Raw genomic sequence first — 57115 nt, 5'->3', positions numbered from 1 at the left:
GGTGTGCGAAGACGAACGATCACGTGGTGGCCGCAGGCCACAGCGTAGACGCAGCCCACTGGCGGGACGTGTTCGAGGGCCCGATGGACCGCATCGCAGGCAGGTTCGCCCGGGTCGACCCCGTCGCCGGATACGGCACCTGGTGCCGGGGCCGGTCGCGGACCTGCCGCGGAAGAACTGCCGGATTCCCCGCCCGAGAGGCCGGGCAGCGGTCCGTCGGCGGCACCCCCGGCGACCCTCACCTTGATCGCTTCCTCGGTCCGGAGGAGCGGCCCCGGACCCCGGCGTCAGTAGGACAGGTCCAGGGTGCCCGCCCGGCGGGCGGGCACCGCGACCAGCCAGCGGAACGTGACGACAGCGGCGGCCAGCCACAGGCCGGCGGTCAGCAACGCGGGAACGACCGGGCCGAACACCTCGGCCGCCGGGCGATTGTCGGCGACGGCCCTGAGCGCCCGCAGCGTGTGGGTCAGCGGCACGGCCTGGACCACCGTCCGGGCTCCCCGCGGCCAGAAGTCCACCGGCACCTGGACACCGCAGAACGCCATCATCGCCAGGTAGGCGCAGTTGGAGACCACGTTGCGCAGCCGCGGGACGTTGACCACCACCACGGCCAGGAACAGCCCGACACAGTAGGTGCCCACCGCGGTGAGCACGGTCAGCAGCACGACCGGCACGACCTGCGCCGCACTCCAGGAGATCCCGAAGAACGGCCCGAGACCGAACAGGGCCACCAGCGCGGTGGCCACACCGCTCATCGGCCAGTGCAGACTGCGCCCGACGAACACCCACACCGGATCGGCGGGGCTGGACACCAGCAGCGAGAGCGTCCCGGCCCGGCGCTCTCCGCTCGTCGTCGCCACCACGGCCATGGTGTCGACGACACAGGTCATCAGCGCGTTGCCGAGCGCCAGATACCGGACCGCGCCGGGCTGGTCCAGCATCCGGCCGAGCCCGGTGAAGAAGAGCACCTGGGCGAGCATCCTGCCCAGCCAGCCGAACAGCCAGCTCCGCCAGGTGTAGGTGGCCTTGAAGTCGGCCACGGCGTTGAGGAAGCCGTAGCGCACGAGGTGAAGCGCGGATGGGTACACGTCTGCTCTCAGGTGTGCGTAAGGGTGCCGAGCCGGCGGACCCGGCGCAGGACACGGGCCAGCAGGAGGGCCCCGACGGCGTAACCGGACAACCCGAGCAGGGCGACGACGGCGATCCGCGCGGCCGGCTCGGAGACGGCCCCGCCGGCCAGCGCGTCCCGGAACAGGTCGGCGCTCCAGCTCAGGAACACCAGACGACCGAAGGGCCTGAGCCAGGCCGGCAGCGTCGACAGGGGCACGAGGACTCCGCTGAGCAGGTACAGCGGATAGTTGAGGGTGTTCTGCACGACGCGCGCGGACGGCATCAGCACGAACAGCGACGACAGGATGCTCGCGGTCCCGGCCATGGCCGCCGCGTTGGCCAGCAGCGCGGCACCCAGTACGCAGGGGTGCGGCACGGCGATCCACCGGCCGAAGCCGAGCCCCGCGACCAGCCACGCCTCCGCCATGGCGGTCACGCCGAGCAGACTGACCGCGCAGATCCGGCCCACGACGACCACCGACAGCCGGCACGGTGTCGCGATCATCGCCTCCAGGGTGCCCTGGCTGCGCTCCTCCGTGATGAGTTCGCCCGCGATGCCCAGGGCCAGCGCCCACTGCCCCATGAGCGTCGGCGCGACGACTGCGTAGGAGGTGAGACCGGTCCGCCCCGCGTGCTCGGCGACGGACAGGAAGACGGCGGTGAACAGTGGCGCGGTGGCCCACACCTGCAAGGTGCCGGGGGAGCGCGGAGCGAGGCGCAGCTGGAAGCGCAGGGATGCCAGGAAGAGGGACATCAGGTCACCGCCATGCCCCGCCGGCCCACCAGATGCAGGTACACCTCTCCGAGGTCCGGTCGGGCGGTGCTCACCCGGTGGACCCCGGCCCCGGCCAGCACGGCGAGGACCGCCGACGTGGTGGCGGGCCGCTCCGTCTCGACCTCGGCCCGGCCCGCCTCGTGCCGCACGGCGACCACGCCGTCGAGCGCCTCGATGCTCGGCACCAGGTCGACGGGCACGTCGTGGGCGACGACCCGCTCGTAGCCCGACAGCAGCCGGCCGACGGTGTCCGTGCTCTCCGTCATGATCAGCCGGCCCCGGTCGATCAACGACACCCGGTCGCAGACCGCCTCGGCCTCCGCCATGTCGTGCGTGGTCAGCAGCACGGTCCGGCCCTCGCGCCGCAGCTCCCCGATGAGCGCGCGGAAGTCCAGCGCCGCCACCGGGTCCATGCCCACCGTGGGCTCGTCGAGGATCAGCACCCGCGGATCCCCGACCAGCCCGCGTGCCAGGTGCAGCCGCTGCTTCATGCCGCGCGAGAACGTGTCGACCCGGGCGTCGGCACGATCGGCCAGGCCTACCCGTTCCAGCAACACCTCGGCCCGGGAACGCAGTCGGGAGCGCCGCAGTCCGTACATCGCGCCCCAGAACCACAGGTTCTCCCGGGCGCTGAGGCGGCCGTACAGTCCGCGGTCACCGCCGAAGACCAGGCCGATGGACCTCCGTACGGCCCGTGACTGCCGTACGACGTCCAGACCCAGCACCCGTGCCGAACCCGTGCTGGGCTCCAGGGTCGTCGTCAGGATCTTGCACAGCGTCGTCTTGCCCGCGCCGTTGGGACCCAGCAGGCCGTGCACCTCACCGGGCGCCACCCGCAGACCGACACCGCTCAGCGCGGTCACCTCACGGGTGGAACGGCCGCGCCGGTCGGCGTAGACGCGCCCGACGTCCTCGACGACGATGGCGTCCGTCGTCGCGTCCTTGTCCGGGACGGAGCCCGGTGTTCCCCGGCGCGCCGGGTCGTGCTTCTCGTTGCTCACCACGGGCTCTCCCAGAAGCAGTGGTCGACCGACCAGTCACCGGCCACGAGGGCGCGCAGCACGCTGTCCGCGGAGCGCGCCGCCCCGGGTTCGTACGGATGGACGACATGGCCGCACAAGGGACGTCCCTCGGTGGCCTCCACGGCGGCCGCCACCAGCGCGGCGATGGCGGCGCGCCGGTGGCGCGCGTCGTCCACGAGCGTGTCCACCAGTTCGGTGAACTCCTCGCCGGTCACGCTGTCCTGCTCGGCGGTCAGCACGGTGCCGTGTCCTATGGGTTCACCGTGGAGTTCGGCGATGAAGGACAGCCGGTCCGCAGCGGCCATGATGTCCGCGACACCCGGATGCGCGGAGGTGACCTCCTGGCCGGGATAGGTGGTGCGGAACGCCTGGACCAGCCAGTCGCTCACGCGCGCGTCGTCGGCGCGGGTGGCCGGCCGTACGGTGAGGCCCGCGGGGCAGGGAGCGGCCCCGGCCGCGGGGCCCCGGTCGTGCCGTACGTAGGTCAGCCGGGGCCGCCACGGCGCGGGCAGCCGGAGATCACCGCCGACCCGCAGCAGCACGGCGTCGGCCTCGAGACCCCGGGCGCGCAGCGCGCCGCGCAGGGCGTCCAGCGCGGCGGGGGAGGCGGGCAGCCCCGGGTCGCAGTACTCGACCAGTATCTGCCGGCGCCCGGTGAACGGGTCGTCGCAGCGGTCGGCGACGAAGCCGAACCCGGCCGCCTCGCCGGCCAGTCCGGCCGACGCCGCCCGGCGGAGGTATTCCCGCGTGGCCGTCACCGTGCCACCGGCCGGACCACGGCCCGCCAGCCGGCCAGCACCTGAGCCGCCGCCTCGCGGAGATCGGCGGCGCTCACCGCGGCGATGTTGGCCACCTCCACGGCGGGCGTCCAGTCGGCCGGGCCGCCGCTGCGCAGGGCGAGGAAACGCGCGCATTCCAGAGGGGCGTCGACGGAGGTGAAGATCCGCATCTGTGCCTGGCGCCGGGCGGACTCCAGATCGTCCGGCTTGGGGCCGTCGGTGGCGATCTCCTCGAGCGCTCCCCGGATCACGGCGAGTGCGGCGTCGCCGTTGCCCGCGTCCACACCGGCCAGCACCCGCCAGGCGCCCGTCTCCCCGTAGCCGCGGTTCCACGACTGGAACGCGTAGGCGAGACCGGCCTCGCCGCGCAGCCGCCGGTACAGCACCGACGACGGGCTCGAACCGAGCAACTGGGCAAGGACGTTGAAGTGGGGGCGGCGCGGATCGTGGTTGCCGACCGAACGCGCTCCCGCGCACACCCAGGCGAACTCGTCCGGCCAGCGCACCGGTTGGTCCGGGCCGGGAGCGGGCAGGGAGGTCAGGTCGCGTTCGGCGGTGCCGATCAGCGCCAGGGCGTCGTCCGGGACACCGGCGACGCGCGGGTCCGCACTCGCGGGGACGGCCGGGCCGACCACGATCAGCGACAACGGGGCGGTCAGCAGCCGCTCCTGGTGCCCCGCGGCCAACGCCGCGACATCGAACCGCTCGACGCTCTCCCTCGTTCCGCCCACCGGTCGGCCCAGCGGATGGCCGGGAAAGAGGTGATCGAGGAAGGCGTCCTGCACCACGTCACTCGGATCGGCGGCGGCCGTCGCGAGCTCCTGGACGACCGCCCGCTTCTCCTGGGGCAGCGTCCGCTCGTTCCATCGGGGCCGCAGCACCGCGTGCTGCAGCAGACCGGTGATCTCCTCCGCGTCGTCGGCGTGCACCTGCGCGTAGAACAGCATGCGGTCCAGGCCGGTCTCCGCGTTGGCGTGCCCGCCCAGCCGCTCGACGTACTCGCTGAACGACGGCACCGAGCCCACGGGCGCGGACATCAGCACATGTTCGAGGACATGAGCGAGACCGCACTCCTGCGACGGATCGTCCCGCGAACCGTACTTCGAGGTCAGACAGACCGTGGTCGTACTCAGTCGCTCGTCGACGACCGCCACGACCGGAAGCGGCCCGTCGATGGTCCGGAATTCGTACAAGGAAAGCACTCTCCCTCAGTGATCCGTACAAGCGAATGCCGCCACACGCAAGGTGGCGGCATTCCACTTCACTTACCGGTTCAGCGGCTGTTCGGCTTCACCTTGTCGAGACGCGGACGCAGGATGGCGGCGTGGTTCAGCATGTGAATCTCCTTCGTTGAGAACTGATCGAACGAAAGGGACTGTAGGCGGGGCTCATTGCACCGGCAACAGCCGCTTCCGTAATCCGCACGTCACGGCTTCCGTTCTCCTCGAGAGCCCCTTTCCATGCCCGGAGCCGCAGGTTTTCCGGAATGCGCATCCCATGGCTCCCGCGCCGGCCGGCGAAGCTACGATGCTCGAAATTCCGCCGCGCTCAGGGTGCGCCGGCAGGCGTACGACGGCATTCCGTCCCGCTGCCGCACCGGCCGGCCCTTTTCATCGGAGGTGCGCCATGGACCTGTCGCTGCGGACCGTGCGGGAGGTCATGGGCGTGGCCCCGGACATCCGGCTGGGGCTGGTCCTGGAGCGGGCCGCCCGGCGCGACCAGCGGCTGACCGGAGCCGTGTGCTCGCTCGCCGCCGCCGAGGGCCACCGGCTCGGACGGCTCGGCGAGGCACTGCTCGACGTGGAGCGGGCGCGACGCGAGGAGCACGACCGGATCATCGCGCTCGTGCGCGGGGCGGGCCGCGCGGAGGTCCTCAAGGGAGCGGCCCTCCAGCGCTATTATCCGCCGGGCGTGCTGCGCACCAGCAGGGACGTGGATCTGCTGATGCCCGACGAGGCCGAACTGTGGGCGGCCGTGGCGGCCCTCGCGCGGGTCCGGCCGGTGGACGAGGCGCGCGTGAGCATGATCGTGAGCGGCGGCCGGCGCCACTGGGCGGTGGCCCTGAACTGGCCCTCCCCGGAGTCGGACCTGGACCACGTGTACGCGGCCGAGTTCCTCACCGCGCCCTTCTACGGAAACTCCACGACCGTGCCGCTGCGCACGGAGCTGCCCGCCGACCGGACGGTCGCCCACCTGCTGCTCATCGCGGAGGAACTGTTCCAGCAGCCCCTGCGCGGGCGGGACGTGGTCGACGTCGCGGTCCTGGTCGACGCGCTCTCGGAGCAGGACCTGACGGACCTGCGCCAGGCGGCCGGACGATGGCTGCTGGCACCCGAGGTGCACGAGGCGGTGGAGCGGGTGAACGCCGTGCCCGGCCTGGCCGGCGATGCCTCACGCCGACTGGCCGAGGAGCTCGCCCACGCCGCGGAGCGGGAACGCGCACGGCGGACGACGGCCGGCCTCGCCGCCGACACGCCCGTCACGTACTACGGTCTGCCCCTCGGCCCGGCACTGAGCGCTCCCGGCGTCGTCGTCGAGCAGGACGCCGAGATGACGGTCGTACGATGCCCGGTCGGCGGCTTTCTGATGGTCGACACGCTCTCCGTTCCGGCCGAGCTCGCCGAGGCCGCGCTGGAACGGTATCCCGAGGCCGTCCTGCCCGTATGACACCCCGAAATCCCGGTGACTCACGGAGACGGGAACACTCCGCATCCCGGGACGGGAACACTCCGCGCCGCACGGGAAAACCGTGACCGGGCGCAGTTCGGAAGAACCGAGCGCAGATCCGAAGAAAGGACGGCCATGCACGCGCCGACACTCGCCCAATGGGTGGGAAACCCCGAGCATTTCCTCGACTCCTACTGGAACGACCGCCCCGGTGTCTTCCGCCCGGCCGGCGGCGGTTACAGCTCCTTCACCCTGGCCGACCTCGACGCCGCCCTGTCCACAGGATTCTTCCGGGAGCCCTATGTGGAGATGTGGGACGGCGACAAACTGCCGGCCAGGAAATTCACCACCGCCCGGACCGTCGCCCGCGACACACCGGGCGGATTCGCCGATGCCCGCAAGATCCGGGATCTGCTCGACAAGGGGGCCACGCTGCTCCTGCGCTGCATCGACCAGTGGCACGCCCCCACGCGCACCCTGCTCGCCTCCCTGGCCACCGAACTCGGGCGGCACATCGAGGCGTTCTTCTTCGTCACACCCGCGGGACGCCAGGGACTCCCGCTGCACCGCGACGACGCCGACGTCCTGGTCGTCCAGGTGGCAGGCAGCAAGACCTGGCACATCCACGAGGGCCCCGCGGACGAGAACTGGCACGCGGGCCGGGTGACCGAACAGGACGGGCCCCGCCCGGACGAGATCCTGCGCACGACGCTGCACGCCGGAGACGTCCTGTACGTGCCCCGGGGCTTCGCCCACTGGGCCTGCGGGGACGAAGGGCTCTCCGCCCACCTGTCCCTGACCGTCCGCGAGGTCGGTGCCCGGGATCTCGCCGACGCTCTGCGGGCCCTGCTGGCGGACGAACTGCGCCTGCCGGACAGGCCGTTGGGCCAGGACGCCCTCACCTCCACGGCGGCCCGGCTCCTCGCGCACACCGCCGAACGCCTCGCCGGACTGACCCCGCAGGAGCTGGTCGGCGAGGCGAGGCGCCGCGGTCTGGCCGGCATGCCCGCCGACCCCGACACCGTCTCCTTCGCGGAACTCGCGGCCCGTTGGAAGACGCCGGCGGCGACGGTGGCACTCAGCTGACGGTGAGGTGCTGCGCCACCGTGTCCCCGGCGAAGCCGTTCACACCGAACAGGCCGCTCGCGTAGGTGTCGTCGGTGGCGTCGACCACCGGATCCGCGCCACCGGCGAACCACACCCTGATGCGGTCGCCGTCGGTGCGCACCTTGAGGTGATAGGTGCGGCCCTCGACGACGGGAGTCCTGAACACCGCGATGTCGCGCCCCGGCCGCCACAGCTTCACCACGCCGCTGGTGTCGATGTTCGCCGTGTAGCCCGCGCCGTCGGCCCCGGAGCGGAAGGTGAGGCCGGTGGCGGTGCCGTTGGTGACGGACAGGTCGCCCTCGTAGGTGAAGTCGGTGCCGGTCCGGTCGCTGAGGTAGAAGCCGTCCTGCGCGGTGCGGCCGTGCAGTCCGTCGGGCTCGACGGTCCAGGTGCCGCCGCGCGCGGTCCAGCTCCCCGCGGGGAACGCGTCGAGACCGCCGGAACCGGTGTCGAGGTTCTGCACCGTGGCCGTGCCGTCGTAGACGTTCACGCCGAACGTTCCGCTCGCGTAGGTGTCGTCGGTCGCGTCGATCACCGGATCGCCGCCGTTGTCGAGCCAGACCTGGATGCGGTGGCCGGTCGTCCGCACCTTCAGATGATGGGTTCTGCCCGCGGCGATGGGGGTGGCGTACGTGGCGATGTCCTTGCCGGGCCGCCACAGCTTGACGACGCCGCCGGTGTCGATGTTCGCGGTGTACCCGGCGCCGGAGGCGTCCGCGCGGAAGGTGAGACCGCCCGCCCGCGCGGAGTCCAGGCTGATGTCGCCCTGGTAGGTCGCGTCCCCGCCGGTCGAGGCGCTCAGGTAGAAGGCGTCTCCGGGGGCGGAGGCGCGCTTGCCCCCGGAGACGTCGCTCCAGCTTCCGCCCGCGGCGTGCCAGGGACCCTTCAGATTGCTGCGCAGCGTCGACTGGCCGGTTCCCCAACTGGTGTTCAGGCGCGTGAACGTCGCGCTGTCCAGGGTCACCCGCCCGTCCAGGGCGAAGAGTCCGATGCCCTGGCTGTCGGCGCTCGAGTCGAAGTCGGCGTTGTCGGACAGCGAGTACAGTCCGCCGTCGGCGAAGATCTCCAACTGGCCCCGGTCCACCAGTAGACGCATCGTGACCTTGCCGTTTCTCGGCTTGAGCGGCTTGCCCTGGAGTGTCTGGGCCTTGGTGTCGTAGACGACCCGGCGGTCGGCGGTGCCGTCCGGGCGCAGGTGCAGGTCGAAGCCGAACCGGGACGCGGTGGCGCCCGTGACGTCGAACTGCGCGGTCAGTTCGTAGACGTCGGCCCGGACGCCGTCCAGGAGGTTGCCCTTCCGCGCGGTGTCGATCGTCCGGTTCTTCCACGTCCGGCTGTCCGAGGCGAGCGACGCCAGTTCGGCGACCGGCGTGCGGGTGATCCGCGGGCCGTCGGGAGTGGTCACCAGGGCCAGCGAGGCGGGGAAGGTCGCGTCGCCCGTCCAGGTGCTGCCGTGGTTGCCACCTTGCCAGGCCATCTGCACGGTGCGTCCGTCGGGCATGTTCGTGAAGGTCTCGGCGGCGTAGAAGCCGCCGCCGGCGTAGGTGGTGCCGAGGTCCGTCTGCTGCGGCTGTGTCCAGTCGGTGCTGAACGTCGTGCCGTCGAAGGAGCCGACGGCGTACTGGCCGGAGGCGGACGTGAGGATCCACTTCCGCTGACCGGCCTTGCCGTCCAGGTCGAGCGGGTACAGGTCGGGGCACTCGAAGAGCCACGGCGCCGCGAAGCGGCTGGCGAACGTCCAGTTCAGGAGGTCCGGCGAGGTGTAGATGTTCACCCCGTTGCCGTCGTGGGAGGACCACACCACCATCGCCCAGCGGTGCCGGGCCGCGTCCCAGAACACCTTCGGATCGCGGCTCTCGTCCGGGATGTCGATGACCTTGCGTCCCTTGTCGTACGCCTGGAAGGTCCGCCCGTCGTCATTGCTGTAGAAGACGCTCACGCCGTTCGTGTTGGAGAACACCACGATCGGGTCCAGGGAACCGGTCCTGAGACCGGACGTGTTGCCCGTGTCCACGACACCGCCGCCGGAGAAGAGGGTGCCGGGATGGACCCCGGGCTCCAGCGCGACCGGCTTCTGTGTCCAGTGGACCAGGTCGGGGCTGGTGGCGTGACCCCAGTGCATGGTGTCCCAGGCCAGGCCGTGCGGGTTGTGCTGGTAGAAGAAGTGGTAGAGCCCGTTCGCGTACACCAGACCGTTGGGGTCGTTCATCCAGCCGGACCGGGAACTGAAGTGGAACTGCCCCCGGTACGGCTCGCTGTAGGTGGTGGGCGGGTAGGGGAACTCCGGGTAGTCCGGTGCCGTCCCGGCGGCGGCCGGCACGCCCGGCAGGACGGCGGCGGCCAGGGCCACGGCCAGACAGACGAGCAGTGCTTTGACTCTTCGACGCATGTGATCTCACCCCTGCGCTTCGGCAGCGAACATGTCATCGTTGTCACTGTCATCGCTGACATCCGATCGGTGTCCGATGATGGGGCCGACCCATGAGTGCGTCAACTGCCCTGACAATATTGATGTGTTGGGCTGACAGAGGCCGAGCACCCCGACCTGCGGCATGAGGTGCACACCTCTCCCGTGACCCGGCCAAATTCACGGCCCCGGCCGCACCGTGTTGCCAACTCGCCTTCTGTACAAGGCATTGACGCCCCCCGAACAAGGCGTCCATCATCCTCGGCAAGCCGATGTCATCGTTGACATGTGCCGGCGACGACCCTTCTGGCGGAGTCCCCTTGCGAGCCGCGCGGATCACCCACCATCGCTGTGTGTAGGAGTCATCCATGTCTCTCAGAGTGCGACCGTTACTCGCTGTCGGCATCACGTGCCTCACCCTGTCCGCAGGGGCCTGCGGGTCGGGTTCCGGGGGCGGCTCCTCGTCCGGCGAGATCAAGGTCGGCCTGATCACCAAGACGGACACCAATCCGTACTTCGTGAAGATGCGTGAGGGCGCCACACGGGCGGCGAAGGCCGCGAACGTCGAACTGTCCACGGCGGCAGGCAAGTTCGACGGAGACAACGCGGGCCAGGTCACCGCTCTGGAGAACATGGTCGCCGCAGGCGTCAAAGGCGTGCTGATCACCCCGAACGACTCGAAGGCCATCGTCCCGGCGATCGCCAAGGCACGGGCCAAGGGCGTGCTCGTCATCGCACTCGACACCCCGCCCGAGCCGCGGAGCGCCACCGACGCCCTCTTCGCCACGGACAACGTGAAGGCCGGCGAACTGATCGGCGCCTATGCCAAGGCGGCCATGAAAGGCAGGAAGGCCAGGATCGCCACGCTCGACCTCGCCCCGGGCATCTCGGTCGGCGTACAACGGCACGACGGCTTCGCGAAGGGCTTCGGCATCGGTGCGGCCGATCCGTCCATCGTCTGCTCCAAGGACACCGGCGGCGACCAGGCCAAGGGGCAGACCGCCATGGAGAACTGCCTGCAGAAGGCACCGGACATCAACCTCGTCTACGCCATCAACGAACCGGCGGCGCTCGGCGCGTACACCGCGCTGAAGGCCAAGGGGCGCGAGAAGGACGTCATGATCGTCGCGATCGACGGCGGCTGCACGGGAGTCCAGGCAGTCAAGGACGGCAGGATAGCGGCCACTTCGCAGCAGTACCCCCTGAAGATGGCCTCCGACGGCGTCAAGGCGGTCGCCGCATTCGCCAAGGGCGGCAGGAAGCCCTCCGGCTACACCGACACCGGTGTCCAGCTCGTCACCGACAAACCCGAGACCGGCATCGAGGCCGAGGACACCGGCTTCGGACTGCGCAACTGCTGGGGCTGATCCACGATGACCGCCTCCGCCCCTCTCAGCGCCGGCGCCAAGAACGGCTTCGCCCCGCGCCGACTGCTCACGACGCCGGCCGCCGGACCCTTCGTCGCCCTCGTCCTCGCGTCCGCCTTCTTCTCGGCCGGCACCGACCAGTTCCTCTCCGGCGGCAACTTCTCGCTGATCCTCCAGCAGGTGATGGTCGTCGGCACGCTCGCGATCGGGCAGACGCTGATCATCCTCACCGCCGGGATCGACCTGTCCTGCGGCGCAGTGATGGCATTCGGCAGCATCCTGATGGCCAGACTGGCCGTGCACGAGGGCCTGCCGCCGCTCGTCGCCGTGCTCGCCGGGCTGCTCACCTGCGGCGCGTTCGGCCTGGTCAACGGTCTGCTGATACGGATCGTCCCGCTGCCGCCGTTCATCGTGACCCTCGGCATGCTCAACGTGGCCTTCGCCCTCACCCACGTGTACTCCCAGGAGCAGACGGTGACCGGACTGCCGGGGCCGCTCACCGCCCTCGGCCGCACCTTCCCCGTCGGCCGGACCGACGTCACCTACGGCTCGCTCGTCACCGTGGCCCTCTTCCTCGGCTTCGCCTACGCACTCGGCAGCACGTCCTGGGGCCGCCATGTGTACGCCCTCGGCAACGGCTCCGAGAGCGCCCGGCTCAGCGGTATCCGCGTCAACCGGCTGACGGTGAGCGTCTACGTCGTCGCCGGACTCGTCTACGGTGTCGCGGCCCTGCTGCTGGTGTCGCGCACCGGGGTGGGTGACCCGCAGGCCGGCCAGACCGACAACCTCGACAGCATCACCGCCGTCGTCCTCGGCGGGACCAGCCTGTTCGGCGGACGCGGCACGGTACTGGGCACCTTCGTCGGCGTACTCATCGTCGGCGTCTTCCGCAACGGGCTCCAGCTCATGGGGGTTTCGTCCGTGTACCAGACCCTCGTCACCGGCGTCCTGGTGATCCTGGCCGTGACCGTCGACCAACTCTCGCGGAAGGGAACACGATGACCGGCACCGACGTTCCCGGGGGCCGGCCGACCACCCCCACCGGCCCCGTCACCTCCGCCGGAGAGGACCAGAACCCCGCCGGAGAGGACCAGGCATCCGCCGGAGAGAGCCAGGACCCCGGCGGACAGCACCCGGCCCCCGACGGACAGAGTCCGTCGCCCGACGGGCGGACCGGACAGGCGAGTTCATCGACGACCGGGCCGCAGCCCGTGCTCAGCGCACGCGGACTCGCCAAGCGCTACGGTCATGTCACCGCCATCGACGGCGCCGACTTCGACCTGATGCCCGGTGAGGTGCTGGCCGTCATCGGCGACAACGGCGCCGGCAAGACCAGTCTGATCAAGGCCCTCACCGGGGCCCTCGTCCCCGACGCCGGTGAGATCCGGCTGAACGGCGAGCCGATCCGCTTCGCCGGTCCCCAGGACGCGAGGGCCCGCGGTATCGAGACGGTGTACCAGGACCTGGCCCTCGCCCCCTCCATGGACATCGCGTCGAACATGTTCCTCGGCCGTGAGGTCCGCCGCGGGGGAGTCCTCGGATCGGTCTTCCGGCTGCTCGACAGGAAGGTGATGCGCGAGCGGGCGGCCGCGTACATGGCCTCGCTGAAGGTCGACATCGGTTCGCTCACGCAGCCGGTGGAGACCCTGTCCGGCGGGCAGCGCCAGGCCGTCGCGGTCGCCCGCGCGGCCGCCTGGGCGCGCAGCGTCGTCGTGATGGACGAACCGACCGCGGCGCTCGGCGTCAAGGAGTCCGGCCAGGTGCTCGACCTGATCCGCCGGATCCGCGACAACGGGGTGCCGGTCATCCTCATCAGCCACAACATGCCGCACGTGTTCGAGATCGCGGACCGTGTCCACGTCCACCGGCTCGGCCGCCGGGAGGCGGTGATCAGGCCGTCGGACCACAGCATGGCGGAAGTGGTGGCCATCATGACCGGGGCCCTGAGGGTGGCCGCCGACGGAGGTACGGTCGTCGCGGACAGGGACGCCGCCTCCGCAGCGGGGGTGCGAGCGGGCTGAACCGAGGACCCGGCGACCCGGGTACCGAAGCTCAGAGAACGGGGAGCCGATGACACCGACCCGCAGACCGACACTCGCCGATGTCGCGCACGAGGTCGGCGTCAGCGCCAAAACGGTCTCCCGGGTGCTGAACGAGGACGGCCCCAGTTCGGCCGAGACACGCAGGCGGGTGCTGGAAGCCGTGGCCAGGCTCGGCTTTCAGCCCAACCTGATGGCCAGGTCCATCCGGACCGGGGGGCCGGACACCACCGTGGGGCTGGTCGTGCCGGACGTGGGCAATCCCTTCTTCGCCTCGGTCGCCGGCGGCATAGAGGACGCCGTTCACGCCCGTGGCCTGACCCTGCTGATGGGCTCGTCCGACGACGACCCCGAACGGGAACAGGCCCTGATCGACACCTTCCTGGCCCGCCGGGTGAGCGTCCTGATGGTCGCCCCCGCGGTGGGGGCCGAGCACTCCCGGCTGCGGGCGCACCGCGCGGCGGGCATGCCCGTCGTCTTCCTCGACCGGCCCGGCGCCGGGATGACGACCGACACCGTGGTCAGCACCAACCGTTCGGGCACCCGTGAGGGCGTCGCCCACCTCATCGCGTACGGCCACCGCCGGATCGGGTTCGTCGGGGACCTGCCGGTCAGGCTGTACACACGACGGGAGCGCCTCGCCGGCTACCGCGAGGCCCTCGCCGCGGCGGGGCTCCGCCACGACCGCGCGCTGATCGCGGGCGCCCACGACTCCGCGAGCGCCGCCGATGCGACCGCACGGCTCCTGGACCAGCCCGACCCGCCGACGGCCCTGCTCTCCGGCAACAACAACATGACACTCGGTGTCCTGACCGAACTCGCCCGCAGCGGCCGTAAGGACGTGGCGGTCGTCGCCTTCGACGACGTCCCGATGGCGTCCATCCTCGAACCCGCCCTCACCGTCGTGGCCCAGAACCCGACGGCTGTCGGCGAGACCGCGGGGGCCATCGCCGTGGAGCGTCTCGCCGGGGACCGCTCGCGGGCGCGCACCGTCTCGGTCGAGACGCGTCTGATCCCGCGCGGCTCCGGCGAACTCGCCCCGACGGCAGGGCAGGTGAACGCCACCGGGTGAAACACCCGTGGGGTGGGAAGGGCCACGCACACCGACAGCGGCTCCCGCGCTCCGCCGCTCTTTCACCGCTGACTACAGACCGCGGACCGCAGGCGGCGGTCCGCGGACCGCGGACCGCGAGCCGGGATCAGGGCTCAACCGCCCTCTCGTCCACGCCGGAACGGTCCGGCTGTGACCTCATCGCGGTCCCACCAGATCCCACTCCCGGTCCCAGGCGTCGATCCGGTGCCGGTCGAGCCGCCGACGGGCGACCGCGCCGCCACCGAACGCCAGACCGGCGAGGGCGGCCGCGGCCGCGGTGCCCAGGGCGCCGGACTCGAACGCCGCCCGCGTGGACGTCGGCGGCGCGGAGGTGAGACGGCCCCGGCCGTCCTGCCAGACCGTCACCGCGGATCCGGCCGTGGTTCCGGGGTTCACCAGGGTCCGTGCGGTACGGGTCGAGCCGTCGGCAGCCGTCCAGCGGACGGTCGTCATCAGGCGGCCGGTGCTTCCACGTGTCGGGGTGGCGGTCAGCGGGACGTCGTGCAGGACCAGGGCGCGGACCGGCTGCCGATCGGCTCGTTGCCGTGCGAACACGTCGTCCGCGGCACGGGCGGTCACCAGTCCGGCGACTGTTCCGCCCACGACGAAGACGATCCAGACGGCCAGGACGACCCAGGCTTCGATGATGTCGTCGCGTCGCCGCAACGGGTTGTCGCGCCAACGCCACAGCCGCTTCTTCGCGTACCCGCCACGGGGCATCGCCGCGCACCTCCTTCATCGTCGTGGTGACACTTCCTACGGTGACAGCCGGGGCCGTGCGGGGGCAGGGGCCGACCAGGCGTGGTGACAGGGCCGCTCGGCGGCCGACTCCGGTTCCGGGCAGGGCCGTTCGGCCCTTGCGACCCCGGAACGGCACCGGCGCCCGGCCCCGGATCCGCCGGGCCGGGCCAGGAGGGGCCGGGTGGCGGGCACTGGAGGCCGGACGGCCCAAGCAGAACCCTGCGTAACGGGACAAGCTGGACTTGGAAGGTCGTCTCGCACCGGACAAGAACCATCTCGTACCTGACGAGGGAAGGGTGAGGGAGATCATGAAGGGCTACGTCTTCCACGGCCCGGACAGTCCTCCTGGCAGGACGTCCCGGACCCGGCGGTCAAGGAACCCACCGACGCCATCGTGCGGGTCGGCGCCGTCACCATCTGCGGCACGGATCTGCACATCCTCAAGGGCGATGTCCCCGAGGTGCGTCCGGGCACGGTGCTCGGCCACGAGGCGGTCGGCGAGATCATGGAGGTCGGCAGCGATGTGCGGACCGTACGTCCGGGCGACCGGGTACTGGTCTCCTGCATCAGCTCCTGCGGGCGCTGCCGCTTCTGCCGCGAGGGCATGTACGGCCAGTGCCGGGGCGGCGGAGGCTGGATCCTCGGTCATCTGATCGACGGCACCCAGGCCGAGTACGTCCGCGTTCCCTACGCCGACCTGTCCGTGCACGCCCTGCCCGGCGCGGTGGAGAGCAGGGACGCCGTGCTGCTGGCGGACATCTTCCCGACCTCCTACGAGGTGGGTGTCCTCAACGGGCACGTACGCCCGGGCGACACGGTCGCCGTCGTCGGAGCCGGGCCCATCGGCCTGGCGGCGATCGCCACGGCGCGGCTGTTCTCGCCGGAGCGCATCGTCGCCGTCGACCGTGCCGCGTCCCGGCTGGAGGCCGCCAAGCGGCTCGGAGCCGACGCCGTGGCCGACGCGGACGAGGACCCGGAACAGCTGATCGCCGACCTCACCGACGGGCTCGGCGCGGACGTGGTCATCGAGGCGGTCGGGGTGCCGGAGAGCTTCGAGCTGTGCACGCGCATGGTGCGGCCCGGCGGGCACGTGGCCAACATCGGCGTCCACGGCAAGCCCGCGACGCTGCACCTGGAAGACCTGTGGATCAAGAACGTGACCATCACCACCGGCCTGGTGGACACCCACTCCACCCCCACCCTGCTCCGCATGGCCGCCGCGGGCCGGCTGCCCACCGCACAGCTGGTCACCCACACCTTCCCGCTGGAGGACATGGAGAAGGCCTACGACGTCTTCTCGCGGGCCGCGGACACCGGCGCGCTCAAGGTGGTGCTCGGCGCGCCCTCGCACGAGGACCTCGCCGTTCCCGCGGCCTGACCGGGGATGCGACGAGAGGACGCGACGGGACGACCCGACGAGCGGACGTGACGGCAGGACCTTCCCGGTACCGGCCCGGTGCCGGCCGAACACCTCGTGGAGCAGGGGCCGTTCGGTCGGCGCCGACGGGACCAACGGCCCCGGGCAGGGAAGTTCGGCCACTGACCACGATCACTTCCGCCGCGAAGAATCGTGGGGACTTCCCCTCGCCGCCTCCGTCGTCCTCGACCGGGCGGAGAACGGGGTCCACACCGTCAAGGCCGTCCTGGCCGCCATCCTGGAGGACCGAGTCATGCGCATCGTCATCGCTCTGGGCGGCAACGCCCTGCTGCACCGCGGCGAACGCCCCGACGCGGCCGTCCAGGTGGCGAACATCGACCGCGTCACCAGTGCGATCGCCGCCCTCGCCCACGAGCACGAGATCGTCGTCACCCACGGCAACGGCCCCCAGATCGGGCTGCTCGCCGTGGAGAGCGCCGCCGATCCGGCCCTGAGCGCCCCCTACCCGCTCGACCTGCTCGGCGCGCAGACCCAGGGCCTGATCGGCTCCCTGCTGGTGCGCAGCCTGCACGACGCCCTGCCCGGTCACCGGACGATCGCGTTGGTCACCCACACCCTCGTCCGGTCCGACGACCCCGCCTTCGAGCACCCCACGAAGTTCGTCGGCCAGGTGTATCCGTACGACATCGCGTCCGCGCTCGCCCGTAGACGCGGCTGGCACATCGCCGCCGACAGCACCGGCTGGCGCCGGGTCGTCCCCTCCCCGGAACCCGAACGGATCCTGGAGACCGACACCGTCCACGAGCTGCTCGGCGGCGGCGCGCTCGTCGTCTGCGCGGGCGGCGGAGGCGTTCCCGTCACGGCCGACCCGGACACCGGTGCCCTCACCGGTGTGGAGGCCGTCGTGGACAAGGACCTCACGGCGGCCCTGCTCGCCGAGCAGCTGAAAGCCGACTTCCTGCTCATCCTCACCGACGTGCCCTGCGTCTACGCCGGCTTCGGCACCCCCGAACAGCGGCCCGTCCTCGGTGCCACCCCCGCCGACCTGCGCCGGGGAGACTTCCCCGCGGGCTCGATGGGTCCCAAGACCGAGGCGGCGGCCCGGTTCGTCGAACGCACCGGGGGACTGGCCGCGATCGGCGCCCTGGACGCGGCGTACGAGATCGTCCACGGCACGTCGGGCACGCTCGTCCGCCCCGACCTGCCGGTCCTGTGACGCGAGCCGAAGACGAAGTGAGCCGAAGAGCCCTCAGCTGCCGCGATGTTCGAGCCCGCCCACGGCTCACAACCCCTGCGTCCGCGGTTCGCCGGCCTCCTCCGGCTCGCTGGTGAGCCGTGGTTCGACACCCACGACACCCTCGATGGCGTGCACGAGGCGTACGGCGACCGAGACGAGCGAGGTGTCGCGGACGTGTCCGCGCAGGGTGACGACCCCTTCGTGCACGGTCACGTGGATGGCGTGGCTGAAGCCCGGGAAGAGGTAGGACACCACCGTGCGGCGGACTTCCTCCTCTATCTCGTCGTCGGGCCGCAGGAACACCTTGAGCAGATCGGCGCGGCTGACGATGCCCTGAAGCATGCCGATGCCGTCGACCACGGGCAGTCGTTTGACGTGCCGGACGGCCATGATCCGGGCCGCCTGCGCGAGCGTGGCGTCCGCGTGGACCGTGACCGCCGGGGTGCTCATGAGTTCCGCCGCCCTGGTCGCACCGGCCTTGGCGGCGTCGGCCAGGCGCTCGCGCTGCCGGGAGAGGCCCGGCTCTTCGTCGCGGAACTCCTCCTTGGGCAGCAGATCGGCCTCGGAGACGACGCCGATGACGCGCCCCTCGCCCTCCAGTACGGGCATGGCGCTGACCTTCCACTGCTCCAGGGTCCGCACGATCTCCTTGAACGGGGCGTCCTGCCCCACGGCCACGACCGTCCGGGTCATCACATCGCTCACGATGTGCGGAGTGCCGGTCATCTCCCAACACCTCGATTCGTCTTCGTCCTGACCGGCCGACGCCGGCCCGACGGAGGTACGCGGTTCTGGTGACGGCCCGGACGTGTCGTCCGGAGCGTCGTGCGGCTCGGCGGAGACATCGGCCACCGCGTCCACGCCCGGTCCCAGGTGCCCTCCATCTCCACTGTCCGCCGGGCATACGGAAGCCACATGGGCCGGACGGTCCCTTCCCCGCGCCGGGAGGCCCTTCAGAGGAACCTGAGAGATTCCTGTGCCAAGGTGGCGCGCCTGATCAACACGGTGAGTACCCACCCTTCTCAAGGAGTTGCCGATGAGCCTGGTCAACGGCCTGCCCGCGCACGTACTGCTGGTGCATTTCGTGGTCGTCCTCGTTCCCCTGACCGCGCTCGCTCTCGTGGTCTGTGCGATATGGCCCAAGGCGGCCCAGCGCCTGGGCGTCGTGCTGCCGGTGCTCGCCCTGGTCACGCTCGTGAGCGTGCCGCTCACCACGAACGCGGGCGAATGGCTGGAGGGACGCGTCGCCGACAACGCGCTGGTGCGCCGTCACGCCGAGCTCGGGGACGGCCTCCTTCCCTGGGCCGGGGGCCTGTTCGTCCTGGCGTTCGCCGTCTGGTGGGCGGTCGGCCGCACCTCGGCGTCCGGGGCCTCGGACAGCGCGCGCCGACCCGGCACGCTCGTGCGGGTCGCGGCCACGGTGCTGTCGCTCGTGGTGGCCGCGGGAGCCGTCGTGGACGTGTACCGCATCGGCGACTCGGGGGCGAAGGCGGCGTGGCACGACGGCTATTCCAAGACCGCCTCGCGCGGTGGCGACGGGGGCTGACCACCGGCCGAACCGCGGGCGGCCCGTCCCGGTGGCGGGAGCGCGCGTGAGGAAGGAGGTGCGTGCTCCATGGTGGACAGGTCATCGGATCCGGGTGGCGGAGCCGACCGTCCCGGCCAACGGCCTGCCTCTCACACGCCGTCCATGTGCAGAGCCAGGCGGGGGCGGGCGGCGACAGCTTGCCGGGCGTGACCGTGCAACCGGTCAGGCGCGGCGCTGTTCTTGAGGATGGGACCCCGTTCACCGAGGTCGATCGGCTCGGGGAGCAGTTCGGCGCCCGGTCCCCGGCCGGTACGGGCGACGCGGTCGACACACAGGGTCGGGTCCGGGGCCATCGCCAGGTCTCCGGGGGCACGGCGGGTGGTACGGGGATCTGTGGCGGCTCGTGGGCTGCGTGCTGGTGACTCCGCGATGCCCCCGGTCGTCCTCCACGACCAGGATCCGTGTTGCCTCACCCGCATCCGTGCCGGTGATTCGAGTGTTCATGCGCGTTACCCGCCTCCCGGACGAAGGGACCGTCCGCGCCGCCCCCCGTGCCGGCCTTCCCCGCTGCCGGGCTTCGGCGGTGTGGGAGTCAGGTCCTGTTCGGTACGACCGCCACCGGGCAGGCGGCGTGGTGCAGCAGGGTGTGGCTCACGCGGCCGAGCCGGAGCCCGAAGCGACCGGACCTGCGACGCGTTCCGAGGACCACGAGGTCGGCGGCGGCCGAGCGGTGGACCAGCACCGTGCGGGCCGCGCCCTCGACCGGCGTCCGGCGCAGCCGTACGTCCGGGTGCGCGTCGGACGCGTCGGCGACGAGGCTCTGGATGAGAGCCGCGGCCTGTTTCTCGTGCTGGTGCTCCGGATCCTCGGCCGGTGCCGTGTCGTCGGCCGCTTCCCGGGCCGGGCATCGCCAGGCCCGGACGACGTCCAGCTCACATCCGCGGGCCTCGGCCTCCCGGAACGCGAATCCGACCGCCTCCCGGCAGGTGTCGGGGTCGCCCGCGCCGAGCAGGATGCGCTCGTGGGATCCGGTCAGAGCGGCCTTGTCGCCCCTGACCACGACGACCGGGCAGTCCGCGCGGGCGGCGACCGCCGGCCCCACGGAACCGAGCAGTGTCCCCTTCAGTTCGCCGCGGCCCCGTGAACCGGTGATGAGGGCGGTGGCGTTCCGGCCTTCGTCCAGGAGCGCGGAGACGGCTTCGGCCGGTACGATCTTCGTCGAGACGCTCAGGTCGGGGTTGTGCCGACGGACCCGTTCCGCCGCCGAGGCGACGACGTGTTCCGCCAGAACCTGCCCGGAGGAACGTTCGCGGCTCAGTGTCGGCAACGCTGCCTCGTACCGTTCCCACAGGGACGCGTGGACCAGCCGCAGGGGAAGCCGGCTGCGCGTGGCCAGGTCCACCGCCCAGTCGATGGCCGACAGACTGCCGTCCGATCCGTCGACGCCCACGACGAGGGGGAGTGTCATCGTCTCCACCGCCTTCTCTTCTCTCGACCGCATGGGCGCGGCAGGGGGTGTCACCTCCACGGTCGTACCTGCCGGGAGGCGATGGCAGGGGCCGTTCAGCCCTCACCCGGGACGTTCGGCCCCGGCGGGGTGGACACGGCAGGGGCACCGTCCGACGTGCGGGTCCTGGTTCCTCGGGACGATGCCGGCGGTTCCTGCAGGATGCTCCAGGCGACCGGGCCGAGCAGGTCGGTGAGACGGCGGAAGACGTCGAGAAGCAGGTCGTCGACCGTCAGCACGCCCGCCACCCGGCCCGCGTCCAGGACCGGGAGCCTGCGGATTCCCGTACGACGGAACGTTCGGTAGGCCACCTGGAGGTCGTCGTCGGCGTCGACCGTGACGGCGGCCGGCGACATGACGGCGTCCACCCGCGTGCCCGGGTCCAGGCCCGCGCCCATGCCGCGTAGGGCGAGATCGCGGTCGGTGACGATGCCGAGCAGCACGCCGTCCTCGACCACGAGAACCGACCCGACGGCGCGTTCGGCCATCTCCCCGGCCACGTCGGCCAGGGAAGCGTCAGGGGCCGCGCACACCGCGGGGGCCGTCATCGCCTCCGAGATCCTCATGACACCGCTCTTTGCCGAGGGGAAGCCATCAGGTCACGTCGGTCACGTCGAGCACGTCGGCCACCGGCCGGCGCGGGCTCGCCTCGCCCTCGGGACCGTAGCCGAGCCGGATCACCATCTGGACGTTCGCCATGGCGGAGAGGGGGTCGCGGACGGCCCAGCGGATGTCGGGCCACTCCAGTGGCTGGGACGTGAGGGACGCGACCAGTCCGTCCGCGGTGGCCTGGAGCAGCACCCGTTCCAGTGCCTGACCGGCGCGCAGCCAGTCCAGAGGCTTGTCACCGGCCGTCCCGAGCAGAGCGATGTGCGGGTTCTTCTCGAAGACCGCCCAGCCACGTCCGGGTACCGGGCGCCCGACGGCGAAGTCGCGGACCGGGACCGACGTACCGTGCTGCCGCGGACCGAACGCCCCGGCGGGGACGCCGTCCGCCGCGCCGGTGACCGGCGACGGCTCCGGATGTGTCCACCGGACCGTCTCCTCGTGCACTCCCGGGTCGAGTGCCTCCGTGTCCTCGGCGTCCCGGACCAGCTCGACGATCGACCGCACATGCCAGGGGTCGGGGAAGAACAGGTCCGCGCCCTCGACGCGGGCCGCCTCGGACAGCCGCTCCTTCGCGGCGGCGGGGATCTCCTCGTCGCGGAAGGGCAGGCGGCTGGAGTGACGACGCCGGATCGAGGGGGCCAGCCGGGCGAGCGAGCTGTCGCGCGGGCCGGTGCGGGTCAGACTCACCTCGGCGAGGAAGGTCGCGGAGGCGGGATCGGGCAGCAGCCGGACGTCCGGCGTCAGTCCGGCCGCGGCGGCGGACACGCGCAGATTGAACAACGCGGCGCCGCAGCCCATGAGCAGGCCGCGGTTCTCCGGATCGGTGTGCGGGAGCGCGCGTTCCGGGTCGGCGTACAGGCGCAGGACGTCCATGCCCCGTAGTCTGCGGAACGCCCAGGGCTGCGCGTTGTGCTGCGAGGGCGCGGCGGTGGCGTCCGCCACGAGCGCGTTGATGGTGTTCGCATCAAGAGGTCCGTCGTTCACGGTGCTTTCCCTTCGTGCGGCTCCTCGGCCCACCCCTCTTCACGGCGGCATCCGGACCCGACAGCGGAGGGTCACGGAGAAGTGCCGCCACCTGTTCCATGGAAGCTCTGCAGGCTCCGGCCGGGCAGGGGCCATTGGTCCTCGACCCGGGCCCGGTCGACCCCGTCCGCGCACCGGCGCCGGTCATGTCCTGCCCCGGCCGGCGTGATTTCCGGCCAGGAGTTCCCTCACGAGCGCCGAGACCTGCTCCACCTCGATGAGGAAGCCGTCATGGCCGTACGGGGATTCGATCAGCCGGAGACGGTCGGCGGCCGGGATGCCTGCCGCCAGTTCCGCCTGCTGGGCCGGTGGGTAGAGGCGGTCGGAGCCGACCCCGGCCACGAGGGTGTCGGCGCTCACCCGGCGCAGGGCGGCGCGCACGCCGCCGCGGCCCCGTCCTATGTCGTGGCTGTTCATCGCCTCGGACAGCACGACGTAGCTGCCCGCGTCGAAACGGCTCACCAACTTGGCGGCGTGATGGCCGAGGTAGGACTCGACCTGGTACCGGCCACCGTTCCAGGGGTCCTCCGTGCCCTGGGGCGCACGCCCGAAGCGCACGTGTAGCTCCGGCTCGCTGCGGTAGGTGACATGGGCGATCCGTCGGGCCAGGCCGAGTCCGGTGCACGGACCGCGGCCGGTGTCGTGGTAGTGGCCCCCGAGCCAGTGCCGGTCGGAGCGGATGGCGCGCAGCTGGATGTCGGCCCAGGCGATCTGCTCGGCGCTCGCCGAGGCGGCCGTGGCGAGCAGCAGGAGCGCGCCGGTCCGCGCCGGATGCGACACGGCCCATTCCAGCGCCCGCATCCCGCCCATCGAGCCGCCGACCACCAGCGCCCAGCGGTCGATGCCGAGTGCGTCGGCCAGACCGGCCTCGGCGGCCACCTGGTCACGCTGTGTGAGGAAGGGGAAATCGCCGCCCCAGCGGCGTCCGTCCGGCCTTCGCGACGACGGTCCTGTACTGCCCTGGCAGCCGCCGAGGACGTTCGGCGCCACGACGAACCAGCGGTCCGGGTCCAGGGCGCGTCCCGGTCCGACGAGTCCGTCCCACCAGCCGGGGGTGGGGTGCCCGTTCCCGGCCGGTCCGGCGACGTGGCTGTCCCCGGTGAGGGCGTGCAGGACGAGGACGGCGTTGGAGGCGTCCGGCGCGAGCCGTCCCCAGGTCTCGAACGCGAGCCGCACACCCGGCAGTTCACCGCCCGCCTCCAGCGACAGCGGCGTCTCGCGGCCGTACCACTGGCGCCGCCCCGGCGGATCCCCCTCCCGCCAGGCACCGGTGGCCGGCGGGAGAGGTTCCTGATGGGGCGTCAATACGGTGTTCAGGACGCGCCCTTGGCCGCGCGGAAGCCTGCCTCCAGGTCCGCCTTGAGGTCGGCGAGGTTCTCGATGCCGACCGACAGACGCACCAGGCCCGCAGAGGTGCCGGTCGCCGCGAGCTGCTCGTCGTCGAGCTGGCTGTGGGTGGTGGACGCGGGGTGGATGATCAGGCTGCGCACGTCGCCGATGTTGGCGAGGTGGCTGAACAGCTCGACCGCGTCCACGAACCGCTTGCCCGCCTCCACCCCGTCCCGCAGCTCGAAGGAGACCACGGCACCGGCGCCGCGCGGCAGATACCTCTGTCCCGCCTCATACCACTTGCTGGACTCGAGTCCCGGGTAGTGGACGGCCGCGACCTCGTCGCGCCGCTCCAGCCACTCGGCGAGCGCCCGGGCGTTCGCCGAGTGCCTCTCGATGCGCAGGCTCAGCGTCTCCACGCCCTGCAGCAGCAGGAACGAGGAGTGCGGGGAGAGCGCCGGACCGAGGTCGCGCAGCAACTGCACCCGCAGCTTGACCGCGAAGGCGCCCGGGCCGAGGGCCGGCCAGTACCGCAGGCCGTGATAGCTGGGGTCCGGCTCGGTGAAGTCCGGGAACCGGCCGGCGTGCGCGCCGAAGTCGAAGGTGCCGCCGTCGACGACCACACCCGCGATGGCGGTGCCGTGCCCGCCGAGGAACTTGGTGGCCGAGTGCACGACGATGTCCGCGCCGTGCTCGACGGGCCGCAGCAGATACGGAGTCGGGACGGTGTTGTCCACGATCAGCGGTACGCCCTCGGCGTGTGCGACGTCCGCGACCGCCCGCACGTCCAGCACGTTGCCGCGCGGGTTGCCCAGCGTCTCCGCGAACAGCGCCTTGGTGTTCGGCCGGATGGCGGCGCGCCAGGCCTCGACGTCGTCGGGGTCGTCGACGAACGACACGTCGATGCCGAACTTGGGGAGCGTGTGCCGGAAGAGGTTGTACGTGCCGCCGTACAGCGACGTACTGGAGACGATGTGGTCGCCCGCGCTCGCCAGCGTCAGGATGGCCAGCGTCTCCGCCGCCTGCCCGGAGGCGAGCGCGACGGCCGCGACACCGCCCTCGAGTGCGGCGATCCGCTGCTCGAAGACGTCCTGGGTGGGATTGTGGATGCGGGTGTAGATGTTGCCGGGTTCGGCCAGCGAGAACAGGTCGGCCGCGTGCCGGGTGTCCCGGAACACGAACGACGTGGTCTGGTAGATCGGTGTCGCCCGGGCGCCGGTCGTCGGGTCGGGCGCGGCTCCGGCGTGGATCTGCTTGGTCTCGAAGGACCATGCCGAGGTGTCGGGCCCCGCGTGCGCTTCTTCCGGGGTGTGGCCGGCGGTGACGGAGTCGATGGGCTGGCTCATGGTGCTGCTCCCTGTACGGAGGGTGAGAACGGGAAGGCGTGAGGAACCACGGCGCCCTGGACCACTGCCGGTACGACGGCAGCGGTCGGCGCTACGCGGTGAAAGGGATGCTGGTCAGAAGCCCGAGCGCGGCGTCAGCTCGTGGCGGGACAACCGGTGGTGGTGACACGCACGTAATCGACGTGGCGGCGGGTCACGAGCACGGTCATGAGCCCAGGTAACCACATGACGCCGTCACGAACCAGCCACACGGCGGTGTTTCATCCGTGGGACGGCACGACGGATCCGCCTTCCCGGAGGGGTGGCGTGGGCCCGGAGGGAGGGCTGCGAGGGAGCTGGTTCCGGCCGCTCCGGGCCTTCTGCACGGGGCCGGAGCGTGCCGTCGGCCGACGTGGAAGTGTCCCGCAGCGCCACGGAGTTCCGGACAAACGGAGAATCCCTCCGTGTCCGCGATGCAAGACCCCCTCCGATTTTCTTGACCACTGTGGTGGCCGTCTGCTGAACTCCCGTTCCATGAACCCGCACGTGGACCTGACCCGGCGGCGCCACATCGACCTGGCGCACGTCGCCAGCGCCTTCTGTTGTCGCTGATCCGGCGAGTCGTCCCGGCGGCGATCGGTGCGCACCGACTGCGCGCCCCACGCTGATGCGGTGTCAAACTCCGCGTGCCGAGCTGAAGTTCCGCGGGAACGTCGTGTCCGACGGCCTGTGAGCGGCTGCTTCCGGCTTCCTTCCTCGTACCTCTCTTTCCCGGCAGCGGCCGGGGGTGTCCGCAGCGCAGGGTGCGCACGGGCGGCGAGGCCGTACGAGCGGACCGGCCCGGTCGTCGAAGAACCCGCGAACCGGCAGCCGGTTTCAGGCGGATAAGCGGCCCGGTACCGGGTTCGACGGTTCGGCATCAGCTTCCTGACGGCCGGATCCGCCCGGCCGTGCCTCCCGCCCGGCCGCCCCTCCCGCCCGGCCGCCCCTCCCGCATGGCCGTCGGCTGCCCGCCCCTGTGCCGTGACCCCAACTCCTGTCCCGTTTACGGCTGTCGGGCCGGCGAGCCGATCCGTCATGGCCGCTGCCCGTCCCCCAGCACACGGTGGTACGCCCACCTCCTCCCGAGAAGGACCTCCTCATGCCCGTGTCCATCCGCAAACTCACCGGCCGCATCGGCGCGGTGGCCGAGGGCGTCGACCTGACGGCGCCATCGGACGACTCCACGCTCACGGCACTCCGTGACGCCCTCGACGAGCACAAGGCACTCGTCTTCGACAACGCCGGCCTCGACGACTCCGGTCAGGAGCGCGTGGCCCGCTGGTTCGGCGAACTCACCACCGCCCACCCGAACGTGTCGGCCGTCGACGGCACGACGAACGTGCTTGCCGTAGACAGCGAGACGTCCAAGGCCAACGAGTGGCACACGGACGTCACCTTCGTGGTCAACCCGCCGCAGGTCACCACACTGAGGTCGCTCGTGACCACGCCCTACGGCGGCGAGACGCTCATCGCCAATGCCGCCGCTGCCTATCGCGACCTGCCCGCACCGTTGCGCACCCTCGCGGACTCGCTGCGCGTCGTGCACACCAACCAGTACGACTACGCCCGCCCCGAGGCCGTCACGGCACAGCGGCAGGAGTACGACCGGGTCTTCGTCTCGACGCGCTACGAGGCCGAGCACCCGGTCGTGCGCGTCCATCCCCTGACCGGTGAACGCGGCCTGTTCATCGGCGGGTTCGCCAAGCGGATCGTCGGTCTGCCGAACAGCGACTCGGCGGATCTGCTGCGCATCCTCCAGTCGTACGTGACGCGTCCGGAGAACATCCTGCGCTGGACCTGGTCCCCCGACCAGCTGCTGATCTTCGACAACCGGATCACCCAGCACTACGCGGTCGACAACTACGACGACCACCCGCGACGCCTGAACCGGGTGACCGTCGCGGGAGACGTCCCGGTCGGCGTCGACGGACGCCGCAGCGAACAACTCGTCGGTGACGCCTCGCACTACACCGGCGTCCTGGCGGTGGCGGCATGACCGAGATCCGCATCCCGGCGCCCGCCGTTCTCAAGGGACCGGACACCACGACGAAGAGCGCGCGGGAACGCGAGGTGTTCGTTCCGCGCGGCGCGCGCCGCCGAACAGCTCTCGGCACACTCCGCGAGCGGCTGCGCTGGCCGCTCGGCGTCTACACGACTCCGGTCGTCATCCTCGTGGCCTGGGAGATACTCGCCCGGGCCGGAGTAGTGACGAAGACCTACGCTCCGGCGCCGACCTCCATCGTGAGGGCGGCCGTCGATCTGTGGCAGCAGGGAGTGCTCGGTCCGGACCTGGCCGTCTCGCTGCAGCGGGCCGGCATCGGCCTCGCGATCGGCCTGACGGCGGGCATCGTCACCGGAGTGCTCGGCGGACTGCTGCGCAGCGGCGAGTACCTGTTCAACGGCGTCGTACAGGTGCTCAACACGATCCCGCTCCTCGCGGTGCTGCCCTTGATGATCGTGTGGTTCGGCATCGACGAGCTCACGAAGGTGCTGCTGATCTCCTTCGGTGCCGGCGTTCCGATGTATCTCAACCTGTTCGCCGCGATCCGCGGTGTCGACCAGCGGCTGATCGAGATGACCCGGACGACCGGGGCGGGCACGTGGCGCCTGGTGACGCGTGTGCTGGTGCCCGGATCCCTGCCCGGCTTCCTGGTCGGCCTCCGCTTCTCCCTCGCGTACAGCGTCCTGGGCCTCGTCGCCGCGGAAACGGTCAACGCCGACAAGGGACTCGGCTTCCTCATCACCCAGGGACAGACCTATCTGCAGACCAACCAGGTCTTCGTGGGGCTGGTGATCTACTCGCTCCTCGGTCTGCTCGCCGACCAGTTCGTCCGGGCTCTCGAGCGGGTGCTGCTGCGGTGGCGCCCCAGTTATGAGGCGTCATGAGCAGCACAGTCGCGACCGATCTCCGCCGGGCAACCGGTGTCGTCGTCGAGCGGGTCGTCCGGAGCTTCGGCGACCGGGTGGTGCTCGACCACCTCGATCTCACCATCGAGGACCAGGAGCTGGTGATCCTGCTCGGCCCCTCGGGCTGCGGCAAGAGCACCCTCCTGCGTCTGCTCGCCGGACTGGACCGGCCCGACGGAGGACGCGTCGAGGTCCCGGCGAAGCGGGCGATCGTCTTCCAGGCCGACCGGCTGCTGCCGTGGCAGCGCGTCCTGCCCAACGTCACCCTCGGCCTCCACGGACCCGACGCGGACCAGCGGGCGCGCGAGGTACTCGCCGAGGTCGGACTCGCGGGCCGCGAGAAGGCCTGGCCCAAGGAACTCTCCGGCGGCGAGGCCCAGCGGGTGTCGCTGGCCAGGGCACTGGTCTCGGAGCCCGAACTCGTCCTGCTCGACGAGCCGTTCGCGGCACTCGACGCCATCACCCGGCTGCGCATGCACGACCTCGTACGCGCCCTGCGGACGAAGCACCAGGCGGCCATGCTGCTCGTCACCCACGACATCGACGAGGCGATCGCGCTGGCGGACCGCATTCTCGTCATGAGCGACGGCCGCATCGGCAGCTCGCACGAGGTCGACCTCTCCGCCGCCGACCGTGAAGCGAGCATCGCGCGCGAGGAACTGCGCGCCCGGCTCCTGGAAGACCTCGGCCTCGCCGGACAGCACTGATCCCCCCGAACCGGGAGCGCACTGACCGCCCGGAACCGGGAGGGCACCGATCTCCCGGGACCGGACAGCACTGATCTCCCCGAACACCCTCACCCAGTACGGAAAACCCGGCACAGAAAGTCAGGACATCCCATGCACAAGGCAACCAGCAGACTCGTCACCGCCGTCGCTCCCCTCGCCCTGGCGAGCACCCTCGTCGCCTGCGGCTCGTCCTCGGACACCTCCGCGCCGCTCAGCAACGCCGGCAACGCGAGCAGCGCGAAGCACCCCGAGTGGAGCAAGTACACCTTCACCATCGGAGACAACGGCGGTGACGGCAGCCAGGCCCTGGCGAAACTGACCGGCGTCTTCGACAACGCGCCCTACAAGGTGAAGTTCGCCCGTTTCACCTACGGCCCACCGCTCGTGCAGGCCGCGGCCTCGGGGGACATAGACCTGGGCAGCGTCGGTGACGTACCGCCGATCACCGGTGCCGCGAAGGAATACGGCTTCAAGATCGTCGCCGTGAACCGCTCGCTCACGCCCGACCAGGCGGTGGAGAACATCATCGTGCCGAAGGGCTCGAAGCTGAGGACGGCCGCCGACCTCAAGGGCAAGCGGATCGCCGTCCCACAGGGCAGCTCCGCCCACGGACTGGCCCTGAACGCACTGAAGAGCGTCGGCCTCGGCCCCAAGGACGCCAAGCTCGTCTTCCTCGACCCCGCGGCCGCCGCGACGGCGTTCAACACCGGCAAGGTGGACGCCTGGTCGATCTGGAACCCGCAGTCCGCGATCGCGGTCAAGAACGGCGCGCGGATCCTGGTCAAGGGCCTCCCGCCGATCGACCAGACGAGCAGCTACTACGTCGCGAGCGACACGTCGCTGAAGGACAAGACCAAGCGCGCGGCCCTCACGGACGTCCTGAAGCGGCTCTCCCGCGAGTACGCCTGGGCCATCAAGCACCCTGATCAGTACGCGAAGGCGCTCTCGCAGGAACAGGGCATCCCGCTGGCCGACGCCAAGGCGTCCCTGGCCGCCTACTCGAACCGCGTGACCCCGGTGGAGAAGGCGGACATCGAGCTGGAGCAGAAGCTCGCGGACGCCTTCCTCGAAGCAGGCCAGATCACCAAGAAGGTCGACCTCGCGTCGATCACCGACAACCTGCTTCCGGCCGGCTACGACAGCTCCGAGCTGACCTTCAACTGAACCCCGCCCTCCACCCCGACACACGAAGGAGAGAACCCGTGACCGGAACACAGCGCCGGCTCCACCTCAACGCCTTCCTCATGGAGGCGGGCCACCACGAGGCGGCCTGGCGGCTCCCGCACAGCAACCCCCGGGCCGACTTCGACCTGCGCCACTGGATCGAGCTGGCGCAACTCGCCGAGAGCGCCAAGTTCGACTCGCTGTTCCTCGCCGACGGCCCGGCCCTCATCGGAACCGGCGAGTTCCGCCCACCGGGCCAGCTCGAACCACTGACCCTGCTGACCGCACTGTCCCAGGCGACCAGCAGGATCGGCCTCATCGCGACCGTCTCGTCGACCTACAACGAGCCCTACAACCTCGCCCGCCGGCTCGCCTCCGTCGACCACGTCAGCGGCGGCCGCGCCGGCTGGAACATCGTCACCTCCGCGGGGGCGGACGAAGCCGCCAACTTCGGCCTCGACGACCGTCCCGACCACGCCCGGCGCTACGCCCGCGCCGACGAGTTCCTGAAGGTCGCCAAGGCCCTGTGGGACAGCTGGGAGTCCGACGCCGTCGTCGCGGACAAGGCCGGCGGCCGCTACGCCGACCCCGAGCGGCTGCACCGGCTCGGCCACCAGGGCACCTACTTCAAGGTGGCCGGACCGCTCAACGTCGAACGCCCGCCCCAGGGTTACCCGCTGCTCGTCCAGGCCGGCTCCTCCGAGGACGGGAAGGAGTTCGCGGCCCGCCACGCCGAGGCCATCTTCACCGCCCACACGACCTACGAGCGCGCGGCCGCCTTCTACGCCGACATCAAGGCACGGACCAGGGCCGCGGGCCGTGACCCGCAGGGCGTGATCGTCCTGCCCGGCATCGTCCCGTACATCGGGTCGACCGAGGCGGAAGCCCGCGCACTCGCCCGGGAGTTCGACGAACTGCGCGTTCCGGAGTACGGGCTGCGCCAGCTGGCCGCGGTGTTCGAGACCGAGCCGTCGGCCTTCGAACTCGACGCGCCGCTACCGGACTTCATCCTCGCCAGGCCGAAACTGGAAGGCTCACAGAGCCGTTCCGACCTGATCATCGACCTCGCGGTACGAGAACGGCTCACGGTCCGTCAGATCATCTCCCGGCTCGGCGGCGGGCGCGGTCACTTCGAGTTCATCGGCACGCCCGAGCAGGTCGCGGACACGATCATCGCCTGGTTCGAGGGCGGCGCGGCGGACGGGTTCAACATCATGGCACCCGCCCTGCCTTCGGGCCTCGCGGCCTTCGTCGAGCACGTCCTGCCGATCCTGCGCGCCAAGGGCCTGTTCCGTGAGGAGTACGAAGGAACGACCCTGCGCGAGCACTACGGGCTCCAGGTCCCGCAGAACCAGTTCCGGACCTGACACGTGCGCCTCCCACCGCCTTCCGGTGGGAGGCGCACGGCCGATCCGGTCCCGCTCAGGGCAGGACGGGGGAGGAGATCCCAAGGGAAATCCCTCCTGTCGCCGGACCACCGGTCCCGTCACAATGACGCGACGGTATTGATCAATCGCGACTACCGGCTGCTCTGGGCGGGACAACCGATCTAACAGATCGGTGACTTCGCCTTCGCCACGACCCTGTCCCTGTGGATCGGCACGGTGGTGCTCGCCGGCCGGTCGTACGCGCCCGCCGCCGTGTTCGGGCTGGTCGTCGTCGCCATCGGCACCCTGCTGGTCGGGCCGTTGCTGAGCCCGTAGTCAGGTCTCAGCCTTCCGGGCATTTCGGCCCGGAAGGTCCGTCACATCACCAGAGCGTCAGGGGCTCGGCTTGAGGACGGTCTCCCGTTTCTGTCTGCTGCTGGTGCGGCAGGGTTGCGCCGCCTGCCCGTCCCGCCCCCGTCTTGCGGCGGGGGCGGGTGGTGCGGGTCTTCTGGTCGGCTCCACGAGGCTTCGACACCACCTCGGTGGTGTCCTGGTCTCCGGCCACTGCGGTACCAGTCGTGCAGGCTGCCGCTGCGAGGGCAGCAAGGTTGCGTGCCGCGTTGGTGTCCCGGTCGATGACCAGGCCGCACGCGTCGCATGCGTAGGTCCGCACGTGCAGCGGCAGCTTGGCTTTCACTACGCCGCACCCGGAACAGGTCTTGGAGGAGGGGAACCAGCGGTCGGCCGCGATGATGCGGGCGGCGTGGCGCCGGCGGGTCTTGTAGGTGAGCTGGCGGCGGATTTCGCCGAATCCGGCGTCGGCTATGTGCCGGGCCAGGCGCCGGTTCTTCACCATGCCGGCGACATTGAGGTCCTCGATCACGACGGTGCCGTACTCGACAGCAACGCTCGTGGTGAGCTTGTGCAGGGCGTCCGCACGGAGATTCGCGACCCGGTGGTGCACGCGGTTCCGGAGGCCGCTTGGTAGCCGGGTAATGCAGCAGGTCAGGGCCCTTCAGGCGGCAGAGCAGGCGGGACGAGTCCACGGATAGTCCACGGCTGACTGAGCACCGTCTTATCGGAACCTGCCGCCAGCCGTTTGCCGCCGATTGGCGGTCGGACAGAGTCTCGATGTACGCCCCTGCCCGGTCGTCGGTGCCGGTCGTGCAGCCTTGGCGCTTGGTCCGCAGTTGTTCGCCTGTGTTGGTGTTAGAGGTTGATATCAGGAGTCTGGGCGCCTTTGACAACTGACTTGGCACACATATTTCGCACATCCGCCGATTCTTGCGGAGGCTCCTCTCCTCCCAGATGCGCGCCCAGCGTGTAAGGAGCATCCTGGTGTTGTACGGCCATGGAGAGGTAATGAATGGTCATGCCTAGAGCTGAGCGGCGACGGATCTCCTGTTTTGTTGCGACTCTTGTTCTGGCGGTTGTACTCCCTCTCGTCGCGCCAGGCGAGGCTATTTCTCAAGCTTCACCAGACTGTAGAGTTCTTTTCATAGGCGCGCACGGGTTGAACGAGAATGAGACTTCGAGAACACTCGCAGATACATGGAAGTCATTTCATGCTTACAGCGAGAATCACGGGGGTTACGGCAAAGACAAGCCGAAGATGCTTGCATACCCGAAACTAGGGGTTTGGGATTTCATCTCGGCGCTACGCGTAAACATGGAAAATCCGAACATGTCGTCGCTTCTAGCTGTTAACCAGGGTGTTGAGTTGCTTGATGCGGCTGTCCGCGGATACCTCGCGCAGTGCCCATCTGGGGGCGGAGTGGTGATTGCGGGTTACTCCGAGGGTGCATGGATAATTGACGAATACCTACGCAGAAACTACGGACTGTCAGCCGTGGTGAAAGGGGTGCAACTCTACGGTGATCCATTGTATGAGGATCTCAAGGTGGGAGACCAGGGGCTAGGGAGGAATTTGGGTTTCGCGAGCAATTTCCCCGACCCTTACCCGGACTCCACTTTGGAGGGGGCCAATATAGTTGACAGTCAGTGTATGAATAGGGATCCAATCTGCGGAGGAGGATTTCGTGCGGCGGATAGTTCCGCGCGTAGCTCGCAACAATTTGGAGCTGCACTTCGCTGCGCTGTCAAAAATGGCGCCTGCAAGTCACATACAGAGTCGTACCTGGGTCTAGCGGCTAAACAGGGTGGCGAATTTCTGGCCGCGAATTCCTTTATTGCGGACTGAGCATTTCCCTGCCCTTGCGGCGTAGGTGACTTATTTGTTTCATTCAGGCAGACGGTACTCGATGTGCCGATGACTTCCTTGTTTCCCTAAGCTGTAGATCGAGCCGTTGGACGGTCAACTGGGCTGTGCCTGTTTCCCACTGTCACTAGTCCTGTAAATCCGTGCTACCGCCGACTTGACCGTCTGCAGGATGAGAAGGGGTCGGTTTCATGTGGGGATGTTCTTGGCGACGTTCTCTTACATCTCTTGGTATAGCCTGCGGACTCGCCGCAATAGCTATCGTGGCCGATGGTTCGTATAGCTCGCAGGCAGAACCTTATGCCCAGGAGGACGGTTACTTTCTTGAATGGAGGACTTATTCCAAGCGGCTCGCATCCCAATCGGTTGATTGGGAGAATCGCAATTACAGTATCACTTGCGATGACATCGTCGACAAGCCGGTTAAGGTGAATCTGCGCAACGGTAAGGGGGTTGCGAAGGGTGGCGGAATCGGCGGGTATGACCGCTGGGAGGTGGCAGTCCAGCGGACCGTGCGCGGTAAACTTCCAGGGCTCGGTGATGTGACTGCTGTCCTCATTTATTGCTCTCCGCAGCCGAGCAACTTCTTCCGGCAGGAACTGCGTCTCTACCGCGCCGACGGCAGAGAGATAGGCCGTGTGCCAACCTTTGATGTCCCGGAACTTCCGCCGCAATTCCAGCCGAAAACTCTAGCGATCAAAAGCGGTCGAATTGGCGCTGACGTCATATTCTACGGGCCCGAAGACACCCATGCCAGTGGACCCTCGATACGCCGTCATGTCACCTGGACCTGGGATGGCAGGCGGTTCGTTGCGCACGGTGCTAATCCTGCTTCCCGCCGCGTTGACTTGACTCACTCATCTGTCACGGTCAACGGGATGGGTCCACTTCGCATTGGGATGAGCCGTGACGAAGCAGAGAAAGCAATCGGTGTGCCGATCCCCGAGGGGCGCCGCGACACTGGCCGGCACTGCACAGACCACGTAGTGCAAGGAGGGCCCAAGGGGCTCTATCTACGCTTCGCATATAAACGTCTGGTCGCGATCTACGTCGCCCAACCAGCGAAGACGATATCAACGGCCTCGGGCATTCACATCGGAAGCACGCGAGACAATGTGCTCAATACGTACGATGGTGAGATCACGGCCAACACTGACTACGGAAATGAAAAGCTTGTTTTCGCACCGGTCGCGCCTAAGTTCGCGGGAAGAGTCATCGTTTTCGATATCGTCGACGACGCCGTCACAAGTTTCATAGCAGGTGAACCAGACTTTGCAACAGGCTCCTGTGGGGCTGCTGATTAGCTCAATATTGGCGGCAATAAGAGGTCGCGGGTCGACTGGACGATTGCTCACATCGAGCGGGCGGATGGCTGCTTGAAGTACCTGGCCGAAGCAGGTACCCGGACGTCCACTTCCCCGTCAACGGACTCGTCTTCCTCGGCGAGAAGGGCGCGTCATTCCGGCGCAGCACCTTTAGCTGGAAGTGGCGTAAAGCGCGTACTGCCGTCGGAATCCCCCGAACGCTTCCGCTTCCGCTCCACGCCCTTCGTCCCACCGGACGCATGTTCTCGACCCGTACACGGGAAACTCTCAAGGACACGATGATTGCGAGTCGGCCAGTCTTCAGAGAAAACAGCGCTGGTTTATCAGCACTCCAGCGATGACCGTCAGCAGGGGCAGCCGGCCTCGACGCGGCCGTCCGCAAGGCACGCCAGGAAGTTGCGGTCGTGCCAGAACAGCCCACCCACAGCCTCAATCGAACTCGCGCTCTCAGCTTGGGAAGCTGAGGTGGCTTCGGCTTGCTGCGGGCCTGACCTGGGGCGAAGGTGTCTTGATGTCTGATGATGGGCCCCTTTATTTCCCGGTGTTCCCCGTGGCTCCCGCACAACCTGGCGCGCGTCTGGCACGTTCGCTTTGTCCCGCACTCGTGGCGGCACAGTCATTGAGGTTTCCTGGCTGGTCGATTGGCTGTAGACGGTTGCTGAGGGGTAGGTGTGGTCGCGGCGGTCGCTGTACTTTGCTGCTGGACAGCCTGAGCTGCTCGGCGCGCGTGGGCCAAGTTGGCGTGGCCGTTGCGGATTTCGGGATGGGTGTCGCTCAGAACCTGCCCGTACTGGACGAGTGTGACCTCATACAGGTGGATGGCGCGTTCGAGATTTCCTGCTGCCAGGTGTACCCAAGCGAGTCCGTTGCGGCTGTTCAGCGTGTTGGGGTGGGTGTCGCTAAGGACCCGCTCACACTGGGCAAGCGTGGCTTCATGCAGCGGTATGGCCTGTTCGAGATTCCCCGCCACTCGGTAGGCATAGGCGAGAGTGCTGTAGCTTTCGAGAGTTTGTGGGTGCGTGTCGCCTAGTACTCGCTTGCGCTGAGCGAGTGTGACCTCACACAACGGGACAGCTCGCTCCAGGTTCTTGGCTGTGACGTACGCGTAGGCGAGGGTGTCGCGGGTGTTCAGGGTGTCGGGGTGGGTGTCGCCGAGGGTCTGCTCGTGCTGGGCGAGGGTGGTTTCGCACAAGGGGATGCCCTGTTTCAGATTCCCTGCGGTGATGTAGGCCCAGGCGAGTCCGTTGCGGGTGTTCAGGGTGTCGGGGTGGGTGTCGCCGAGGGTCTGCTCGTGCTGGGCGAGGGTGGTTTCGCACAGCGGGATGCCCCGTTCGAGGTCTCCTGCGCTGATGTAGGCCCAGGCGAGTCCGTTGCGGGTGTTCAGGGTGTCGGGGTGGGTGTCGCCGAGGGTCCGTTCCCGCTGGGCGAGGGTGGTTTTGTACAGCGGGATGCCCCGTTCGAGGTCTCCCGCGATGACGTAGGCGGAGGCGAGTCCGTTGCGGGTGTTCAGGGTGTCGGGGTGGGTGTCGCCGAGGACCCGCTCCCACTGAGCGAAAGCGGTTTCGTACAGTGGGATGCCCCGTTTGAGGTCTCCCGCGTCCACGTAGGCGGAGGCGAGGTCACTGCGCCCGAGCAGAGTGGTCGGATGGGTGTCGCCTAGGACTTCCTTGTACTGGGCGAGGGCGGTCTTGTACAGCGGGATGGCTCGTTCAAGCTTCCCTGCCGCGCTGTAGGCATTGGCAAGGGTGCTGCGGGTGTTCAGGGTGTCGGGGTGGGTGTCGCCGAGGACCCGCTCCCGCTGGGCAAGGGTGGCCTCGTACAGCGGGATGGCCCGTTCAAGCTTCCCCGCCCCCACGTAAGTGAGTCCAAGGTTGTTGCGGCTGGTCAGAGTATCGGGGTGGGTGTCGCCGAGGATCTGCTCGCGCTGGGCCAGCGTGACTTCACACAAGGAGATGGCCCGTTCCAGGTCTCCTGCGGCCATACAGGCCCAGGCGAGGGTATTACGGCTTTCAAGGGTGTCGGGGTGGGTGTCGCCGAGGACCCGCTCCCGCTGGGCCAGCGTGACCTCACACAGAGGGATAGCCTGTCCCAAGTTTGCTGCGGCCATGTAGGCGCAGGCGAGACTGTCTCGGCTGGTCAGGGTTTCGGGGTGGGTGTCGCCCAGGATCTCCTCGGCCTGGGCGAGGACGCTGGCACGCAGGGGGATGGTGTGGGCGTCACGGCCCTGCCCACGCAGATACTCGGCGGCGCCATGGTAGAGGTTGGCAGTATCGATTGATGCCGGACTGCCGTAAGGCACTGAGGCGACCAGAGCGAAGATGTGAGGGAGTAGCCGTTCCCACTTGGTGTTCTGCTGGGTTGGCGTATCGCCCCTATCGGGGATGGCCTGGTTCACGACCCATTCGGCTTCGTGCCGGCCTGGCGCGTGTTCCCCGGCTTCGGTGACGGTGCGGTGGCGCAGGACAGCCTGCACCAAGCGGTGGACGATAACGCTGTGGCGGTCGTCGGTGAAGGAGATCATGTTGTAGGCGTGCAGCGTGCCTAACGCCTGGCCCAAGGCGAGCGCGTCGGGGGCCAGCGGGGCAAGCAGACTGCGGGGGATGTCGTCCGGGGCTGTCCACGCCATGGTGTCCAGCAGTGTGACAGCCAACGGATCGCGACCCGCGATCACGACGAGGGTCTGGTCCCAGATGCGGGCGATGGTGCGCTCGGCACTGATTCCGTCGGCGCCCTCAGCCAGCATCAGTCCCAGGACATGGCGGTAGGTGTCAATGTCGGTGCCGGTCTGGTGCAGGTAGGCACCAGCCTGTTCCAGAGCCAGTGGCAGGTACCCCAGGTCACCCGCCAGTTGTTCGGCTTGGTGGCGTTGGGTGGGAGTGGGCAGCTGCCCGTCGAAGGCGATGGCGCACAGTAGGTCGGCGGCTGCGGCAGCGTCGAGCAGGCCCAGGGGCATGGTTGGGGCGATGGCGTGCCAGCCGGTGGCCCGACGGCTGGTGGCGAGATGGTGGCCGCCTGGGAGAGTCCCGAAGTAATGACGCAAGACGTCCGGGTTCTCGACATTATCGAAGACCAGCAGCCAGCCCGCATGCCATTGCAGCCACAGCATCGCCCACGCCGCCCGCTGCTCCATGTCCGCCGATGCCGCCCAGTCCTGGCACAGGCTCCTAGCCAGAGAGGCGAGATCCACAACGATCTGTTCTGCCGAGGCGGCGTTGATCCACCACACCACCGTGTACGAGGTTCGGTACCGGTGGGCGTAGTGCAAGGCCAGCGTGCTCTTGCCAATGCCGCCCAGCCCATGAATCGCCCGTACGCTTGAGGAGACTTGGGTAACTGCGGCCTCTCCTTCGCGAGCCAACATCTGTCGAAGCCGTTTGGTTTCTTCGTCCCGGCCGACGAACAGGCCGGACGCCGATCCCGGCAGATTCGCCAGACCTGGTGGCGCACTCACTTCCTGTACGAGTTGCGCCACTTCCGCTGGCACCATGATCACACGTGCTTCGTCGCCGGTGATGGCCACAGCGATGTCGCGGGCCGCCACCGACCCATCGCCCGCAGCATGCGGGCCACCGTGCCCGGACTGGGGCTCTTTGATACTCATGGCTTTAGCGTGATGTTGTCCCCGGTGACGGCCGTGCCGATGGTCTGCGCCGCGATGGAGCGCTCACCGTACGCCGTCACGTTTGCAACTCCGGAACTGGCGACCGACAGGATTTCCGCCAATTCGTCCCGCAACTCCGTGTCCTCCCGCAAGGCGCGCTTGATCTGTTGGCGCAGCGTCGCCGCCGCGTCTCTGTCTTCCGGATCATCAGCCACATCCTGCACTGCCGCTTCCAGAGCCACCCGGCTCTGCTCGCCGCGGCGATGCCACACTGCTTGCAGGATCCGGCGCCCCAGATTCGCCGTCGCAGCCGCAGCGGCATCCTCGGCCCGGGTCAGTACGCCCACCCCGTACGCACTCACTGCCGTCGACAGGTACGGCCCTGCCTGCTCCACCAACTGCACGATCTCAGTCCCCACTTGGTCCCCCAGGGCTTCCTCGACTCCGAGGATTTAGCGTAGAAAGGCACCAGCCATGGCACACCCAAAACGTCGGAACTACCCGCAATCGTTCGAATGTAACTAGCAGTTTTCTCTCCTGCGTTGACAGAGGAGGTAGATCTGGTGGTAAGCCGACCGCCCCAGCTACGATGCACCCCTTCAATGAATAGAGAAATCTGTAACAGCTTCCAGACGGAGGCGTACTTCGCCGCACAGAGCGGCTGACGTCGGCCAGGTACCTCTGGCTGACGGCAGCAGTGACGGCAACAACGGCACACCAAGGCATGCCATCGCAAACTTGGGCGACTGGCCCGGGAGACTCCCTGGTCTCCTCGTGAGGCGCCGCCCGATCCTACGGATCAGAAGGTCGGAGCCTTGGTGATCGGTGAGGTCGTCCGCACGGTAAAGGCCGCGACCCGGGGCGCGACAAGGGTCGGCTGCCTCACCGTCACCGCAAGGCCGTGCCACTCTCGTGCCAGAACGGGCGGGAACTCACGGGGACTCAGCAGCAACGGCGCAGACGCGGGGACTTGCCCCAAGACAGGTCTCCGCAGCTCACGCCAGCAACCGCCCTACCTCGCTTCTAGGGGCTGTCTTCAGTTGTGATCAATGGGCTTCAGGATGCTGCTGATCCAGATGGTTGCTGCGCGGAGATGGAGTCCGGCGAGGTAGCTCTCGGGCGTTTTGTCGTAGCGGGTCGCGATGCCTCGCCAGTCCTTCATCCTGTTGATGGCCCGCTCGACCGTGTTGCGGTCGCGGTAGAGATCGGCGTCGTGAGTGACGGGCCTGCCACCCCGGCTGCCCTTCTTCCTGCGGTTGGCGGTTTGGTCCTTCTTCTCCGGAATGGCCGCCTTGATGCGGCGTTTGCACAGGTGGGCGCGGTTGGCGCGGGAGGAGTAGGCCTTATCGCCGGCCGCCGCGGCGGGCCGGGTGCGCGGGCGTCCGACGGGCAGACGGACCCGCACCTTGCTCAGCACCGGGACGAACTGAGGACTGTCGGCCGCCTGTCCGGCGGTCAGAAGGAGCGCCATCGGCCGACATCGCCGGTCGGCGGCCAGGTGGATCTTGCTGGTCAGCCCGCCGCGGGACCGGCCGAGGAGAGCGGCCTTCAGCCGGCCCGCCGCCTGCGGCGGACGCATCGGCGTTCGGCGCCGACCGGATAGCTTTCGCCGTCCTGCCCGTCTTGTTTCTCGGACGCCCCCCTTTTTTTTGCGAGGCCGCCTCCTCCAGCGCGGCCAGGGTCTCCTCTCTGGCCCGCATGCCGGCCGCGTCGTGATGAGCCCGCGTGGTGGTGGAGTCCACGCCGACCAGGGACATGTCGATCTCGTCCCTGCGGGCGGCCTCGGCGATCGCCTCTTCCAGCAGAGCCTCGAAGACACCCGTGTCCCGCCACCGCATGAAGCGGTTGTAGACGGTCTGCCAGGCGCCGAACCGCTCCGGCATCTCCCGCCACTGACTGCGGGTACGGAACCGCCAGATCACCCCCCTCGAACTGCTCACGCAGCCGCTCGGGGTACGGGCCGAACCTGCCGACCGGCAGGAACGGCCCGATGAACTCCCACTCACTGTCGGTCAGTTGCGCACGCGTCACACCACACTCCTACCCGACCGACACCCCGGCCTGGGCTTGATCACAACTAAAGACAGCCCCTAAACCCCTGCACGTCCGCGTGTGGACGTGCAGGGCGTGCGGGGTGGTCCTGGATCGGGACATCAACGCGGCGCTCAACGTCGCCAAGGCCGCCGGACTGGCGGTGTCAGCCTGCGGAGCGCAGGTAAGACCAGGACTCATCCCGGCATCGCGCAGCGAAACAGGAACCCACCCAAAGCCCCCACCCACCCGGCGGGGGCAGGAGGGAATCCCAGGCCTGAAGGACTCCGTTGGCAAAAGGATGAACCACCCGCCGTTGGGATCTCCGGCCTTCGCGAAGGGGCAGGTCGAATGATCTATTTCCGGCTGGTCGGCAGTCCGGGATGTCCTATCCGTTCTTTTCCCAACGGAGTCCTTCAGGCCGGGGAGGATGTCAATCGTCGATCGCCGCGCCGAACCGCGCACGGGTCACGGGTGCCCCGAGGCGTGCCCCGTCGTAGGTCCACGAACCCGTGGCGACGAGGCCCGACGACGACGCCGGAATGACCCATACGAAGCCGTTGCCGGAGTTCTCACCCGGTGCCGCCGCCAGCAGTCCGAAGCGGCCGTCATGGTCGGCGTCGATCAACCGCACCTGGCCGCCCCAGTGGTCCGAGGCCTCCGCCGCGCCCGGAACGCCGGCGGAATTCTGGTCGAAGCTGCGCGCCCCGGTCGCGGTCAGCCCGCCCGGCGCGCCGCGCAGCGTCCACACCGCACCGGCGTCGGGCACGGAACCCACGTCCTCCCCGGGTGCCCCGATCGCGAGATCCGGGCGGCCGTCGCCGTCGGTGTCACCGGAGGACAGCTCGGCACCCCAGAGGTCGCCGGCCTCGGCCGTGCCGGGGACCCCGGGGGAGTCCTGCGTCCACGTCTGTGCCGGGGCCGGATCGAGGCCCGAGAGGTCGCCCTTGCCCAGATGGACGGAGACGGAGCCGCCGAGGGGCGAGCCGGTGCCCGTACTGCCGATCGCCAGGTCGTCCTGGCCGTCGTGGTTGAAGTCGCTGGAGACGACGGCGGGACCGCCGTCGAACGTACCGCCGTCTCCCAGCGCCTCGACGCCGGGTGCGCCGTGCAGTACCCGGGTGGCACCGATGCCGGGCCGGTCGCCCGTGGTCACACCGGAGATCGCCAGGTCGGCCCAGGAATCCTCGTTGTAGTTGCCGTGGCTGAGGCTCCGGAAAGCGAAGCCGGTCTCCAGCGGGCTCAGGTCCCGGGCCCGGACTCCCGTGTCCACCGCCTTCAACTGCCGGGCCGCCGCGGGGGAGTCGGTGAAGAACAGCAGCGTGTCGTTCTCCAGGACGGCGACGCTGTCGCGCGGATCGGCGTCCGGGTTCGCGGGGTCCGGGGCGAAGTACCGGGCCGCTTCGACGGCCAGGCCGAAGTTCGCGCCGGCCCGCGGCCGGCCGGTGTCCTCGAGCCAGGTGCTGTCGGACCCGTGCAGCCCGCTCGGCGAACCCCAGAACACGACGGCCCCGCCCGCGTCGGACAGTCCGGCCAGGTCTTCGCCGGGGATCCCGACGATCGCGTCGTCGTAGCCGTCGTCGTTCAGGTCACCGGATGCCACGGCGCCGCCGAAGCCGTCGCCTGCCTCGGCGGCGCCCGGAACGCCCGAGGTGTTCTGGTGAAGGACGCTCTTCCTGGTGGTGCTCAGTCCGTTCGACGAGCTGTACTGCACGGAGACGTAGCCGGCGCCCTTGGCGCCGCCCACCGTGGCGCCCGGGGCGCCGATCAGCACGTCGTCGTACCCGTTCCCGTCGAAGTCGCAGTTGTGCTGCTGCCAGCCGATGGACGGAAAGGGCACCACGGCCTGTGCCGCGGGTGCCGCGATGATCACACTGCCCCCGAGGGCGAAGAGTGCCGCGGCTGTCAGGGTCGCACGGTCGATGTGACGCACAGGAGTGAACCTCCTTGATTTCCTGGGCTGCGGTGTCCACCGCGTCCGCTGCGAAGCAGGGCGGAGTCCTGTGGGGCTCCCTCGGCGGACGGTGCGGCGAGGGCGACGCTGTCGCGCGCTCACCCAGAAGACGTGCGAGGTTCGCCGAGGGTTGTAGACGGCGCGCGGATCAGCGCGTCGGCGCGGTGGACCTGGCCATGGGCAACCGCGCCGACGTGCTGATCCGCGGCGATGCGCCGGGCCGGTACGAACTCCGGGACAGCGCGGTGCCCCGGCCGTTGATGACGGTCGAGGTCGCGGGGGCGGCCGACGGCTGAGTGCGAGGAGACGGTCGGGGGCCTTGCAGACAAAGCGGCCTGGGCCGGTCCGTGTGGACCGGCCCAGGCCGTGTGCGCCTTCTCAGGCTGTGCGCCGCCGTCCCGTTGGGCGGGAGGCGCGGATCGGCTCGATCACTCGGCGACCTGCAGAACCGGCGCTTCCTTGCTGTCGGCGGGCTTGGCGTCGCCGAAGCCGCGCAGCGGGGTGTGACGGATGAACAGGGCGACGATCAGGCCGACGGCGGAGACGACGGCGCCCCAGGCGAAGACCTTGTCGACACCGTCGGTGACCGCCTGCTGGAACAGGTGCTGGGCGGCCTCCGGGAGGCTGCGCAGCGCCGCCGGGGTCATCTGGGCCACGTGGACGGAGCCCTTGCCGGCGGCCGCCGCGCCGCTGTGGGAGGTCAGCGAGTCGGTGAGCGCCGAGGTGTAGATGGAGCCCAGGAGGGAGACACCGAGGGAGCCGCCCATGTTGCGCAGGAAGGTGGCGGCGCCGGTGGCGGCACCCATGTTGCGCAGCGGAGCGTTGTTCTGGGCGATGAGCATGGTGGTCTGCATGAGGCAGCCCATGCCTGCGCCGAGGACGACCATGTACAGCGAGGTGGTGCCGCGAGAGGTGTCGGTGCCCATGGTGGCGAACAGGGCCAGGCCCGCGGCCATGAGGACGGTGCCGACGATGGGCAGGGCGCGGTAGCGGCCGGTGCGGCTGATGATGGCGCCGCCGCCCATGGACATGGCCATGGAGGCGAGCATCATCGGCAGCAGCAGCAGACCGCTGTTGGTGGCGGAGGAGCCCTGGACGAACTGCTGGAACTGCGGCAGGAAGGTGATACCGCCGAAGAGGGCGAAACCGACGATGAAGCTCAGGGTCCCGGCGAGGGAGAAGTTGCGGTTGTTGAAGACCGACAGCGGCATGATCGGCTCGGCGACGCGGCGCTCGACGAACACGAACGCCACGAAGGCCACCACGGTCAGCACGGCCAGGCCGATGATCATGGCCGAGTCCCAGTCGTACTCGTTGCCGCCCCAGCTGGTGATCAGGACCAGGGCGGTGATCCAGGTGCTGAGCAGGGCCGTACCGATCCAGTCGATGCGGACCTTGCCGGTGCCGCGGGAGAGCTTGGCCAGCGTGAACCAGCACACCGCGAGCGCGGCGACGCCCAGCGGCAGGTTGACGTAGAAGGCCCAGCGCCAGGTGAGGTGGTCGGTTATGTAACCGCCGGCCAGCGGGCCGCCGATCATGGCGGCGGGCATGACGGCCATCAGCACACCCTGGTACTTGCCCCGCTCACGCGCCGGCACGATCTCGGCCATCACCGACATGACGCCCACCATCAGACCGCCGGCACCCAGGCCCTGCAGGGCGCGGAAGCCGATCAGCTCGCCCATGTTCTGCGACATGCCGCACAGCGCCGAGCCGATCAGGAAGATCGAGATCGAGGCGATGAACGTCATCCGGCGGCCGTACAGGTCGCCGAGCTTGCCCCAGATCGGCGTGGCCACGGTCGAGGCCAGGATGTAGCCGGTGGTCACCCACGCGAGGTGGTTGAGGCCGCCCAGATCACCCACGATCGTCGGCAGGGCGGGGGCCACGATCATGTTGTCGAGCATGGCCAGCAGCATGGCGATGACCAGGCCGCTCATTGTCGCCATGATCTCGCGATGGGTGAACCCCGGTGGTTTCTCCTCGGTGGGGATCGCTTCGGCCGACGCCATGGGTGTTGCCTTTCTTCGGGACGCTCTGTGATGCAGGCGGCACGGCAGGTCCGCGTCCGTGCGGCTGGGCCCGAAGAGGAGGCGCAGGGGACAGCACAGGACGAGCGGACATGCGTGTGGAGCGGCAGAGGTCCTATCATGACTCTCTGTCACTTACCTGTCGTCAAGTAACTTACTTGCCGGGCGGTAAGCTGGCAAGCGAGGCCCCGCGACGGCACCCGCCGCCCGCGGCATCACCGCAGAAAGGCACATCACATGGGCGCGGCGCAGCGGCGTGGCAGCGACACCAAGGCCGAAATCCGTGCGGTCGCCCTGGAGCTGTTCACCGAGCAGGGCTACGAGGCCACCTCGCTGCGGGAGATCGCCGAGCGACTGGGTGTGACCAAGGCCGCGCTGTACTACCACTTCCCCAGCAAGGAAGACATCGTCCGCTCGCTGTTCACCGAGCACCTGGCCGCCCTCGACGAGCTCGTCTCCTGGGCCCGCACCCAGCCCCCCGGCCCGGAGCTGCGCGTACAGGTCATCGACCGCATGATCGACATGGCCTCCGAGCAGAAACCGCCCATCATGCGTTTCGCGCTCGCCAACCATCACCTCCTCAGGGATCTGCGCCCCGACCGGGAGAACGTCCTGGAGCGCCTCAACGCCCTCTACGCCAGCCTCACCGGCCCCGACGCCTCCGTCGAGGAAGCACTCCGGATCCGCATGGCCCTGCTCAGCGTCCACTTCGCCTTCCACGCCGCCCAGGACCTCGACGCCACCGACCAGCAGATCACCGACGCCGCCCGCAGCATCGCCTACCTCCTCAACCCGCCCACCGGCACCGGCGACCCCGCCCCCTCCCCGACGACGGCCACCACACACTGACCCCCCTCTGGGGCCGCCCCGGTCGGCGCGCCACGGGCCGGGCGGTCGGCGAGGCCGAGTACGGATACTTCCCGGCCGGGTGCGAGCAGGACGGCGACCTGGGTGCGGAGCACCGCTACCGACAGACAGGGGAGCGGACCACGCATGCCCGGGCGCATCACCGATTTCGGTGAGTACGGCGCCAGGGGAGTCAAGGGCCATCACCTGGCGGTCCGGCAGCTGGACTCCCAGGTGACCTACGGCGCCACGCGTCAGGAGACGGATGCTGCCAGGGTATGAGCGTGGTGTTCTTCGACGATCAAGACATGTGTTCAGCCGTCAATGACGCATCCTCCCCGGAGTGGGCGGTCCGCGCTGCGGCTGGGCGCCGGTTGGCGTTGTCGACCCGGATCGCCGAGGTGGCTGACGTGCTCCTTCGCCTCCTGCTGGACGCTCACGACACAGGGGTGACCGCGGAGACAGCCGAGGCACTCCTTTCCCGCAAGGACATTGCGGGTTTGCGCTGTGTGCTTTTGGCGAGGAGCCAGGCGGAAGAGACCTGGACGGCCGACGAGATTCACGCTGCTCTCTACGGCGACCCGGGCTGGATGCCGACGGAGGGGCCGGGGCGGTTGATCAAGCAGCTCCAGGAGCTGACGATCGACGAGGACGAGGGTGTCCGCGGCGAAGCAGAACGGATGCTTGCGGATCTGCGCCGCGTCGACAGCGAGTAGTTGCAGGTCAGGACCTGGTTCACGGGGTGCTCTCATGCTTGTGGCTGTCCTCGCGCCCGGAGACGATGCGGATCCGGTCAACGGGTCCCGGGGTCCGTCGTTCCTCGGCGGCAGTTTCCTCGCTCTCATGGAGGATGCGGACAGGGACGCGCTTCCGCGGAGTCCGTGATGGCTGGCTCCGGGCCGGTGGGCAGGAGTTCAAGCAGGAGGGCCACAGCCTCCTCGGCGGTCTCGACTTCGCCGATCACGGCGGTCGGACTGCGCCGGCGAACCTTGAACCGTCCGTTGAACAGGGGCTCGATCGATCCGGCCTGCACGGTCCAGGGGTAGCTGGTGGAACTGCTGAAGTGCAAGGCGAAGTGACTGGTGAACGGGCGCAGTCGCCGGAGCCGTGGTTGAGCGGCGGCAGCTTCCAGCAACGGAACGATGCCCGGAAAGGGGCGCTCCGGCGAGCGGATCTGGTGCACTGCATGTATCCACCGCCAGCTGAGTCGGATGGACTGCCAATGGGCCTCGACAACGTCAGCCGGCCCGCGACCGCGTGCTGCAGCCATGTCTGGCAGAACGGGCTTTGGAGGCAGGGGCACCTATTGATCGCACGTTTCGTCATTCGCGTCCACTGTCACAGTGTCGCGGCCGTTGCCGGAAACCGGTGCTCTGATATCGAAGATCATGGCCGGGTGATGTCCGGTCAGGCGAGCCGGACTTGAAGAAGTCGCGCGTCCCGGCGAGGCGGTCGCCCTGCAATCCCAGTGGTTCAGGGACGGTCACTGCGCCGACCTGACTGCCGGACCGGTGCCCCGTCGCCGACCGCTTCAGCGTGCCGTCGGGCCCGTCGGTCCCGTGGGGGATTCCGGGAACTCCTCGATACCGATGACCCGCAACAGCTCCAGCCGCTCGCGGGTCTCGGCGTCCGCCGGGGTGAGGACCAGCAGCTGCTGGCCCTGGTCGGGAGTGACCAGGGTCTCGCAGTCCATCAGCAGACGGCCGACCCGCGGATGCAGCAGGGTCTTGCGGTCGGCCCGCCGGACCGCCACCTCGTGCTCGGCCCAGATCCGGCGGAAGTCGGCGCTCGCGGCCTGCAACCGGCCGACGAGTCCGGCGACCGTGGAGTCGCCGCTCCGGCGGCCGGCGGCCGCACGCAGGTCGGCCACGAGCTGACGCGCGTGGCGTTCTTGTTCCTCGGGCGGGGTGACGGTCCGTGCCGCGGGGTCGGTGAACCAGCGGTACGCGGTGTAGCGGCGGTCGTCGGGGTAGCCGGTGTGGTCGCCCATGAGCAGAAGGGCGGCCCGGTTCTGGGCGAGGACCTCGCCCAGGTCGGACAGGACCAGGGCCGGGGTGTCGCCGAGCAGGTCGAGCATGCGGATCAGGCCGGCCCGGGCCAGGCGGGCGACCGCGTCGGCGGGCGGGGGCCGGTGGCCGGCCAGATGGAAGAGATGGTCGCGCTCGTCGTCGGAGAGGCGCAACGCCCGGGCCAGCGCGCCGAGCAACTGGGCCGAGGGCTGGCTGCTGCGGCCCTGTTCGAGGCGCACGACGTAGTCCACCGACATGCCGGCGAGCGTGGCCACCTCTTCCCGGCGCAGGCCGGCGGTGCGACGGCGGGGGCCCTCGGCGATGCCGACCTCGGCCGGGCGCATCGCCGCGCGGCGGCGGCGCAGGAAGTCGGCGAGCTGGTCACGTTCCATGCCTCCATGGTCCTCGCGGCGGCCCGGCCGATCCAGGGAGCGGCTCTCCCAGGATGAACGCTCCGCTCCCGTACGCCCCGGTACGGGCGCACAGTGGGCGGCGTACCGACAGCGAAGGAGAACACGATGCAGACACGAACTCTGGGCAGCACCGGCCCGGCCGTTTCCGCGCTGGGCCTGGGCGCGATGGGTATGTCGGGTGCTTACGGCGCGGCCGACCGCGGGGAGAGCATCGCCACCGTGCACGCCGCACTGGAGGCCGGCGTCACGCTGATCGACACCGGCGACTTCTACGGGATGGGCCACAACGAGCTGCTGATCGCGGAGGCGCTGCGCGGCCGGGACCGGGACGGCTACCGGCTGAGCGTCAAGTTCGGCGCACTGCGGGGGCCGGGTCCGGGATTCGGCGGGGTGGACGGCCGTCCCGAGGCGGTGAAGAACTTCCTGGCCTATTCGCTGACCCGGCTGGGCACGGACCACATCGACATCTACCGTCCCGCCCGGCTGGACCCCGCGGTGCCGATCGAGGAGACGGTGGGTGCGATCAAGGAGATGATCGATGCCGGGTACGTCCGTCACCTCGGCCTCTCGGAGGTCGACGCGGCCACGATCCGCCGGGCGCATGCCGTGCACCCGGTCGCCGACCTGCAGATCGAGTACTCGCTGATCTCCCGCGCGGTGGAGGCGGACATCCTGCCCGCGCTTCGGGAACTCGGCATCGGGATGACCGCGTACGGCGTCCTGAGCCGCGGCCTGATCTCCGGTCACTGGGCCGCCGGCCACACCGCCGGTCCCGGCGACAGCCGCGGCTTCAGCCCGCGCTTCTCGAGCGGGAACGTGGAGCACAACCTTGCCCTCGTCGAGGCACTGCGCCGGGTGGCCGACGCGAAAGGGTGCACCGTCGCCCAACTGGCCATCGCCTGGGTGGCCGCGCAGGGCGAGGACATCGTGCCGCTGGTCGGCGCTCGCACCCGCGAGCGACTGGCCGAGGCGCTGCCCGCGACGGCGCTGACCCTCACCGCGGACGACCTCGCCGAGATCGAGAAGGCGGTGCCGCCGGGTACGGCGCGCGGCGACCGGTACCCGTCCGCGTTCATGTCCGGCCTCGGCGCCGGCAACTGAGTCTGCCTCTCATGCGCCCACGACGAACCGCCGGTCGTCGTACCAGCCGCCCGGAGCGGTGTCGCCCTGGACGGGGTTCGTTCCGCCCCTGGAGCCGGCAGACTCCCGGACGGTCCCGGACCTGCGGCGCCTGGCGCACATCGACGGGCGAGAACCAGCGGCACGATCAGCCGGGTCCTGACTCCTGTGGACATCGCAGCGTCTCAGTGCCTCAGCGGCCGAGACCGGACAGGCCGTCGCCCAAGACGCTCGCACCCAGGAGGAGCAGCACGATCACCGTGATCACCGTGCTGTTGGCGACCATGAACCGTCTGACACTGTCCAGGAACGACGCGGCACGCCGTCCTCCGGCGAGGTGGACGGCGACGGCGCCGAGCACCGTGCAGGAGGCGATGAGTACGAAGACGGTGACTGCGGCGATGAGGCCGACGTCGTGAGCGCCTGCCTCGGCGATCGACGTGGCGGCCGAAGCCGTCAGGACGAGATTCTTTGGATTCGCGCCCGACAGCAGCGCGCCCAGGAGCAGCGCCCGCCCGGCCGTGGCGTCGTCGAGCGAGGCCATCCAGCCTGGTGGCGCTGCCTGCTCACCGGAGCGCGGGCGCTTCCACCACGTGCGTACTCCCAGCACGACGAAGGCTGTTCCTGCCGCGACCCGTCCCCAGTCCGCGATCGCCGAGGACGTGCTGTCGGGGTCGTCGGCCCCGCCGAAGAGCACCGCGACGAGCGTCGCCGTGATCGCGAGGCCGGTGATCCAGCCAGCCGCGAACAGCAGGCCGTTGCGGCGGCCGTGCGCGCCGGACAGGATCAGCACGATCCCGATCAGGGGGAAGGGACTGAGCGCGATCGCCAGCGCGGCCGGCAGCATGGCCCCCATCGCCTGGCTGAGCACCCGATCCCTCCGGCAGTCACGGCGTGACCAGCTCCTTTAGCTGGCAGTGTCCCGATGCTGCCCCAGCAGGAGGCCATGTGCCTTCGGAACGCGCCGACGTCACCCGTCTGCGGAACGGGCCGCCCCCGACACGAGCGCGATCATCCGTCAGCGGCTGATCGCGAGGCCGGGTCAGAACGAGCAGGGCGGCGCGGGAGGCGGGTGGCGCGGACGGGATCGGTGCGCTGCTCGACGGGTTCGCTGTTGTCGTGCCCGGACTTCACACCCCGCCCGGTCCCGTCCCATGGCCTGACCGGCGTTCCCCGGCCCTCCGTCGCCGCTTCGGGAGACGTTCCCGGCCCTCGGGGCCGAGTTCGGGCGGCACGGTTTCGCCGAGGTCGGTGTTCTCGTGTTCTCGGCCGTTTTCCGGCAGTGCCGTCGTATCCCAAGGCGTGAATGCCTGACGTTCCGGTGGCCAGAAGATGGTGTTCAGCTCAAGTACACGCCGTTTCAAGATCATCTCGCAAGAGTTCCCCCTCGTGCCTACCTCACACTCGCGTACGGGCGTCACCTCTGTGTGCGCCGTCGCCTTTGCGCTTTCAGGACTCCTCGCCACCGGGATACTCGCCGCCCAGCCTGCTGCTGCCGCGGACCCGGCCGGCTATCAGAACGTCCGGATCAACGAAGTCACCTCGTCGGGCAACGACACGGTGGAGCTGTACAACTCCGGCTCGACCGCGGTGAGCATCAGCGGCTGGAAGATGTCCGACGACAGCTTCTCGGCGCAGTCGTTCACCCCCTCCTCCACCACGATCGCGGCCGGCGGCTTCGTCACCTTCAACTCGCCCAAGGGACTGGGTGATTCGGACAAGGTGGTGATCTACACGTCCGGCGGCACGGTGGTCGACCGCGTGGAGTGGGCGACCGACAAGGCGAAGCCGGCGATGGCGCGTTGCGGCGGCGACGGCACCGGAGCGTGGGTGACCGCGGCCTCGGCGGCCACGTTCGGCGCCGCCAACGCCTCGGGCTGCCCGTCGTCGATCCCGGCGGCGAGCCGGGTGCGGATCAACGAGGTCACCTCGAACGGCTCCGACACCGTGGAGCTGTACAACGGCGGTACGAGTGCGGTCAGCGTCGGATCGTGGAAGTACGTCGACGCCGACACCTCCCACTCCGCCGTGACCGTCTCGTCGTCCTCGCCGAGCGCGAGCAGCATCCCCGCGGGCGGCTACGTCACGTTCAACTCCACCATCGGCCTCGGCGACAACGACTCGGTCTTCCTCCTGGACAGCAGCGGCAACACCGTCGACTCGCTGACCTGGGCGACCGGCGCCGCCACGCCGTCGGACGAGCGCTGCGCCAACGGCAGCGGCTGGTTCCAGACCGCCGTGACCGCGACGTTCGGCAGCGCGAACTCCTGCTCGGGCAGCGGCGGCGGTGGCGGTGGTCAGACCGGCCAGTTGCTGGGTGGCGGCGGCTCGCTCACCAGCGGCTGCACGCCCGAGGCGCCTTCCGGCACGGGCTCCACGCCGACCGGCACCACAGCGTGGCCGGGCGGGTTGGACGTCACCATCGCGGACAACGTCTGCGCGTTCACCACGTCCACGGGCCCGGAAGGCCGGGACGTGAGCGGCCTGGCGTTCGACCCGTCGAACCCGTCCGTGCTGTGGGCGGCCAAGAACAAGAACTGGCTGTACAAGCTGGTCAAGAGCAACGGCAAGTGGATCCCGGACGCGTCCTGGAGCTCGACCGGCAAGCAGATCAACTTCACGGGCGGCTCCGGCCAGCCGGACTCCGAGGGCCTGACGGTCGGCGGCAACGGCCACCTCTACGTGACCTCCGAGCGCGACAACAGCAACAACACGGCGCCCAAGGACACGATCATGGAGTTCGACCCGGCCGCGACCGGATCGACGCTCACGCCGGTCCACCAGTGGGACATGACCTCCCAGTTCCCGCAGCTCAACACGGGGAACAAGGACGACGCCAACCTCGGCTTCGAGGGCGTCGGTTACGTGCCGGACAGCTGGCTGACCGCGAACGGCTGGGTCGACCCGCTCACCGGCGCCGCCTACAACCCGGCGAACTACCCGCTGCACGGGTCGGGCCTGTACTTCGCCGGCCTGGAGTGGGACGGCTCGCTGCACGTCTACGGACTGAACTCCGACGGCACGTTCACCACCTTCGGCACGATCGCGACCGGCAAGGCCTCCGTGATGGACGTGACGTACGACGCCGCCACCCAGCGGCTCGTCGCGACCTGCGACAACACCTGCGGTGAGACCCACACCTTCATGAAGGTCAATGCCTCCGGCGCGATCGTGCCGGACGTGACCTACACGAACCCGGCCGTCATGCCGACCGACAACCTGGAGGGCTTCGCGCTCGCACCGGCCTCCACCTGCGTCAGCGGCTTCCGCGAAGCGGTCTGGAGCGACGACGGCATCTACGGCTTCGGCTCCGGGACCTCCTCCTACGGACACGCCCTCTACAGCGGCACCTTCCCCTGCTGATCCCGCCGCCCCGGGAGACGGCCCGCTCACGGGGCCGCCTCCCGGGTGAGGCACCCCCGTAGGACCCGGTGAAGAAGCTCCTGGCGGACGGAGTGGCGACCAAGACCACCCACCGACCGCCAGGAGCTTCTCCGCATCCCGCCGATCGGCTCCGGCCTCGGGCAGTGCTCTGTCAGTGGCACCTGACAGCATGACGGCCATGAATGTCGAACCGTCAGATCGCTCCTGGTTCCGAGCGTTCCACAGGGGCTTCCTGCTCGAGGGATACACCCTGACGCTGGTGCGGGGACTCTCGCCGCGCACCTTCCTCGACCGCCTCGGCGCGGCCCCGCAGGGAGACGTCACCGGCTTCGACGCGTTCGTCGCCCGGGACCGCGACTTCCAGGACGATCAGGAGGAATGGGGTGATCGCATGTTCGTCGGCGCCGCCCTCGTCCGGGGTAGGGACGCCGACTGGGTCCTGGCCTTGGAGATCAACGGTGGCATCGAGATCCAGACCGACTCCATGGAGCGCGTCACCGCCGGCACCCGGGGCGTCTCGCACTTCCGCAGCCCCAACGCCATGAGCCTCTTCTCCTGGTGGGAGGACGGCGAACTGCGCACCCGGTTCGAAGGCCCGCTCCACCGTGACGGCAGTACCCCTGACGAACTCGTCGACCTCATGCGCCACGTGGGGTTCGACATCGAGGGCGGCGGCTGTGATGTCGAGGACTACATCGCACTCGCCGAAGAGCTCACCGGAGTCCAGGTGACCCCGGACATGCTGGAACACAGCGCCTACTCCACCGGCATCGTCGAGATTCCCACGGCCGACTGGACGAGTGTCGTCATCGACGTCACCGACGCCCACGGCACACGCACCTATGTCGAACTTCCTCATCCCACCCACGAACAGCGCACCCACGAACAGCGCTGACGGACACCAGACCTTCGCCGTTCGACGAGCGATTCGAGTTCCGCGGCGGTCTCGGCCCGGTGCGAGGTGATTCCGTACCCCCGGGCGATCGAGCAGATGCCGGTTCCACCAAGGAGGCATCAAATACCAGGCCACTGCGCATACTTGACGGGGCGGGAACATCCCGCGACGGTCTGACGGGGAGCGGCAAGGTGAGTGGTGTCGGCGGGGGGCTGGCCAAGGCCGAAGTGAGGCTCAAGTGGGATCCGAGTCCTTTCGGGGAGCCGCCTCGGCATCTCGACATCATCGCCGCGACCTACTCGGCGGGCGATCCCTACGGGCGGCCGGTGTACGTCGTTCATTACGAGAGCCGGTCGCCGGACGGCACCATCAACATGAGTCGGCACAGCGAGACCGGGATGGGTTTCGGGTTCGTCGAGGCGATGGTGTTCGAGTTCGACCGGATGTCGTCCGTCTACGGTCGGGTGGTGGTGGGCGTGGCCATCCACCAGGACGGTGGGCCTCGTGCGTTCGGCGATATTTCCAACGCCGGGGTGGTCGTTGCCGAGGGTTACCGGCAGTTGCTGGTCGACGACTTCGCAGGAGTCGCCGATGCCACGGCGGCGACGGTCGCCGAGTTCACCAAGGACGCGTCCGGGACGTGGGAGTTCCGCGAGATGGTCCGGGGGTTCGAGAGCGATCCGGTGCCGTTCGCAGCGGAGATGGGCAGCCTCCGGCAGTGACGTCGTCCGGGCGCACTGCCCCGGTCCCCCGGCGCCCCGCATGCCTCGACGGTGTCTCGCGGCAGTTGGTGACCGGCTGACTCGCTGCTCCGGCACCCGAAAGGCTCCAGCACCTCGGAAGTGCGTGCACGGCGAACCGGCGGTGGGCAGGGCTGTCCGCCGCCGGTGGCGGTCAGGCCACTTCCGCCTGTGCCTCGACGTCCTCGATGCCGGAGGGCCGGCCGGCGCGGTTCCAGCGGACGTACAGGCCGGCGGCGATCAGGAGGGTGGCCACCATCGACAGCACTGGCCATCCGCGCAGCAGGTTCACCACGAGGGTGAAGGCCACGGCCGTCGCGGCAAGGCCGTTGATCCAGGCCAGGGCCGGCTTGCCCTCGCGCCGGGCGAAGCGGGCCATGGCGAGCAGGCCCACCAGGAAACTGACGAAGACCGCGACGGCGTAGAAGAGGACCAGTTCCTGTTCCTGGCCGGCCGCCGCGACGACGATGAGCGCGGCGGCGGCCAGGTAGACCACGACCGACCAGTACGGGGTGTGGTGGCGGTTGACCCGTCCCAGCACCGGCGGCAGGACGCCGGGCTGCTCCGGCGTGCCGGACAGGGCTTTGAGCAGTCCGGGGCCGGCCTGGAAGGAGGAGCTGGCGGCCGCGAGCAGGAGCAGCGAGCTGGTCAACTGGAAGGCTCCGTAGAGTCGGCCCGGTCCGGCGGCGGCGTGCGCGATGTCGGCGATCTGGGTGGAGTCGGTGCCGGGAATGCCGATGTGCAACTGCACGGCCAGGGCCGTGAGGGCCAGCGTCAGGCCGCCGACGATCACGACCAGCAGGGCGAGGGTGCCGCGGCCGAAGCGGCGGCGCTGGGTGTCGTCGAGCTGGCCGAGCTGGGCGATCGCGGTCGAGGGCGCCTCGATGCCGGTGGCCAGGGCCATGGCGACCGGGAAGGCCAGCACCACGGCCATTACGGCGGAGTGACCTGGGGTGGTGGATGGGGCGGCGTGGCCGGTGGTGTGCGGCGAGGTGAAGCCCAGGATCAGCACGGTGACGGAGAAGACGACGAAGGCGACGGTCATGACGGCGAACAGCAGACGTCCGCCGTGCCCGAACCAGGTCAGCCCGGCCACTACGACCAGCAGCACCAGGGCCAGCGGGATACGCCAGGCGGCCAGGGCGGGGAGGAGGGCGATGGCTGCGCTGGAGGCGGCTGCGATGGAGATGCCGATGGTCAGGACGAAGTCGACCACCAGGGCACCGATGGGCAGGAACGTCCAGTGCGGCCCGAACGCGCGTGCCGCCGCGGCTGCCGCGCCGCCGCCCTTGGGAAAGCGGCGCACCAGTTGCCAGTAGTTGGCGGTGACCACGACGACCAGCCCGATCACCAGGCTCATTGTCGGCAGGAGTAGGGCGAGGTCGCCGTTCAGGGCGCGCAGGGCCGCCTCGATCGCGTACGCGACGGAGGACACCGGGTCGGCGATCACCGCGAAGGCGAACGCGAAGAAGAGGACGGAACGGCGCGGTGTGCGTCCGGCGGTGGGAATCGCCGTGGTGATGGTGACCCGAGGAGTGGCAGGCACGCGAAGACCTTTCCCGAGGAAGGCGTCGAAGGACCTTCGCCGACCAGACTTCCCGGCACACCAGTGACAACGTTACGTCAGGGAGTCGTCAGCGGGCCATCGATACAGCGTCGAGCACGGGTGAAAGTCGCTGCGGAGGGTTCGTTTCCGGGCGCTGCTCACCGGCTGTTCTGCATCGTCGTCGGTATGCGACGACGCATCCCACGAGAGGCGGCCAGTCGGTGTCTGCGGATCCGGGCGGGTGCGGACGTCGTTGATGTGCTTTTTGAGTGTCGGCGTCGTCCGGACGCCGCTCTCACGCGAGAAGACCGGAAAATCAGGCGGAGAGGAGGGCGGCTATGGCCGACGATCGGACAGAAGGAAGTCGCGGACACGGTCGGCGATGACAGCCCAGTCGTCCCCGAACCAGACGAAGTGGCTGTCCGCCCGGCTCTCGACCAGTTCCGCCCGTTCCAGGGCCGCCTGCAGCTCCAGCGCATGGGCGAAGGACACGGCACCGTCATGACGGGCGGCGATCACCAGACTCGGCTGAGAGACCTCGGCCAGCAGGCGCTTCAGATCCGGACCGGTGCGCAGGTCGGCGAGGTCGTTGAGGAACCCGTGCCCCGACCGCATCCGGGAGAACAGGGTGAGGGCCGTCGCCCGGTGCTCGGGTCGCAGCCCCGCCACCACCTGGCGGACCGGGAGGACGGTGAGGTCACGCAGCAGCAGCCGCAACGCCGCGTCGGGCGTGTGCCGCACGATGGTGTGCACGAGCGCCCACGTCACCGACTCGGTGCGGGACGCGAAAATGACCTGGGCGCCACGATACGTACGGCGGTCGGGCCACGGCAGGGGGCCCACAGCGCTCTGCAGGATCAGCCGCTCGACCAGGTCCGGATGCCGTGCGGCCAGCGCGACCGCGGTGGGCCCGCCGCCCGAAACACCCACTGCCGCCGTGACCCGGGTGATGCCGAGATGCGCGCACAACTCAGCGGTGACGTCGGCGAAGCCGGTCGCCGACCTACCGGTTGTCACGGGGGTACAGCCGTATCCCGGCCGTGACGGCACCAGCACGGAGCAGCCCGCTTCGGTGAACACCTCCTCGCCTAGGGTGAGCCCGGCCCGCATATGTCCGCCGTAAAAGAGCACGACGGTTTCCGGGCCACGGCGATCGAACCTGAACTCCACCGACCCCGGCCGCAACTCCACAATCTGCGTGGGGAGTTCGCCTTCGGGGGTCCGACGGATCCGGAAGGCGCTCACCGCAGCTCCCCGACCCGGACCGCACGGCCGGACCGCTCACTGATCGGTGTGGGAGACCGGCGGCCGTGCCCGGCGGGCGGCGTCCCACCGCGCGGCATCGCGACCCCGGAAAGCAGGATCACCGCCGGGGCCAAGGCGACGCAGCACCACCGGAAGACCATCACGATCCGCTCCCTCGCCGGCCACAAGCCCTGCTCATCGGCCGCAACGCTAGAGCCGCCACAGACCGCCGTCGATGCCGGAACCCGGCAGTCTTCAGCCGGGCACAACGCCGGACGCGCCCCGGTCGTCGCACGCCCGGTCCCAAGCCGGGGCAGCCGTCCGCTGAGCCCGGCGGGGGAGGTCGTAGGGTGCTGCCTTGTGCAGCGGCTTGAGATTTCCGACCTGATCATGTCGGTGGACCCCCGCAGCGGCCGTCGGCTGCCGGTTCGGCGTGCCGAGGTGATACAGCGGCTCCGTGAGAGCGGAGACGAGCGCGCGGCCCGGATCGTCGCCGAACTGCCTACGG

At 69.6% G+C, this 57115-nt stretch carries 48 protein-coding genes and 2 pseudogenes (1 of these 50 only partly in view); 25 read left to right on the top strand and 25 right to left on the bottom strand.

Features of this window, described 5'->3' with window-relative positions:
* Positions 1 to 287 precede the first annotated feature (287 nt).
* From ACH4S8_RS05075 to ACH4S8_RS05055, 5 genes are read right to left on the bottom strand one after another with little or no spacing between them, the layout of a single operon-like run.
* A complete protein-coding gene (locus tag ACH4S8_RS05075; protein ID WP_398391031.1) occupies positions 288 to 1088 on the bottom strand; it encodes an ABC transporter permease in 801 nt (266 codons plus the stop codon).
* Positions 1089 to 1096: 8 nt separating this feature from the next.
* Positions 1097 to 1864: an ABC transporter permease gene (locus tag ACH4S8_RS05070; protein WP_398391029.1), complete on the bottom strand. Its 768-nt coding sequence runs from the start codon at positions 1862 to 1864 to the stop codon at positions 1097 to 1099.
* Positions 1864 to 2886 (bottom strand): ABC transporter ATP-binding protein, encoded by a 1023-nt coding sequence (locus tag ACH4S8_RS05065; protein WP_398391027.1) that lies wholly within the window; start codon positions 2884 to 2886, stop codon positions 1864 to 1866. Before ACH4S8_RS05065 ends, ACH4S8_RS05070 begins: the two co-directional genes overlap by 1 nt.
* Positions 2883 to 3665: a hypothetical protein gene (locus ACH4S8_RS05060; protein WP_398391025.1), complete on the bottom strand. Its 783-nt coding sequence runs from the start codon at positions 3663 to 3665 to the stop codon at positions 2883 to 2885. The genes ACH4S8_RS05065 and ACH4S8_RS05060 overlap by 4 nt, the downstream gene beginning before the upstream one ends.
* The gene (locus ACH4S8_RS05055) at positions 3662 to 4879 is read right to left on the bottom strand and encodes a M16 family metallopeptidase (RefSeq protein ID WP_398391023.1); all 1218 of its coding nucleotides are present in this window, start codon (positions 4877 to 4879) and stop codon (positions 3662 to 3664) included. Before ACH4S8_RS05055 ends, ACH4S8_RS05060 begins: the two co-directional genes overlap by 4 nt.
* 433 nt (positions 4880 to 5312) lie before the next feature.
* Between ACH4S8_RS05055 and ACH4S8_RS05050 the strand changes: the two genes are divergently transcribed.
* Both ACH4S8_RS05050 and ACH4S8_RS05045 read left to right on the top strand, forming a co-directional pair.
* Entirely contained in the window at positions 5313 to 6353 is a 1041-nt protein-coding gene (locus tag ACH4S8_RS05050; protein ID WP_398391021.1) for a hypothetical protein, read from the top strand.
* A 135-nt stretch (positions 6354 to 6488) separates the two neighbouring features.
* The gene (locus ACH4S8_RS05045) at positions 6489 to 7439 is read left to right on the top strand and encodes a JmjC domain-containing protein (RefSeq protein ID WP_398391019.1); all 951 of its coding nucleotides are present in this window, start codon (positions 6489 to 6491) and stop codon (positions 7437 to 7439) included.
* On the opposite strand, the gene ACH4S8_RS05040 is transcribed toward ACH4S8_RS05045, so the two are convergent.
* Positions 7432 to 9849 (bottom strand): glycoside hydrolase family 32 protein, encoded by a 2418-nt coding sequence (locus ACH4S8_RS05040; protein WP_398391017.1) that lies wholly within the window; start codon positions 9847 to 9849, stop codon positions 7432 to 7434. The two genes, ACH4S8_RS05045 and ACH4S8_RS05040, sit on opposite strands and share 8 nt — an antisense overlap.
* 386 nt (positions 9850 to 10235) lie before the next feature.
* Between ACH4S8_RS05040 and ACH4S8_RS05035 the strand changes: the two genes are divergently transcribed.
* The 4 genes from ACH4S8_RS05035 to ACH4S8_RS05020 are packed head-to-tail and all read left to right on the top strand — an operon-like array spanning position 10236 to position 14345.
* Complete coding sequence (locus tag ACH4S8_RS05035) at positions 10236 to 11234, top strand: sugar ABC transporter substrate-binding protein (protein WP_398391016.1); 999 nt, start codon at positions 10236 to 10238, stop codon at positions 11232 to 11234.
* Between the two features lie 6 nt (positions 11235 to 11240).
* Positions 11241 to 12236, top strand: coding sequence for an ABC transporter permease (locus ACH4S8_RS05030; RefSeq protein WP_398391014.1), 996 nt, complete (start codon positions 11241 to 11243; stop codon positions 12234 to 12236).
* A complete protein-coding gene (locus tag ACH4S8_RS05025; protein ID WP_398391013.1) occupies positions 12233 to 13255 on the top strand; it encodes an ATP-binding cassette domain-containing protein in 1023 nt (340 codons plus the stop codon). The genes ACH4S8_RS05030 and ACH4S8_RS05025 overlap by 4 nt, the downstream gene beginning before the upstream one ends.
* A 49-nt stretch (positions 13256 to 13304) precedes the next feature.
* Positions 13305 to 14345: a LacI family DNA-binding transcriptional regulator gene (locus tag ACH4S8_RS05020; protein WP_398391011.1), complete on the top strand. Its 1041-nt coding sequence runs from the start codon at positions 13305 to 13307 to the stop codon at positions 14343 to 14345.
* 177 nt (positions 14346 to 14522) lie between these two features.
* On the opposite strand, the gene ACH4S8_RS05015 is transcribed toward ACH4S8_RS05020, so the two are convergent.
* Entirely contained in the window at positions 14523 to 15086 is a 564-nt protein-coding gene (locus ACH4S8_RS05015) for a hypothetical protein (protein WP_398391009.1), read from the bottom strand.
* A 329-nt stretch (positions 15087 to 15415) separates the two neighbouring features.
* On the opposite strand from ACH4S8_RS05015, the pseudogene ACH4S8_RS05010 reads away from it, so the two are divergent.
* Positions 15416 to 16485: pseudogene (locus ACH4S8_RS05010) on the top strand (zinc-dependent alcohol dehydrogenase family protein).
* A gap of 292 nt (positions 16486 to 16777) precedes the next feature.
* On the top strand, positions 16778 to 17701 hold the full coding sequence (locus ACH4S8_RS05005; RefSeq protein WP_398391007.1) for a carbamate kinase: 924 nt from the start codon (positions 16778 to 16780) through the stop codon (positions 17699 to 17701).
* Between the two features lie 66 nt (positions 17702 to 17767).
* On the opposite strand, the gene ACH4S8_RS05000 is transcribed toward ACH4S8_RS05005, so the two are convergent.
* Complete coding sequence (locus ACH4S8_RS05000; RefSeq protein WP_398391005.1) at positions 17768 to 18448, bottom strand: CBS domain-containing protein; 681 nt, start codon at positions 18446 to 18448, stop codon at positions 17768 to 17770.
* Between the two features lie 310 nt (positions 18449 to 18758).
* Between ACH4S8_RS05000 and ACH4S8_RS04995 the strand changes: the two genes are divergently transcribed.
* Positions 18759 to 19268 carry a DUF2231 domain-containing protein gene (locus ACH4S8_RS04995; protein ID WP_398391003.1) on the top strand — a complete coding sequence of 170 codons (510 nt, stop codon included), beginning with the start codon at positions 18759 to 18761 and terminating at the stop codon, positions 19266 to 19268.
* Between the two features lie 131 nt (positions 19269 to 19399).
* On the opposite strand, the gene ACH4S8_RS04990 is transcribed toward ACH4S8_RS04995, so the two are convergent.
* From ACH4S8_RS04990 to ACH4S8_RS04965, 6 genes are all read right to left on the bottom strand, one after another.
* On the bottom strand, positions 19400 to 19603 hold the full coding sequence (locus ACH4S8_RS04990; protein ID WP_398391002.1) for a ferredoxin: 204 nt from the start codon (positions 19601 to 19603) through the stop codon (positions 19400 to 19402).
* Between the two features lie 239 nt (positions 19604 to 19842).
* Complete coding sequence (locus ACH4S8_RS04985) at positions 19843 to 20718, bottom strand: universal stress protein (protein WP_398391001.1); 876 nt, start codon at positions 20716 to 20718, stop codon at positions 19843 to 19845.
* 95 nt (positions 20719 to 20813) lie between these two features.
* Complete coding sequence (locus tag ACH4S8_RS04980; RefSeq protein ID WP_398390999.1) at positions 20814 to 21323, bottom strand: cyclic nucleotide-binding/CBS domain-containing protein; 510 nt, start codon at positions 21321 to 21323, stop codon at positions 20814 to 20816.
* A 28-nt stretch (positions 21324 to 21351) separates the two neighbouring features.
* Positions 21352 to 22350 (bottom strand): Acg family FMN-binding oxidoreductase, encoded by a 999-nt coding sequence (locus tag ACH4S8_RS04975; protein ID WP_398390997.1) that lies wholly within the window; start codon positions 22348 to 22350, stop codon positions 21352 to 21354.
* A gap of 183 nt (positions 22351 to 22533) precedes the next feature.
* Positions 22534 to 23706, bottom strand: a complete 1173-nt coding sequence (locus tag ACH4S8_RS04970; RefSeq protein ID WP_398391734.1) for a homoserine O-acetyltransferase — start codon at positions 23704 to 23706, stop codon at positions 22534 to 22536.
* On the bottom strand, positions 23703 to 25064 hold the full coding sequence (locus tag ACH4S8_RS04965; RefSeq protein ID WP_398390995.1) for a bifunctional o-acetylhomoserine/o-acetylserine sulfhydrylase: 1362 nt from the start codon (positions 25062 to 25064) through the stop codon (positions 23703 to 23705). The genes ACH4S8_RS04970 and ACH4S8_RS04965 overlap by 4 nt, the downstream gene beginning before the upstream one ends.
* 1120 nt (positions 25065 to 26184) lie before the next feature.
* Here ACH4S8_RS04965 and ACH4S8_RS04960 point away from each other — a divergent pair.
* The 5 genes from ACH4S8_RS04960 (at position 26185) to ACH4S8_RS04940 (ending at position 31251) form a co-directional block, all read left to right on the top strand.
* Complete coding sequence (locus ACH4S8_RS04960; RefSeq protein ID WP_398390994.1) at positions 26185 to 27081, top strand: TauD/TfdA dioxygenase family protein; 897 nt, start codon at positions 26185 to 26187, stop codon at positions 27079 to 27081.
* Positions 27078 to 27971: an ABC transporter permease gene (locus ACH4S8_RS04955; protein ID WP_398390993.1), complete on the top strand. Its 894-nt coding sequence runs from the start codon at positions 27078 to 27080 to the stop codon at positions 27969 to 27971. The genes ACH4S8_RS04960 and ACH4S8_RS04955 overlap by 4 nt, the downstream gene beginning before the upstream one ends.
* Positions 27968 to 28699 carry an ABC transporter ATP-binding protein gene (locus tag ACH4S8_RS04950; protein WP_398390991.1) on the top strand — a complete coding sequence of 244 codons (732 nt, stop codon included), beginning with the start codon at positions 27968 to 27970 and terminating at the stop codon, positions 28697 to 28699. Before ACH4S8_RS04955 ends, ACH4S8_RS04950 begins: the two co-directional genes overlap by 4 nt.
* A gap of 132 nt (positions 28700 to 28831) precedes the next feature.
* Positions 28832 to 29884: an aliphatic sulfonate ABC transporter substrate-binding protein gene (locus ACH4S8_RS04945; RefSeq protein ID WP_398390989.1), complete on the top strand. Its 1053-nt coding sequence runs from the start codon at positions 28832 to 28834 to the stop codon at positions 29882 to 29884.
* A gap of 38 nt (positions 29885 to 29922) precedes the next feature.
* Positions 29923 to 31251 carry an LLM class flavin-dependent oxidoreductase gene (locus ACH4S8_RS04940; protein WP_398390987.1) on the top strand — a complete coding sequence of 443 codons (1329 nt, stop codon included), beginning with the start codon at positions 29923 to 29925 and terminating at the stop codon, positions 31249 to 31251.
* A gap of 382 nt (positions 31252 to 31633) precedes the next feature.
* Here the strand turns inward: ACH4S8_RS04940 and ACH4S8_RS04935 are convergent, their stop codons facing one another.
* Positions 31634 to 32215 (bottom strand): RNA-guided endonuclease InsQ/TnpB family protein, encoded by a 582-nt coding sequence (locus ACH4S8_RS04935; protein WP_398390986.1) that lies wholly within the window; start codon positions 32213 to 32215, stop codon positions 31634 to 31636.
* 549 nt (positions 32216 to 32764) lie between these two features.
* Here ACH4S8_RS04935 and ACH4S8_RS04930 point away from each other — a divergent pair.
* Complete coding sequence (locus ACH4S8_RS04930) at positions 32765 to 33451, top strand: cutinase family protein (protein ID WP_398390984.1); 687 nt, start codon at positions 32765 to 32767, stop codon at positions 33449 to 33451.
* A 281-nt stretch (positions 33452 to 33732) separates the two neighbouring features.
* Positions 33733 to 34773 (top strand): hypothetical protein, encoded by a 1041-nt coding sequence (locus tag ACH4S8_RS04925; RefSeq protein ID WP_398390982.1) that lies wholly within the window; start codon positions 33733 to 33735, stop codon positions 34771 to 34773.
* 637 nt (positions 34774 to 35410) lie between these two features.
* On the opposite strand, the gene ACH4S8_RS04920 is transcribed toward ACH4S8_RS04925, so the two are convergent.
* From ACH4S8_RS04920 to ACH4S8_RS04910, 3 genes and pseudogenes are all read right to left on the bottom strand, one after another.
* Complete coding sequence (locus tag ACH4S8_RS04920; RefSeq protein ID WP_398390980.1) at positions 35411 to 38395, bottom strand: tetratricopeptide repeat protein; 2985 nt, start codon at positions 38393 to 38395, stop codon at positions 35411 to 35413.
* The gene (locus ACH4S8_RS04915) at positions 38392 to 38799 is read right to left on the bottom strand and encodes a hypothetical protein (protein WP_398390979.1); all 408 of its coding nucleotides are present in this window, start codon (positions 38797 to 38799) and stop codon (positions 38392 to 38394) included. The genes ACH4S8_RS04920 and ACH4S8_RS04915 overlap by 4 nt, the downstream gene beginning before the upstream one ends.
* Positions 38800 to 39431: 632 nt before the next feature.
* A pseudogene (locus ACH4S8_RS04910) lies at positions 39432 to 40426 on the bottom strand (IS5 family transposase).
* A gap of 67 nt (positions 40427 to 40493) precedes the next feature.
* Between ACH4S8_RS04910 and ACH4S8_RS04905 the strand changes: the two are divergent.
* The gene (locus tag ACH4S8_RS04905) at positions 40494 to 40781 is read left to right on the top strand and encodes a zinc ribbon domain-containing protein (RefSeq protein WP_398391733.1); all 288 of its coding nucleotides are present in this window, start codon (positions 40494 to 40496) and stop codon (positions 40779 to 40781) included.
* Between the two features lie 78 nt (positions 40782 to 40859).
* Here ACH4S8_RS04905 and ACH4S8_RS04900 read toward each other — a convergent pair whose 3' ends face one another.
* The gene (locus tag ACH4S8_RS04900; RefSeq protein WP_398390977.1) at positions 40860 to 42359 is read right to left on the bottom strand and encodes an esterase; all 1500 of its coding nucleotides are present in this window, start codon (positions 42357 to 42359) and stop codon (positions 40860 to 40862) included.
* Between the two features lie 14 nt (positions 42360 to 42373).
* On the opposite strand from ACH4S8_RS04900, the gene ACH4S8_RS04895 reads away from it, so the two are divergent.
* The gene (locus ACH4S8_RS04895; protein WP_398390975.1) at positions 42374 to 42676 is read left to right on the top strand and encodes a hypothetical protein; all 303 of its coding nucleotides are present in this window, start codon (positions 42374 to 42376) and stop codon (positions 42674 to 42676) included.
* A 132-nt stretch (positions 42677 to 42808) separates the two neighbouring features.
* Here ACH4S8_RS04895 and ACH4S8_RS04890 read toward each other — a convergent pair whose 3' ends face one another.
* Positions 42809 to 44392 carry an MDR family MFS transporter gene (locus ACH4S8_RS04890; protein ID WP_398390973.1) on the bottom strand — a complete coding sequence of 528 codons (1584 nt, stop codon included), beginning with the start codon at positions 44390 to 44392 and terminating at the stop codon, positions 42809 to 42811.
* 255 nt (positions 44393 to 44647) lie between these two features.
* Between ACH4S8_RS04890 and ACH4S8_RS04885 the strand changes: the two genes are divergently transcribed.
* Both ACH4S8_RS04885 and ACH4S8_RS04880 read left to right on the top strand, forming a co-directional pair.
* Entirely contained in the window at positions 44648 to 45259 is a 612-nt protein-coding gene (locus ACH4S8_RS04885) for a TetR/AcrR family transcriptional regulator (RefSeq protein WP_398390971.1), read from the top strand.
* A gap of 275 nt (positions 45260 to 45534) precedes the next feature.
* Positions 45535 to 45972 carry a hypothetical protein gene (locus tag ACH4S8_RS04880; RefSeq protein WP_398390969.1) on the top strand — a complete coding sequence of 146 codons (438 nt, stop codon included), beginning with the start codon at positions 45535 to 45537 and terminating at the stop codon, positions 45970 to 45972.
* A 125-nt stretch (positions 45973 to 46097) separates the two neighbouring features.
* Here ACH4S8_RS04880 and ACH4S8_RS04875 read toward each other — a convergent pair whose 3' ends face one another.
* The gene (locus ACH4S8_RS04875) at positions 46098 to 46526 is read right to left on the bottom strand and encodes a DUF6193 family natural product biosynthesis protein (RefSeq protein WP_398390968.1); all 429 of its coding nucleotides are present in this window, start codon (positions 46524 to 46526) and stop codon (positions 46098 to 46100) included.
* 261 nt (positions 46527 to 46787) lie between these two features.
* On the bottom strand, positions 46788 to 47657 hold the full coding sequence (locus ACH4S8_RS04870) for a helix-turn-helix transcriptional regulator (protein ID WP_398390966.1): 870 nt from the start codon (positions 47655 to 47657) through the stop codon (positions 46788 to 46790).
* 126 nt (positions 47658 to 47783) lie between these two features.
* Here ACH4S8_RS04870 and ACH4S8_RS04865 point away from each other — a divergent pair, with 126 nt between their 5' ends.
* Positions 47784 to 48779, top strand: coding sequence for an aldo/keto reductase (locus ACH4S8_RS04865; protein ID WP_398390965.1), 996 nt, complete (start codon positions 47784 to 47786; stop codon positions 48777 to 48779).
* Positions 48780 to 48990: 211 nt separating this feature from the next.
* Here ACH4S8_RS04865 and ACH4S8_RS04860 read toward each other — a convergent pair whose 3' ends face one another.
* On the bottom strand, positions 48991 to 49668 hold the full coding sequence (locus tag ACH4S8_RS04860; RefSeq protein WP_398390964.1) for a GAP family protein: 678 nt from the start codon (positions 49666 to 49668) through the stop codon (positions 48991 to 48993).
* A gap of 518 nt (positions 49669 to 50186) precedes the next feature.
* Here ACH4S8_RS04860 and ACH4S8_RS04855 point away from each other — a divergent pair.
* From ACH4S8_RS04855 to ACH4S8_RS04845, 3 genes are all read left to right on the top strand, one after another.
* Positions 50187 to 52160 (top strand): lamin tail domain-containing protein, encoded by a 1974-nt coding sequence (locus ACH4S8_RS04855; RefSeq protein ID WP_398390962.1) that lies wholly within the window; start codon positions 50187 to 50189, stop codon positions 52158 to 52160.
* Between the two features lie 199 nt (positions 52161 to 52359).
* Positions 52360 to 53076, top strand: a complete 717-nt coding sequence (locus tag ACH4S8_RS04850) for a DUF6461 domain-containing protein (protein ID WP_398390960.1) — start codon at positions 52360 to 52362, stop codon at positions 53074 to 53076.
* Positions 53077 to 53267: 191 nt separating this feature from the next.
* Positions 53268 to 53798, top strand: a complete 531-nt coding sequence (locus ACH4S8_RS04845) for a TerD family protein (RefSeq protein WP_398390958.1) — start codon at positions 53268 to 53270, stop codon at positions 53796 to 53798.
* Between the two features lie 172 nt (positions 53799 to 53970).
* Here the strand turns inward: ACH4S8_RS04845 and ACH4S8_RS04840 are convergent, their stop codons facing one another.
* Positions 53971 to 55362, bottom strand: coding sequence for an amino acid permease (locus ACH4S8_RS04840; protein WP_398390956.1), 1392 nt, complete (start codon positions 55360 to 55362; stop codon positions 53971 to 53973).
* Positions 55363 to 55698: 336 nt separating this feature from the next.
* Positions 55699 to 56493: an alpha/beta fold hydrolase gene (locus ACH4S8_RS04835; RefSeq protein WP_398390954.1), complete on the bottom strand. Its 795-nt coding sequence runs from the start codon at positions 56491 to 56493 to the stop codon at positions 55699 to 55701.
* Between the two features lie 474 nt (positions 56494 to 56967).
* On the opposite strand from ACH4S8_RS04835, the gene ACH4S8_RS04830 reads away from it, so the two are divergent.
* Positions 56968 to 57115 carry the start of a class I SAM-dependent methyltransferase gene (locus tag ACH4S8_RS04830; RefSeq protein WP_398390952.1) on the top strand. It continues 788 nt past the right edge of the window, so 148 of the gene's 936 nt are visible here — the first part of the coding sequence; the start codon lies at positions 56968 to 56970; its stop codon lies off the right edge, out of view.

This window comes from Streptomyces sp. NPDC021080, assembly GCF_044333225.1.
Taxonomy (GTDB): domain Bacteria; phylum Actinomycetota; class Actinomycetes; order Streptomycetales; family Streptomycetaceae; genus Streptomyces.
Note: the sequence above shows the minus strand (reverse complement) of the source record. Positions and strands in the feature narration are given on the sequence as shown.

Excerpts from the sequence above, each read along its gene's own strand:
- ACH4S8_RS04990 (WP_398391002.1), bottom strand. The coding sequence starts at position 19,603 with ATGGCCCCGGACCCGACCCTGTGTGTCGACCGCGTCGCCCGTACCGGC.
- ACH4S8_RS04945 (WP_398390989.1), top strand. The coding sequence starts at position 28,832 with ATGCACAAGGCAACCAGCAGACTCGTCACCGCCGTCGCTCCCCTCGCC.
- ACH4S8_RS04850 (WP_398390960.1), top strand. The coding sequence starts at position 52,360 with ATGAATGTCGAACCGTCAGATCGCTCCTGGTTCCGAGCGTTCCACAGG.
- ACH4S8_RS04875 (WP_398390968.1), bottom strand. The coding sequence starts at position 46,526 with ATGGCTGCAGCACGCGGTCGCGGGCCGGCTGACGTTGTCGAGGCCCAT.
- ACH4S8_RS04865 (WP_398390965.1), top strand. The coding sequence starts at position 47,784 with ATGCAGACACGAACTCTGGGCAGCACCGGCCCGGCCGTTTCCGCGCTG.
- ACH4S8_RS05070 (WP_398391029.1), bottom strand. The coding sequence starts at position 1,864 with ATGTCCCTCTTCCTGGCATCCCTGCGCTTCCAGCTGCGCCTCGCTCCG.
- ACH4S8_RS05040 (WP_398391017.1), bottom strand. The coding sequence starts at position 9,849 with ATGCGTCGAAGAGTCAAAGCACTGCTCGTCTGTCTGGCCGTGGCCCTG.
- ACH4S8_RS04885 (WP_398390971.1), top strand. The coding sequence starts at position 44,648 with ATGGGCGCGGCGCAGCGGCGTGGCAGCGACACCAAGGCCGAAATCCGT.
- ACH4S8_RS04950 (WP_398390991.1), top strand. The coding sequence starts at position 27,968 with ATGAGCAGCACAGTCGCGACCGATCTCCGCCGGGCAACCGGTGTCGTC.
- ACH4S8_RS04870 (WP_398390966.1), bottom strand. The coding sequence starts at position 47,657 with ATGGAACGTGACCAGCTCGCCGACTTCCTGCGCCGCCGCCGCGCGGCG.
- ACH4S8_RS04985 (WP_398391001.1), bottom strand. The coding sequence starts at position 20,718 with ATGACACTCCCCCTCGTCGTGGGCGTCGACGGATCGGACGGCAGTCTG.
- ACH4S8_RS04920 (WP_398390980.1), bottom strand. The coding sequence starts at position 38,395 with ATGAGTATCAAAGAGCCCCAGTCCGGGCACGGTGGCCCGCATGCTGCG.
- ACH4S8_RS04880 (WP_398390969.1), top strand. The coding sequence starts at position 45,535 with ATGAGCGTGGTGTTCTTCGACGATCAAGACATGTGTTCAGCCGTCAAT.
- ACH4S8_RS04890 (WP_398390973.1), bottom strand. The coding sequence starts at position 44,392 with ATGGCGTCGGCCGAAGCGATCCCCACCGAGGAGAAACCACCGGGGTTC.
- ACH4S8_RS05000 (WP_398391005.1), bottom strand. The coding sequence starts at position 18,448 with ATGACCGGCACTCCGCACATCGTGAGCGATGTGATGACCCGGACGGTC.
- ACH4S8_RS05020 (WP_398391011.1), top strand. The coding sequence starts at position 13,305 with ATGACACCGACCCGCAGACCGACACTCGCCGATGTCGCGCACGAGGTC.
- ACH4S8_RS04960 (WP_398390994.1), top strand. The coding sequence starts at position 26,185 with ATGCCCGTGTCCATCCGCAAACTCACCGGCCGCATCGGCGCGGTGGCC.
- ACH4S8_RS04980 (WP_398390999.1), bottom strand. The coding sequence starts at position 21,323 with ATGAGGATCTCGGAGGCGATGACGGCCCCCGCGGTGTGCGCGGCCCCT.
- ACH4S8_RS05025 (WP_398391013.1), top strand. The coding sequence starts at position 12,233 with ATGACCGGCACCGACGTTCCCGGGGGCCGGCCGACCACCCCCACCGGC.
- ACH4S8_RS05050 (WP_398391021.1), top strand. The coding sequence starts at position 5,313 with ATGGACCTGTCGCTGCGGACCGTGCGGGAGGTCATGGGCGTGGCCCCG.
- ACH4S8_RS04995 (WP_398391003.1), top strand. The coding sequence starts at position 18,759 with ATGAGCCTGGTCAACGGCCTGCCCGCGCACGTACTGCTGGTGCATTTC.
- ACH4S8_RS05005 (WP_398391007.1), top strand. The coding sequence starts at position 16,778 with ATGCGCATCGTCATCGCTCTGGGCGGCAACGCCCTGCTGCACCGCGGC.
- ACH4S8_RS05035 (WP_398391016.1), top strand. The coding sequence starts at position 10,236 with ATGTCTCTCAGAGTGCGACCGTTACTCGCTGTCGGCATCACGTGCCTC.
- ACH4S8_RS05015 (WP_398391009.1), bottom strand. The coding sequence starts at position 15,086 with ATGCCCCGTGGCGGGTACGCGAAGAAGCGGCTGTGGCGTTGGCGCGAC.
- ACH4S8_RS04965 (WP_398390995.1), bottom strand. The coding sequence starts at position 25,064 with ATGAGCCAGCCCATCGACTCCGTCACCGCCGGCCACACCCCGGAAGAA.
- ACH4S8_RS04955 (WP_398390993.1), top strand. The coding sequence starts at position 27,078 with ATGACCGAGATCCGCATCCCGGCGCCCGCCGTTCTCAAGGGACCGGAC.
- ACH4S8_RS05030 (WP_398391014.1), top strand. The coding sequence starts at position 11,241 with ATGACCGCCTCCGCCCCTCTCAGCGCCGGCGCCAAGAACGGCTTCGCC.
- ACH4S8_RS05045 (WP_398391019.1), top strand. The coding sequence starts at position 6,489 with ATGCACGCGCCGACACTCGCCCAATGGGTGGGAAACCCCGAGCATTTC.